Source organism: Kitasatospora sp. NPDC096128, from assembly GCF_040303105.1.
Lineage (GTDB): Bacteria > Actinomycetota > Actinomycetes > Streptomycetales > Streptomycetaceae > Kitasatospora.
The window spans coordinates 75,640-119,797 of the sequence record NZ_JBEOSP010000027.1 but is presented as its reverse complement, the minus strand read 5'-3'; the positions used below and the strand labels follow the sequence as shown (position 1 = coordinate 119,797).

Sequence of the window (44,158 nt, the reverse complement as noted above, 5' to 3'; positions counted from 1 at the left end):
GGCCGCCGCGGCCCCGTGGGGGGCGGCGCCGCCGCCCCCCCCCCCCCCCCCCACACCCCCCGCCCCGCCGCCCCCCCCGCCCGCCCCCCCCGCCCCCGCCCCCCCCCCCCCCCCCCCCGACCCGCCCGACCCGCCCGACGCAACGGGGCCCCGGGGTGCACGACCGTGCACCCCGGGGCCCCGGGTGTGGCGCTTGCGCGGCGGCCCGTCCGGCCTCAGTGGCCGCCGCAGCAGCCGCCGTCGGCGCCGCCGCACTGGCAGGGCGCGCCGGACTGGCAGCCGCAGCCGCAGCCCGGGCCGCAGCCGCAACCGGCGGCGAGGACGGGCAGCAGCTTCGGGGCGGGTGGCTCGACGGTGTGGTGGGCGGATGCCGGTCGGGTCGGGTTGGCCTTCATCGAGCTCTTCCCTCCTAGTGACGGGCGCACTCCGGTGCCCCCACCGTCGAGTGAAGCGGCCGTTCGGAGGGAGCGTCAACAGGCGCGCAGTGGTGGGACGCCCGGAAATCCGTGCACCCGCACCACCCCCGCCACGGGTTTACTCACCCTTGGGGGTGAGCAGCCCTCATTCCGCCCCGGCAGCCCCGGCCGCCTCGGTGGCGGCCACGAACTCGGCCACGTGCTCGCCGGTCACGAGGTACACGACGCGCTTGGCGACGGACACCGCGTGGTCCGCGAAGCGCTCGTAGTAGCGGCCGACCAGGGTGATGTCGACGGCGGTCTCGATGCCGTGGTGCCAGCGCTCGTCGATCAGGTGCGACAGCAGTTCGCGGTGCAGGGCGTCGATCCGGTCGTCGTCCTGCTCCATCTCCAGGGCCTTGTCGACGTCCTTGGTGGCGATCACCAGGCCCACCTTGGCGACCAGGCGCTGGGCGAGCTGGCCCATCTCCAGGACGGTGGAGTGCAGGTCGGCGGGCACCGCCGAGTCGGGGTAGCGCATCCGCGCGACCTTGGCGACGTGCCGGGCGAGGTCCCCGCAGCGCTCCAGGTCGGCGCTCATCCGCAGCGACGTGACCACGATGCGCAGGTCGGTGGCGACGGGCTGCTGCCGGGCGAGCAGGTCGATGGCGCGGTTCTCCAGCTCGTGGTGGAGCTCGTTGACCTTCTCGTCGGCGGCGATCACGCTCTCGGCCAGCGCCAGGTCCGCGTCGAGGAGTGCGGTGGTGGCCCGGCCCAGGGCCGAACCGACCAGCCGGGCCATCTCGACCAGGCTGTCGCCGATCGCATCGAGTTCCTCGTGGTACGCGTCGCGCATGTTCTCTCCTCAGTAGCTGTGTCGGTGGCGGTGCCGACCGGTCAGCCCGTCCGACCGTCGTTCCGGCGTTCGGGCGACCGCTGCTGGTGGCGCGAATGGTACGCGCACACCCGAGACCGTGACCGCTGTTCGGCGCACCGATCTCTCCCACACGGGCTGCATGGCCAACTCTGTGCCGTTCGGGCGACGATGCACGACCGGTGCGGTGAATCGGCAGCTACGTGGAGGTGAATTCTCGGCAACGCGTGGTGGATGCCTTGATCCAGCCCTTGGGGAGTGACCAGGCCGTGCGCTTACGCTGGCCACATGGACGTGAATGTGGCCGCTGCCGCTGCCTGTGCCATAGCCGGGCTCGGCGTAGGCCTCACCGCCTCCATCGCCTTCCGCTGGAGCGAGCGCGAGCAGGCCAAGGGCAAGTACGCAGGCGGAAAGCACTACGGCCGGCACCAGGCGCTGGGCACCGGCACCCCGGAACCCCCGCTGCCGCCGGGGGTCGACACCGTGCTCTCCGTGCTCCGGTCGTGCGCGATCGTGCTGGGCGAGGGCGACGAGGTGGTCAAGGCCAGCTCGGCGGCGTACGCGATGGGGCTGGTCCGCGGTGGCGCGGTCGCCGTGGATCAGATGCTCGCGCTGGCCCGGGCCACCCGCCGGGACGGCGAGATCCGCCAGGTGGAGCTGGAGGTGCCCCGCCCCGGCGCGGCCCGCGCGGCCGAGCCGCTCGCGGTCTCCGTCCGGGTCGCCCCGCTGGGCTCCCGGCTGGTGCTGGTGCTGGTCGAGGACCAGACCGAGCGCCGACGGGTGGAGGCCGTCCGCCGGGACTTCGTGGCCAACGTCAGCCACGAGCTCAAGACCCCGGTCGGCGCCCTGTCGCTGCTCTCCGAGGCGGTCGCCGACGCGTCCGACGACCCGGAGGCGGTGCAGCGCTTCGCCGGCCGGATGCAGGTCGAGGCGACCCGCCTGGCCAGCCTGGTGCAGGAGATCATCGACCTCTCCCGGGTCCAGGACGACCGGCTGATGGTCGACCCGGAGCCGGTCGCGGTGGACGAGCTGATCGCCGAGGCGATCGACCGCTGCCGCCAGCAGGCCGCCGCCAAGCAGATCCTCATCGCGGCCGGCGGGATCGCCGGGCTCTACCTGCACGGCAACCGGGGCCAGCTCGCCGCGGCGCTCGGCAACCTGGTGGAGAACGCCGTCAACTACAGCCCGCCCCGCACCCGGGTGGCCATCGCCACCCGCCGGATCTCCAGCGCCGCCGCGCTCGGCGAGGCGGACGGCGAGCTGATCGAGATCTCGGTCACCGACCAGGGCATCGGCATCTCGGAGAAGGACCGCGAGCGGGTCTTCGAGCGCTTCTACCGGGTCGACCCGGCCCGCTCCCGGCAGACCGGCGGCACCGGCCTCGGCCTGTCCATCGTCAAGCACGTGGCCGCCTCGCACGGCGGCACCGTCTCGGTGTGGAGCGTGGAGGGCCAGGGGTCGACCTTCACCATCCGCCTGCCCGCCGGCCAGGCCCCCGCCGCCGACGACCTCGACGACGTGGACGACCTCGACGACCTCGACGACGTGGACGACGACCTGGACCGGGTCGACGACCAGGCCGCCGCCGAGCCGAACCACCGCACCCCCCGCGACGAGCCCGGCGCCGACCCCGCCGGACCCGCCGCGGCACCCCGGACCCTCACCACGGACCGCACCGAGCGTGCGGCCCGTTCGCTCCCCGCCGGGGAGCGGGAACAACCCCTGTCAAAGACAACCCAGCTTGCCCCGGAGGCCTGATCGTGACCCGAGTACTGGTGGTCGAGGACGAGGAGTCGTTCAGCGACGCCCTCTCGTACATGCTCCGCAAGGAGGGCTTCGAGGTGGCCGTCGCCGCGACCGGCCCCGACGCCCTGGAGCAGTTCGAACGCAACGGTGCCGACCTCGTCCTGCTCGACCTGATGCTCCCGGGCCTGCCGGGCACCGAGGTCTGCCGCCAGCTCCGGGTGCGCTCCAACGTGCCGGTGATCATGGTGACCGCCAAGGACAGCGAGATCGACAAGGTCGTCGGGCTGGAGATAGGCGCTGACGACTACGTCACCAAGCCGTACTCCACCCGGGAGCTGGTCGCCCGGATCCGCGCGGTGCTGCGCCGCCGCGGCGAGGACGGCGGCGCGGGCGACAACGGCGGCGGCCCGGGCGCCCTGGAGGCGGGCCCGGTCCGGATGGACGTGGACCGGCACGTGGTGACGGTGGACGGCGCCAAGGTCGACCTGCCGCTCAAGGAGTTCGACCTGCTGGAGATGCTGCTGCGCAACGCGGGCCGGGTGCTCACCCGCATGCAGCTGATCGACCGGGTCTGGGGCGCGGACTACGTCGGCGACACCAAGACCCTGGACGTCCACGTGAAGCGCCTGCGGGCGAAGATCGAGCCCGACCCGGGCGCTCCGCGCTACCTGGTCACGGTCCGCGGCCTGGGCTACAAGTTCGAGCCGTAAACCGCGGGCCCGCGCGGACGAAGACGCGGACGAAGACACGGAAGGCCCCTGCCGGCAGGGGCCTTCCGCGTTCCCGCGCGGCCACGTGGGCCCGCGCGGGGGCACATGAAAGCCTCCCGCGGGCCCGGGAAGGGCCTGCGGGAGGCTTTCGCGCACTGCCTCAGGGGTGCGCCCGGTCAGGGGCGCGCCGCGTCAGTGGGCGGCCGGCGCGGTGGTGCCGGTGGCCGGGGCGGTCGGGGCACCCGGGGTGGCCGCCGTGCCGGCACCGGTGGCGGGGGTGGCCGGGGCGCTCGGCGTGGTGCCGGCGGCCGGGGTGGCCGGGGCGCCGGGGGCGGTGGCGGCGGGGGAGGCGCTCTTGGAGGGCGTGGCCGCCGGGGTCGGACCGAAGCCCTGGTACAGGCCCTTGTCCGAGTCCGGGTTGACGCCGGCCTGGGCGTCGACCTTCTGGCCGTCCTTGAAGGTGAAGGTGGTGTTGGCGAAGCCGCCGACGTGGACGGTCGCCGCGCTCACCAAGGCGGACGGGTTGCCCTGGCCGCCGATCGCGACCGAGCTGCCGGCCGGGATGACGATGCTGGACTGCGGAGCACCCGCCGCGTCCGCGAAGGTGGCGGAAGCGTTGCCGACGGTGATCGACTGCAGCTCGGCCGGCGTGGTGGCGGTGTTGGAGATGTTCACGACCACGTTGGCGGGGCCCGTGTAGTCACCCGAGGTGCCGACCCCGGTGACGATCACGATGTTGTTCAGTCGAAGGTTCGTCCCAAGGGTCGCCGCCGCGTTGTCCGGCTTGATCTGCAGGGTGTCCGGCGTGTTGCTGGCTGCGCAGGAGGACAGCGAGGCGATGGCGAGGGCGGCGATGGCGGCGATGCTGCCGCGTCGAAGGCTGCGGCTCATGCGGCGGCTACTCCTAGGTCACGTGTCGACAGGTCAGGTCTCAGATTATCGACCTCACTTATGCGCTCCTCACGGGGTGGTCCCCGTGTCGCACTCCCGGGGCCGCGCGGGGGCCGTCCGGCGGTACCCATGGCATGAACCGGTCACCAGCGGGACAAGCTTCGACCAAGATCGAATAACGATCGGGTCACGACCCGGAACGGGGCGAAAGCTCAAGATCCAATCATGGTTGCGGGGGTGTTGCGCAAGGGTTTCGCCGGACCTCGGAACCGCCTCCGACCTGCGGGAAGCCCCTCTCGAACATCGGTCGCAGCACGTCGCGGGGGTCCTTGTCAAGCCCCGGGACCGGCCCTGACCTGCGAAAACGCCCTTCGGGTGCGCCGCGAAGCGTGTTATTCTGGAAAGCCACGGAAGGGGTCCTGTCACATGACGTTCAAGGTTGGCGACACGGTGGTCTACCCCCATCACGGGGCCGCGCTGATCGAGGCCATCGAAATTCGCCAGATCAAAGGTGTGGACAAGACCTACCTGGTGCTCAAGGTGCAGCAGGGAGACCTGACGCTCCGCGTGCCCGCCGAGAACGCGGAGTTCGTCGGCGTGCGCGATGTGGTCGGCCAGGAGGGTCTGGACCGGGTCTTCGAGGTGCTCCGCGCACCGTACACCGAAGAACCGACCAACTGGTCCCGTCGCTACAAGGCGAACCTGGAGAAGCTCGCCTCGGGCGACGTTATCAAGGTCGCCGAGGTCGTGCGCGACCTCTGGCGTCGCGAGCGCGAGCGCGGCCTCTCGGCCGGCGAGAAGCGCATGCTCGCGAAGGCGCGCCAGATCCTCGTCAGCGAACTCGCGCTGGCGGAGAACACCAACGAGGACAAGGCGGAGACGCTGCTCGACGAGGTGCTCGCCTCGTAGTGCGGTCGGGCTCCCGCCCAAATCGCCCACAGCGCCCGGTGCCGGCGTGCCGCTCCCAGGACGAACCGTCCGGGGGTGGTGCAGTGGCACTCCGGGCGCTGAGGCGTGTCCGGACGATGCCCCCCACCCGAGCCGGTCCAGGCCTGCAAGACCGTTTCTGCGCAGTTGTGCGGCGGGCAGTGGACCAGTGGTTCTTCGGAAGGGGCCCCGCGCCCGCCGGGCACGCCAAGGCCATACCCACTTCGCCGAAGGAGTGAAACCTGAACACCGCAGCAGCAGTCGCAGCAGCAGTGGTGCCCGCCGCCGGACGCGGTGAGCGGTTGGGGCCCGGCGCCCCGAAGGCCCTGCGGGAACTGGGCGGGGTGCCGCTCCTGGTGCACGCCGTCCGGGCCCTCGCCCGCAGCCGGGCGGTCGGCCTGGTCGTGGTCGCCGCGCCCGCCGACGGGGTGGCCGAGGTGGTCGCCCTGCTGGACAGCCACGGGCTGGACGGCAAGGACATCCGGGTGGTGGCCGGCGGCGCGACCCGCCAGGAGTCGGTCCGGCTCGGCCTGGCCGCGATCCCGGAGGACGTCGGGATCGTCCTGGTGCACGACGCGGCCCGCCCGCTCGTCCCGGTCGAGGTGGTGGACGCCGTCGCGGCCGCCGTCCGGGCCGGGGCGCCGGCGGTGGTGCCCGCGGTGCCGTTGGCCGACACCGTGAAGCGGGTCGAGCCGAACCCGGGCCACCCCGAGCCGGTGCTCGACACGCCCGAGCGGGCCACCCTGCGCGCGGTGCAGACCCCGCAGGGCTTCGACCGGGCCGCGCTGGTCGAGGTGCACGCCAAGGCGCTGGCCGAGGAGGCCGCCGGCGGCGCCGACGCGGTGCCCGTCACCGACGACGCCGGACTGGTGGAGCGCTACGGCGGCACGGTCGTCGTGGTGCCCGGCCACGAGGAGGCGTTCAAGGTGACCCGTCCGTTGGACCTCGTGCTCGCCGAGGCCGTACTCGCCCGCCGGAGGGCCGCCGATGCCTACTGAGCCCCTGATCCCCCGGGTGGGGATCGGCACCGATGTGCACGCCTTCGAGGCCGGCCGCCCGCTCTGGGTCGCCGGGCTGGAGTGGCCGGATGCCGGGGTCGGACTGGCCGGGCACTCGGACGCCGACGTGGCCGCGCACGCCTCCTGCGACGCGCTCTTCTCGGCCGCCGGGATCGGTGACCTGGGCGCCCACTTCGGCACCGACCGCCCGGAGTGGTCCGGCGCCTCCGGGGTGAAGCTGCTCGGCGAGGCGGCCCGGCTGGTGCGCGAGGCCGGCTTCGAGATCGGCAACATCTCGGTCCAGGTGATCGGCGTCCGGCCGAAGATCGGCAAGCGGCGGGCCGAGGCCCAGGCCGCGCTGTCGGAGGCGGCGGGCGCGCCGGTCTCGGTCTCCGGCACCACCACCGACGGCCTGGGCCTGACCGGCCGGGCCGAGGGGCTGGCGGCGATCGCCACCGCCCTGGTGTACGAACGGCGTTGATCCGTCCGTCCGCCGCGGGTCGCCCGGTCGGCTTGAAATAGACCGCTGCTGACGGGTGTTCACCGGATGTCGCAGGGGTCCGGATCGGTAGTGTTCGGTCCGGGCCCGTGCGGAGCTCGCCCCCGGGCCGTACCGCCGCCGACGAGAAGAGGTTCCCGATGACTTCCCAACTCTCCGACCGCGCCAAGGCGTTGGTCGACGGCAAGAGCTTCGCCGTGGTCTCCACGATCCAGCCGGACGGCAGTCCCCAGTCGTCGGTGGTCTGGGTCAAGCGGGACGGCGAGGACATCCTGTTCTCCACCGTCGAGGGCCGCCGCAAGCACCTCAACCTGGTGAAGGACCCGCGCGTCTCGATCGTGATCAACCCGCCGGAGAACCCGTACGAGTACCTGGAGGTCCGCGGTGCGGTGACGATGACCACCGAGGGCGGCCGGGAGCTGATCAACGAGCTGGGCTTCAAGTACCGCGGCGAGCAGGAGTACCTGTTCGACGGCCCGGAGGACGTCCGGGTGGTCGTCCGGCTCACGCCGCGCAAGGTGGTCGGCAGCATCTGACCGACCCGGCCGAACCGCGATTCCCCGGGCGGCGGGTCCCGCCGCTCCCGGGGAATGCCCGGCCCGTTCCCGGTTAATGTCGCGGGGCACCCCCCACCGCCCACTACGCTTGACGCTGTGAGCATTCGTCTGTACGACACCAGCACCCGCCAGGTACGCGACTTCGTCCCGCTTGTACCGGGTTGTGTCTCGATCTACCTGTGCGGCGCTACCGTCCAGTCGGCGCCACACATCGGGCACATCCGGTCCGGGCTCAACTTCGACATCATGCAGCGGTGGTTCGCCTACCGCGGCTACCAGGTGACCTTCGCCCGCAACGTCACCGACATCGACGACAAGGTGATCGCCAAGGAGCGCGAGCTCGGCACCCCGTGGTGGCAGATCGCCTACGAGAACGAGCGGGCCTTCAACGACGGTTACAGCGCGCTGGGCTGCCTGCCGCCGACCGTCGAGCCGCGGGCCACCGGGCACATCCCCGAGATGATCGAGATGATGCAGGGGCTCATCGAGAAGGGCCACGCCTACGCGGTCGACGGCAACGTCTACTTCGACGTGAAGTCGTACCCCGACTACCTCGCGCTCTCCAACCAGAAGCTCGCCGACCTGCGCCAGCCCGAGAGCGAGGGCGAGACCGGCAAGCGCGACCAGCGCGACTTCGCGATGTGGAAGGCCGCCAAGCCGGGCGAGCCGAGCTGGGAGACCCCGTGGGGCCGCGGCCGTCCGGGCTGGCACCTGGAGTGCTCGGCGATGGCCCACAAGTACCTGGGCCCGGCCTTCGACATCCACGGCGGCGGGCTGGACCTGATCTTCCCGCACCACGAGAACGAGATCGCCCAGTCCAAGGCCTACGGCGACGACTTCGCCGCCTTCTGGGTGCACAATGCCTGGGTCACCATGGCCGGCGAGAAGATGAGCAAGTCGCTCGGCAACTCCGTGCTGGTCGCGGAGATGGTGCGGCACTGGCGGCCGATCGTGCTCCGCTACTACCTGGGCGCCGCGCACTACCGCTCGATGATCGAGTACAGCGAGGACGCGCTGCGCGAGGCCGAGGCCGGCTTCGGCCGGATCGAGGGCTTCATCCAGCGGGCCGTGGAGCGCTGCGGCACGGTCGACGCGGCGCCCGAGGTGCCGCCGGCCTTCGCCGAGGCGATGGACGACGACTTCGGCGTCCCGCAGGCGCTGGCCGTCGTGCACACCGCCGTCCGCCAGGGCAACAGCGCCCTGAACGCGGACGACAAGGAGAGCGTGGTGGCGCGACTGGGCGAGGTCCGTGCGATGCTCGGTGTACTGGGACTCGACCCGCTCGACCCGCACTGGGCCGGGACGGAGCGCGGCGAGGACCTCCACGGCGTGGTCGACTCGCTGGTCCGTCTGGTCCTGGACCAGCGGCAGGCGGCGCGTCAGCGCAAGGACTTCGCCACCGCGGACGCCATCCGCGACCAGCTCGGCCTGGCCGGGTTGGTGATCGAGGACACCCCGTCCGGCCCGCGCTGGACGATCAACAGCCAGTAACCCCATCTGACGATCGGGGTGATGGGTGGGCCGTACCGGACCGGTGCGGCCCTCCCGCATGACGTAGCGCATGCCGACGGCCGCCGCCGCACCGAGCGGAGCGGCCGGGCATGCCGGACAGACAGGAAGTACAGCCATGGCCGGCAACAGCCAGCGCAGGAACCGCCGCAACCCCGGGTCGAAGAAGGGGGCCGCTGTCGGTACCGGCGGGCACAGCCGGAAGGCGCTGCAGGGCAAGGGCCCGACCCCGCCCGGCGAGGAGCGCAAGGGCCACCCCAAGCAGCGGGCCGCCAACGCCGCGATCAAGCGCGAGCGGGACGCCAAGGCCCGGGCCGGCATGCGCCGGGCCGGGGCCGGCGGCCGCGGCGGCCGCGGCGGCGCGGGCAGCGCCGAGCTGGTCTTCGGCCGCAACTCGGTGGTCGAGGCGCTCCAGGGCGACGTGCCGGCCAACGCGCTGTACGTCCAGCAGTTCATCGACACCGACGACCGCGTGCGCGACGCCTTCCAGGCCGCCAACGAGCGCGGCATCCCGCTGATGGAGGCCCCGCGCCCGCAGCTGGACCAGATGACCGGCGGCATGAACCACCAGGGCCTGGTGCTGCAGGTCCCGCCGTACGAGTACGCCCACCCCGACGACCTGCTCGTCGAGGCCTCCGACGCCGGCCAGGACGCGCTGATCATCGCCCTGGACGGGGTCACCGACTCGCGCAACCTCGGCGCCGTGGTCCGCTCCGCCGCCGCCTTCGGAGCGCACGGCGTGGTCATCCCCGAGCGCCGCGCGGCCGGCATGACCGCCGGCGCCTGGAAGACCTCCTCCGGTGCCGCGGCCCGGCTGCCCGTCGCCCGTGCCACCAACCTGACCCGCACCCTGGAGGCCTACCAGAAGGCCGGCCTGATGGTCGTCGGCCTGGCCGCCGACGGCGAGGCCGAGCTGGGCGACCTGGAGCTGCTGACCGGCCCGGTCGTGATCGTCGCGGGCAGCGAGGGCAAGGGCCTGTCCCGACTGGTCTCGGAGACCTGCGACATGCGGGTGCGGATCCCGATGAGCGGTCTGACCGAGTCGCTGAACGCCGGCGTCGCGGCGGGCATCGTGCTGTACGAGGCCGCCCGACTGCGCGCCAAGCGCTGAGCACGGACGGACCCCCGTCCGCAGGAGATCTTCTGAATTCTCCGCGATCCGAGTGAAAAGCGATCGGGCCCGACCGGGTCCGATCGCTTTTCTCATGATCACTTCAAGTATGCGCCGGACATCCACTCGGGAGAGTGTCCTAAGCGGCCGTCACCCGGTTAGACGGGCGTGGACGTGGACACCAGAACACCTCGGCGCCCCCTGTTCGGCGGCGGCAGCACCGGGATAGAGGCGGGCCCCGGGATCGACACCGTCAAGGTGCCGTCGGACCCCGCGCGTCTCAGCAGCACCCAGGCGAGCTTCCGGCTCCGGCTCGGCACCCCGGTGTCGCCGTTGATCGAGGCCCCGGCCGGACTGCTGTCCACCGGCGCCGCGTTCGGCGACCCCTACGCCAGTCAGGGCCTGATCCGCCGTCCGCTGGTCACCCCGCAGGTCGTCGTGCCCGCCTCCGCCGTCCCGGCGCTGGCCGGGGCCGGCGGCGGCGCGCCGCGCCGCAAGGGCCGGGTCACCGCCGTCACCTGGACCGGACAGGCGGCCCCCGGCGACCTCGCGGCCACCCGGCTGCTGGAAGCGGTACGGACCAACGGCGCCCCCGCGGGCGTCGACCTCGACGAGGCCGACACCCAGGTGCTGCCCGCCTACGCGGGCGCCCGGACCGTCCCCCGCCAGCCCCGCGGGGGCAGCGGCACCGCCACCGACGCCGGCGTCGGCCCGGTCGGCCGGCCGCACGGCTGGACACCCAGCGGCGAACTGCCCGAGGTCTCCGCCACCGACGCCGACGGCAAGCAGGCCTGGTACCCCGGCCGCCGGGTCGACCTCGGCCTGGTCCTGCTTCCGCTGCGCGCGGTGCTCGGCTCGCTCTCCGTCTACGCCGGGTTCAGCAAGCTCTGCGACCCGGTGTACTTCGACGGCGGCGAGCGCGGCTCCATGATGCGGTGGCTCTCCTCGCTGCATCCGTGGAAGGTCGCCGAGCCGCTGCTCGGCTTCGCGATGGCCCACCCCGTCGGCTCCGGCCTGGTGGTGTCCTTCACCGAGATCGTGGTCGGCGTGCTGACCGTCCTCGGCCTGTGGCAGCGGCTCGCCGCCGGGGCGGCCATGCTGCTCTCCGCCGCGCTGCTGTTCACCGTCAGCTGGCGGGCCGTCCCGGTCTACGACACCCCGGACCTGATCTTCCTCGCGGCCTGGAGTCCGCTGCTGATCGCCGGGGCGCCCTTCGCCTCGCTCGACGGGCGGCTCAACCTGGAGGCCTGGCGCCGGATCGGCACGGGCGCGCCCGGCGCCCTGCGCCGCCGGGTGCTGCGCCGCGGCGCGGTCGTCACCACCGTCGTGGTCGGCCTCACCCTGCTGCTCGGCTCGATGCTCGGCGCGGCCGTCCGCACCGGCGCCCGTCCGCACCAGGCACCCGGCCGCCCGGCCGGCGACTACGGCACCCCGGTCTGGCCGTCCGGCAGCCCGTCCGGCGCCCCCGGCGGCCAGGGCGCGTCCACCCAGCCCCAGCCCGCCGCCCCCCGCCCGGCCACCCCGACGCCGAGCGCGGCCACGCCCTCCACGGCCCCCGCCAAGTCGGCCGGTGCCACGCCCAGCGGCAAGCACTCCGGCAAGGCCGAGACCGGCGGCGCCTCCCCGGCGCCCGCCGCCCCGCCCGCCGGCTCCGGCTCCGCGCCCGCCCAGCGGAGCCCGGCCCCCGGCGGCTCGGGCACCGCGCCCAAGCCGAGCCCGAGCAGCGGCTCCGGGCTGCTCGGCGGGGTGCTGGGCAGCGGGCCGGTGCTCGGCAGCGGCCCGCTGGCCGGGCTGTCGGGCGACCAGACCGGTGGCGGCGCCGGCGGGCAGTCCGGTGGGCAGTCCTCCCGTCCGGGGACGCCGACCGCCACCTGAGGCCGCCGGACGCGCTTCGGCCGGGTGCTCCGTGGGGGAGCACCCGGCCGTCGTGCTTCCCGGCCGCTCGCGTGCCGGGGGTCAGCCGCTGGCGTGTCCCGTCAGCGGGAGGCGTCGCGGAAGTCGGCGTCGCGGTAGGCGGCGAGCTCCTTGGCCGCCTCGGTGAGGTCCTTCGCCGTGTCGATGGCGCGCCAGTACACGCCCTGCGGCAGCTGGTACCCGGCGAGCCGCTTGCTGCGGGCGAGTTGGGGGAAGGTGGTGCGCTCGTGGTCGCCCACGTCCGGCAGCAGCTCGGCGAACTCCGGGCTGAACACGTACAGGCCGGCGTTGATCAGGAAGGGCGAGGGCGGGGCCTCGATGAAGTCCAGCACGTTGCCGAACTGGTCGGCCTCCACGGCGCCCCACGGGATCCGCGGCCGGGCCAGCGCGAGCGTCGCGACGGCGGCCCGCTCGTGGTGGAAGGCGGCCATGTCGCGCAGGCTGAACCGGGTCCAGATGTCGCCGTTGGTGGCGTACCAGGGCTCGTCCGGGCGGGGCAGCGCCTTCGCCGCGTACTTGAGTCCGCCGCCGCGCCCCAGCGGCTCGGCCTCGACCACCGTGCGCACCCGCAGCGGCAGGTCGGCCTTGTCGAGCCACTCCTCCAGCACGTCGGCCAGGTGGCCGCAGGACACCACGACGTCGGTGACGCCCTCGGCGGCCAGCCAGGCCAGCTGGTGGCCGAGGATCGGCGTGCCCGTGCCCGGGATCTCGACCAGCGGCTTGGGGCGGTCGTCCGTGTAGGGGCGCAGCCGGGAACCCTGGCCGCCGGCCAGGATCACGGCCTGGGTGACGGGCGTCGTGGTCGGCCGGGGCTGGTGGGGCTGCGGGGACGCGGGGTCGGCGGCGGGGCCGGAGTCAGCGGTCGTCATGCCTGAACAATAGGGCGCCCGACGGGGGTTGGGGCCTCAGGTGGACCGCTCGTCCGGGAAGCCGTCGGCCGACGACGCCGTCAGCCGACGTAACCGTCAGCCGAGGACGGAATCAGCCGAGAACGGAGCCGTCAGCCGACGACGCCGGCCGCGAAGGAGCCGTCGCAGACCGGGCGGGCGAAGGAACGGGCCCGCTGCACGTCGCCCTGGTACTTGCGCACCGCCGCCTTGCCCAACTCGGTGGCCAGCGAGGTGCAGTACGGCGTCAGCGCCGGCTGCTCGCGCATCGAGCGCTCCAGCAGGTCCAGCGCGGCGGAAGGGTTCTTGGCGCGCAGCTCGTCCAGCAGCGCCACCCGCAGCGAGTCCTGCGGGGCGAGCCCGTCCGTCTTGGTGGCGACGGTGGACGACCGGCCGATCCCGGCGCCGTCGCCGCTGGACGCCGCCACGACCTGCTGGTCGAGGCCGGTCGGTGGGGCCCACGGGACCCTGGTCACGGCGAGGGTGCCGGTGGTCACCAGGACGACCGGCAGGGTCAGGGCGACGGTCTGGCCGATACGGCGCACAAGCTGCTTCACCCTCAGGAGAGTAGCGGTGGGTAGGGCCCGGATCGCCCTCCGTCACGCCATCGAGTGACAGGGTGTCCGGGTTCGTCCCTGCACCGTGTTGACGTGGGGGTGTACGGACGGAGCCCGCCGGACCGGGAACGGTCCGACGGGCTCCGCGCGGGGGCTTGCGCGCCGGGGGTCAGCGGCCGAGGCGGACTCCGGTACCGGTGGAGAAGACGTGGGTCTCCTCGGCGGTCGGCACGACGTGGATGGTCTCGCCGCGCGCCGGGATCTGGCGGCCGGGCACGCGGACGACCAGGTCCTTGTCCACGCCGCCGATCTGGGTGGTGCCGTAGACGAAGCCGTCCGAGCCGAGCTCCTCGACCACGTTCACGGTCACCGCGACGCCTTCGATGCCGCCCGCTGGGACGATCTGGAAGTGCTCGGGGCGGATGCCGACGGTCACCGTCTTGTCGGTGAGGGCGCCGGCCAGGTCCTCGCGGGAGATGTTGACCACCGAGCCGCCGAACTTCACGCCGCCGTCCACCAGCGGCACCTCGACCAGGTTCATGGCCGGCGAGCCGATGAAGCCGGCCACGAACAGGTTCGCGGGCTTGTCGTACATGTTGCGCGGGGTGTCGACCTGCTGCAGCAGACCGTCCTTCAGCACCGCGACCCGGTCGCCCATGGTGAGCGCCTCGGTCTGGTCGTGGGTGACGTACACCGTGGTGATGCCCAGGCGGCGCTGCAGGCCGGCGATCTGGGTACGGGTCGAGACGCGGAGCTTGGCGTCCAGGTTCGACAGCGGCTCGTCCATCAGGAAGACCTGCGGCTGGCGGACGATCGCCCGGCCCATCGCGACACGCTGACGCTGACCGCCGGACAGCGCCTTCGGCTTGCGGTCCAGGTAGTCGGTCAGGTCGAGGATCTTCGCCGCCTCCTCGACCTTGACGCGGATGTCCGCCTTGTTCACGCCGGCGATCTTGAGCGCGAAGCCCATGTTCTCGGCGACGGTCATGTGCGGGTAGAGCGCGTAGTTCTGGAACACCATCGCGATGTCCCGGTCCTTCGGCGGCAGGTGGGTGACGTCCCGGTCGCCGATCCGGATCGCGCCGCTGTTGACGTCCTCCAGACCGGCCAGCATGCGCAGGCTGGTCGACTTGCCGCAGCCCGAGGGGCCGACGAGCACGAGGAATTCGCCGTCCGCGATCTCCAGGTCCAGCGCGTCCACCGACGGCTTGGTCGCCCCGGGGTAGACACGGGTCGCCTGGTCGTACGTGACAGAAGCCATGGTCGTTCTCTCCTTCACCGGCAGGAACGTGCCGGACGATCCGAGTAAAGGGGGGTTCGTTCGTCTCCGCCGGTCCGTCAGTGGTCTGAACCACTGTCGCGCCGACTCCCGGCGACGCTACCTGCGCTTCCGCCGCTTGTCAGCCCCCTCCGCCCGCTTTTCGGCATCGGTTCCATCACGCCCGCCCACCCGGCCGTCCCCCGGATATCCCCCCACCCCACCACCCCGGCCCGGTAGACTGCCCCCGGTGCCGCCGTGATCCATCGCGGACGGCCACCGTGCCTCCTTAGCTCAGCTGGCCAGAGCACCGCTCTTGTAAAGCGGGGGTCGTCGGTTCGAACCCGACAGGGGGCTCGCGTAGGAAGCAATGCGACCGGCGCCCGAAGGGCCGGCCCGATCACGATCGGGCCGGCCCTTCGTCGTTGGCGGGGTCAGTCGGCGGGGAGGGTGAGGGTGGCGAGGGCGCCGCCGGCGGGGTGGTTGGTGAAGGTGAGGGTGGCGCCGATGACGCGGGTGTGGCCGGTGGCGATGGTGAGGCCGAGGCCGTGGCCGCGGCCGCGTTCGGGGGCGTTGGTGCGGAAGCGCTGGGGGCCGTGCCGGAGGAGGTCGTCGGGGTAGCCGGGGCCGTGGTCGCGGATGGTGATGCGGCGGCCGTCGACGTGGAGTTCGACCGGGCCGGCGCCGTGGCGGTGGGCGTTGAGCAGCAGGTTGCCGAGGATGCGGTCGAGGCGGCGCAGGTCGGTGCGGACCTCGGGTGCCTCCTGGCCGGCGGCGATCGCGACGGCGACGTCGAGGCCGGTGAGGGTGACGGTGCGGCGGACGGCGCGTTCCAGCGGGACGGCGGAGAGGTCGGGTGACTCGACGTCGGCGTCCAGGCGGGAGACCTCCAGGAGGTCCTCGACCAGGGCGCGCAGGGCCTGGACCCGGTTCTGCACCAGTTGGGTGGGGCGGCCGGGCGGCAGCAGTTCGGCGGCGGTGACCAGGCCGGTGAGCGGGGTGCGCAGTTCGTGGGCGACGTCGGCGGTGAAGCGCTGCTCGTCCGCGAGGCGGCGGTGCAGGGTGCGGGACATCAGGTCGACGGCGGCGGCGAGTTCGGCGACCTCGTCCTTCCCGTCGACGAGTTCGCCGATCCGGGTGTCGGTGCCGCCGGCCGCGATGCCGCGGGCGGCGGTGGCGGCGGTGCGCAGGCGGCGGCTGATCCGGTCGGCGACCAGCACGCCGGCCAGCACGGTGGTGAACACCGCGGCGACGACGGTGATCAGGATGATCCGGTCCAGGTCGGCGATCGAGCGGCGGTCCTGGGCGAAGTCCACCCGGACGGAGAGCACCCCGCCCTGGACCGGGCCCGCGGCCCACATCGACTCGCCCTGCTGGTCGGTGGCGAGCAGCGAGCCCTGCCGGCCCTCGGTGGCGAGGTCGTGCAGCCGGGTGGGGAGGGCCGGGTCGTCGAGGGCGGCGCCGGGGGCGGCGATGCCGCGGCCGTAGTCGGTCAGGGCGGAACCGAGGGCGGTGAGCGCCGCAGTGCGGGCCTGGTCGACGTGCTGACGGATCATCGCCTGGTGGACCAGCAGGCCGACGGCGACCGCGACCAGGACGGAGATGGCGGCGACGGCGGTGGCGATCTGGCGGCGCAGGGTCATGCCGGGCGCCGCAGCTTGTAGCCGAACCCGCGGACGGTCTCGATCCGGCCGGAGCCGATCTTGGCGCGCAGGCGCTGCACGTGGACGTCCACCACCCGGGTGTCGGCGCCCCACTCGTAGTCCCAGACGCGTTCCAGCAGCGTGGAGCGCTCCAGCACGATGCCGGGCGCGGCCGTGAACTCCAGCAGCAGCCGCAGTTCGGTGGGGGTGAGCGGGACGAGGCGGCCGTCGACCCGCACCTCCATGCTGTCGGTGTCCACCCGCAGGCCGTCGAAGTCGCGGACGGAGGGGGAAGGGACGGTGGCGGGGGAAGGGGCGTCGGGAGCGGGAGCGGGGACGGGGGCGTCGGCGGCGGCTTCGGGTTCGGCCGTCGGGGCCACCCGGACGCGGCGCAGCACCGTACGGATCCGGGCGACCAGGACGGCGCTCTCGAACGGCTTCACCACGTAGTCGTCCGCGCCCGCCTCCAGACCGGACACCACGTCCACCGGGTCGGTGCGGGCCGACATCATCAGGATCGGCAGCTGGCTCTCCTCCCGGATCCGCCGGCAGAGGCCGACCCCGTCGAGCAGCGGCAGCATGACGTCCAGCAGGAGCAGGTCGGGGCGGACGGCGTGGAAGGCCTCCAGGCCCTCCAGGCCGTCGGCGGCGGTGGTGACCGGGAAGCCGTAGCGCTCCAGGGCCATCCGGGTCGCCTCCCGGATCACCTCGTCGTCCTCGACGAGCAGGATGTGCGGCTGGGCGGGGACGGCTGCGGTGGTCATCGCTTGGCTTCCGGGGAGACGGCGGAGACGGCGGGGCCGGACGGCTGGGGGGTGGCTCGCGAGGGGTACGGGGCCGGGGCCGCCCCGCCGCCGGCGGGGGGCTGCTTCGGCCCGGCGGTGGGGCGGGCCACGGGGGGCGCGTGGTCGGCGCCGGCGACGGCCGGCCCGTCGGCGCCCGGGTCGGTGGGCTGGAGCAGGCCGACGCCCTCCACCTGCCGCTCGACCAGGGTGAGCCGGTGACCGTTCCAGCGGTAGTGGCTGGTGGTGCGGGTGGTGTAGGTGGTCGGCTCGTACAGCCACAGGTCGGAGTCGACGGTCGCGGCGCTGAACCCCTGCTGGACCTGGACCCGCAGGATCGGCAGGACCCGGTCGTCGGCGAGCGTGTAGACGTGCAGCACGAGCGTGCCGGGGGAGCCGACGGTGGTGATCAGCTCGGGCTGCCCGTCGCCGGTGAGGTCGCGGAACTCGGGGGCCCGCACCTCGCAGTCGGCGCAGGAGTCGAGCGCGCGCCGCTCCTCCGCGCTCACCGCCGGATCCTTGGCGAGGAGGGTGCGGACGTCGACCGCGGCGAGGTCGTGCCCGGGGACGGTCAGGCCGGGGACGGGCTGCGGCGGGGCCTGGGCGGCGGAGTCGGTCGAGGTGGTGGGCGGCGGCGACGCGGCGGCCAGGCCGGGCCAGAGCGGCTTGGTCACCGCGGGTGGGCTGGGCGGGGCGACGGCCTGGCGCGGACCGTCGTCCCGCAGGCCGCCGGGGGCGGCGCGGCCGAAGGCCAGGACGCCCAGGGCGGTCAGGGCGGCGAGGGCGGCGAGGGCGGCCACGGGCACGGTGGCGGGGCGGCGGCGGAGCGGGGTCGGTGGCGCCACGGTCGGTGCTCGTCCTCCTCGGTCGCGGGTCGCGGGTCGCGGGTCGCGGGTCGTGGGTCGTGGGCCGCTGGTCGGGTGTACGGGTGTCGGTGTCCCGCAGTGGGACGCGGTGGGCCGGGCGCCGGTTCGTCGCTCCCTGTGGTCGTCCTGCAGTTCTACCGGGCCCGCCCCGGCCCGGTCAGGCCGGGTCCGCCAGGACGATGATGTTGTCCGTCCAGTGCCCGTCCGCGCCGATCCGCCCGCCGCAGGTGATCAGCCGGAGCGCGGGCCCGGGGGTGTCGCCGTAGACCGTGTCGGTCGGGAAGTGGTCCTTGGCGGCCTGGAGCAGGCTGCGCACCGTGAAGTCCACGGTGCGGCCGTCCGCCCGTCGGACCCCGATCCGGTCGCCCGGGTGGAGCTCCGGCAGGCGCTGGAAGACCGCGGGGCCGTGCTTGGTGTCGAGGTGGCCGATCAGGACGGCGGGGCCGGGCTCGCCCGGGGTGGGGCCGTTGCGGTACCAGCCGACCTGGTCGGCGTGGTCGGCCGAGGGCACCTGGACGGTGCCGTCGGCGTTCAGGCCGAGGTCGGCCACCGGGGCGTCCACGCCGATGGAGGGGATCAGCAGGCGGGCCGGCGGCGAGGGTGCGAGGGTCTGCCCACCGGCGGTCGGCGCGCCGACGGGGGTGGTGGCGCCGGGGGTGGCGGTGGCCGCCGGACCGTGGCCGGAGGTCTCGATCCGTACCACCGGGGTGTCCCGGCCGGAGAGTGCCAGGGTGCTGCCGAGGGCGAGGCAGAGCAGGCCGGCCGTGCCGAAGACGCTGCGCTGCAGGAGGCTCGGGCCGGGCCGGGAGGCGCGCCGCCGCCCGCGACCGTCCCGACGGCGGGTCCCCGCGGCCGGGGGCGCCCCGGCGCCGCTTCCCCGCCCGGCCGGGTGCGGGGGAAGGGCGCCGGGGTGCCCGGCGGACCCGGGACGGGTGTCAGCCACGCGCACCGGAACGGCGGCGCATGAGGGCGAAGCCCAGCGCACCGGCGCCGACGGCGGCGACCGTGCCGCCACCGACCAGCATCAGGCCGTTGCCGTCGGTCGCGCCCGAGCCGTCACCGGCCTGGGCGGCGCCCTTCGGCACCTCGCGGACCTGCGGCTGGGAGCCGGCCGGGGCGTGCCCGGTCGACGGGGTGGCGACCGCCGGGGCGCCGCCCGCGGGCGCGGCGGACGGCTGGCCGGGCCGGCCGGGCTTGGCGGGGGCGGCGCTCGGGCGGACCCCACCGGCCGCCCCACCGGCCGGTGCGTTGTCAGCGGGGGCGGCGCTCGGCGCGGCGGGGGCGGGCTGCGGGGTGCCGTCGGCCCAGGCCTGTCCGCCGGTGAGGGCGGTCACCAGCGCGGCGCCGGTCAGGGCGCAGACGGCCAGCAGCCGGCGGGCGGGCGAACGGTCGGTACGGGTCCTGCTCATGGCGGGGGTTCTCCTTCGGGGCTCCGGTGAACGCGTCGGTGACGCGTCGGTGGCGAGACCGCGGTTCTCGCGAACGCCTCGGCCGGGTACGGCCCGTACGGCTCGTGCAGCTCTCGCCGAGCCCTGTAGCGCCGGTACGGCCGGTGCGTCGTGAGTGACGGTAGGAGGGCCGTGTCGCGGTCCCCGCCCGGCCGCGTCACGGTCACCCATCGGCTTCGTAACGGTCTCCGGGCCCACCGGAACGGCCCCGTGACGTCCGCGGCACCGAGCCCGCGCCGAACGCCGCCCGCGCACCCTGCCGCCCGCGCACCCCGCCGCCCTGCTGAGCATCCCCACCCGCTCGTCCGTACTTCCCGGTGGGGACGAACCGAGAGAAAGGTGGCAGTGATGAGCATCCTCGCCAACCTCCTGCCGGCGATGCGGCAGTCCCGCAAGGATCGCGGGAACGACAAGGAGACCCGGAGCACCAACCACACGACCGGCCGCGGCCGTCGTCACGGCCGCAAGAACAAGCACGACCGGCATTGACGGCTGACGGACCGCTTCCGGTCCCCGGGCTAGGACGAGCGAGTGTGGTCGCCGCGGCGGTTGACGGCCGTCGACACCGGTGACGGCGACGGCCGGGCGGACCCGGTCGTCGCCCCGGCGCCGGCTGTCTCGCTGCGGCGGACGTTCCGACGGTTCTGGCCCTACACCCGAGGGGGACGGCGCTGGCTGATCCTCCTGGTGGTGATCGTCCTGCTCGGCCCGCTGGTCGACGCGGCCATGGTCTGGCTGTTCAAGGTCGTCGTCGACGACGTGCTGGTGCCGCGCAGGCTCGGGCTGTTCCTGCCGGTCGCGCTCGGTTACGCCGGGCTGACCCTGCTGGCAGGGGGCCTGGACTTCGCGGACCAGACGGTCTCCACCTGGGTCAGCGAGCGCTTCCTGCTGGCCCTGCGGACGGACGTGTTCCGGCATCTTCAGGGGTTGCCGCTGGGCTTCTTCGAGCGGCGGCGGCTCGGCGACGTACTGTCGCGGCTGACCGCGGACGTCGAGGCGGTCGAGACCTTCCTGCTCTCGGGCGTCCTGGACGCGGTCGCGTACGTCGCCGAGCTGGCCGTCTTCCTGGGGGTGCTGTTCTACCTGCGCTGGGACCTCACGCTGACCGCCCTGGTGGTCGCCCCGCTGTTCTGGATCACCGCCCGGCGCTTCTCGACGAGGGTGAAGGCCGCGTCCCGGGAGCGGCGGCGCCGCAGCGGTTCGGTCAGCGCCCTCGCGGAGGAGACGCTGGGCAACATCGCGCTGGTGCAGGCGTACAACCGGCAGGACTGGGAGCAGGAGCGGTTCCTGCGGGAGAACCTGGCGCGGTTCCGGGCGACCATGGCGGCGACCCGGCTGCGCGCCCTGTTCGCGCCGATCGTGGAAACGCTGGAGCTGGCCGGCGCGCTGATCGTCCTCGGGCTGGGCGCCTGGGAGCTGGTCCGCGGCCGCCTCACCCTCGGCGAACTCCTCGTCTTCGTCGCGCTGTTGAGCCGGCTCTACAGTCCGATCCAGGGCATCGGGCGGCTCAGCAACGGCTTCTTCTCGGCCTCGGCCGCCGCCGAGCGGATCATCGAACTGCTCGACCAGCGGCCGGAGGTGGCCGATCCGCCGAGGCCGCTGCGCCCGGCCCGGGTGCGCGGGGCGGTGGCCTTCGACGGGGTGTGGTTCCGCTACCCGGACACGGTCCGCGCGGCGCTGTGCGACGTCTCCCTCCGCGCCGAACCGGGCGAGACGGTGGCGCTGGTCGGGGAGAGCGGGGCGGGCAAGTCGACGGTCGCCAAGCTGCTGCTGCGCTTCTACGACCCGGAGCGCGGCGCCGTCCGGCTGGACGGCACGGACCTGCGCGACCTGGCACTGGCGGACCTGCGCGAGCACATCGCGGTGCTGCTGCAGGAGACCCTGGTCATCCACGGCACCGTCCGGGAGAACATCGCCTACGGCCGCCCGGACGCCACCGACGCCCGGATCACGGCCGCCGCCCGGGCCGCCGACGCCCACGAGTTCGTCAGTCGGCTGCCGGACGGCTACGACACGGTGGTGGGCCAGCGCGGGCGCCTGCTGTCGGGCGGCCAGCGCCAGCGGATCGCGATCGCCCGGGCGATGATCCGGGACGCGCCCGTGCTGCTGCTGGACGAACCGACCACCGGTCTCGACGCGGAGTCGGGGCGGCGGATCCTGGAACCGCTGGGGCGGCTGATGAACGGCCGGACGACGATCATCATCTCGCACAACCTGCTGACCGTGCGGAACGCCGACCGGATCGTCCTGCTGCGCGAAGGCCGGGTCGTGGCCTCCGGCAGCCACCGCCAACTGCTCGCCCGTGACGACGACTACGCCCGGCTCGCCCGGGCCACGACCCCGACGGAGGCCGCCCGATGAGCACGGAGGCCGCCCGATGACCGCCGCCCGCCCGATGACCGCCGCCCGGCCGCTGCCCACCGCCCGGCCACAGCCCGTTGCGTCGCCGCTGCCCGCCGGGACACCGATCGCCCCCGGCTACCGGGTGATCGCCCACCTCTGCCGCACCGGCTGGCTGGACGTCTACGACGCCTGGAGCGAGGAACGCGACTGCCGCTGCGTCGTCAAGGTGCTGCGGCCGGACCACCGCCGCGACCGCGAACTGCGCGCCCGCCTGCTCCAGGAGGGCCGCTGGCTGGCCGAGTTCACCCACCCCCACCTGGTGCGCGGCTACGGCACCGGCGAACGCCCCCAGCCGTACGCCGTCTCGGAGACCCTCAGCGGCGAGACCCTCGCCCACCTGCTCGACCGGCGGCCGCGCCGCCCGGCTGCCACCGACCTGGCCCTGCTCGGGCTACAACTCATCTCCGCGGTAAGGTACTTGCACGGCAAAGGCCTGCTGCACCTCGACCTCAAGCCTGCCAACATCGTGATCGACTGCCGCCGTGCCAAGGTCCTCGACCTCAGCATCGCCCGCCCGCCGGGCCCGGGCCGTCCGGGCCTCGGCACGAACGGCTACCTCGCCCCGGAACAGGCCGCCGGCGACCGGCTCACCGCCGCCACCGACGTCTGGGGCCTCGGCATCACCCTCTACGAGGCCGCCACCGGCGAACTTCCCTTCGGCGGAACGCCGTTGAGTCCGGCGCCCCCGGTGTCCCGACGCCGCCGGCTGCCCCGCCCGCTCGCCGAGGCGATCGACGCCAGCCTCCGCCTCGACCCGGCGGACCGGCCGTCGCCTCCCCAACTGGCGGACACCCTGGACGACTTGCTTCCGCAGAGCCGCCGAGCGGCCGCAACGGCGGGTTAGGGGCTGCCCGGCGGATCTTGGCGGATCGGCGCGCGGCGTCGCGCGCCCGGCAAGATCCGCCGGGCAGGCCCGAGGGCGCTACCGCCCCGCCCGCAGCTGCCGGAGCGTCCAGCCCTCCCCGAACAGCCGGGTGTGGGCGGTGAACAGTTCGGCCGCCCGGCGGTAGGAGAGGCGGGCGCGGCCGGTGTGCGGGCAGCGGTCGGCGGCGGGGGTGCCGGCCGGGGCGCGGCGGTCGGTGAGGAAGAGCGGGCCGCCGGAGCGGCCGGCGATCAGCAGCGGGAGCAGCCTGGCGGTGCCGGTGCCCCATCGGACCTCGGGGCGGCCGGGGCGGGGGCGGGTGCGACGGCCAGGGATGTCCAACTGGTCGGCGTCGAGGGCCAGTACGGTCTCGATGGCGGCGCCGGACTCGTGCAGCAGGTGCCAGAGCGTCTGCTCGCGCAGCGGCGCCCGGCGGGCGAACAGGGCGCGCAGCTGCTCCGCGCCCAGCGGGCCGGCCCCGGCCCCGGCCTCCGTCCCGGTCGGTGCGGGCAGCGGGCTGGGGCGCAGGGCGGTGCTCGGGTCGCCGTCGATCCAGCCCTGGGCGCGCCACCAGGCCACGGCCGCGCGCAGGGTGGAGAGTTCGCGGTTGAGCGTGCGCGGGTCGGTGTCGGCGGCGCGCCGGGCGACGACGGCCCGCAGTCGTCCGGGGGCGTCCGGGTGGTCGAGCAGGGCGAGCGGCAGTACGGGCGGCCGGGTGCGCCGTCGTTCGGGGCCGGTGGGGGCGGGTCGGTCGGCGAGTGCCCAGGCCCAGGTGTCGAGCGCGATCCGGTAGATCCGCCGGGAGCCCCCGGCGAGCCCGGAGGCGGCCAGGTAGCGCTCGACGGCGAGGCCGTACTCGACCGGGGGGAGTTCCGTCACGTCCGCCTTCTTCCGCAGTAAACGACCTGGCCCATGGCCTTTGATGATATCCGCCATCCGCAGTAAACGGCAGCTCAGCAGCCATATGGAAGGCCGTTTACTGCGGCTGGACCGGCTCCGCCCAATATTGATGCCGAAAGGCTCAAGTTTTTCCCCGGAACCCCTTGAACCCCGCTCCCCGGCGCGCGCAGACTGACTGCCCATGTCAGTGGAAACCGAACGGACCCCGGCCCGCCCCCGCCGGCCGGGAGACCGGCTCGCCGTGCTGGGCGAGCGCGACTTCACCCGCTTCTTCATCGGGTACACGACCTCCCTCCTCGGCTCCTCGATGGCACCGGTCGCGGTCGCCTTCGCGGTGCTCGACGGCAGCGGGACCGGCGCTGGGACCGGCGCTGCGACCGGCGCCGGTCCCGGCAGCGGCAGCGGCACGGACCTCGGCTGGGTGATGGCCGCCCGGATCCTCCCGGTGGTGCTGGTCCTGCTGGCCGGCGGGGTGGTCGCCGACCGCCTGGGCAGCCGCCGGCTGATGCTGGGCACGGACGTCCTGCGCGGCCTGGTCCAGGCGCTGTTCGCGGCGCTGCTGGCGGCCGGGCACGCGCCGGTCTGGGCGATGGTCGTGCTGGTGGCGGTCTGGGGGATCGGCGAGGGGCTGTTCATGCCCGCGTTCGGCGCGATCGTGCCCGACCTGGTGCGCCGCAAGGAACTGCTGGCGGACGGCAACACCCTGCTGGGGCTCTCGCGTTCGGTGTCCACGGTGGCCGGGCCGGCGCTGGCCGGCCTGGTCACGGCCACCTCGGGCCCGGCAGCGGTGCTGCTGATCGACGCGGTGACGTACGGCGTCGGCGCCCTGGCGCTGGCCGGCCTCCGGCTGCCCGACCGGCCACGGGCGGCCGGCGGGGACTCGATGCTCCGCGAACTTCGCTCCGGCTGGTCGGAGTTCACCGCCCGCCCGTGGTTGTGGATCACCACCGCGCAGATGGGCCTGTTCAATCTGCTGGTCTGGGCCCCGTTCCTGGTGCTCGGCCCGCTCACCGCGCAGCGGGAGCTGGGCGGCGCCCGGGCCTGGGGCCTGGTGATGGGCGTGTACGGCGCCGGCGCGGTGCTGGGCGGGCTGCTGATGCTCGGCCGCCGTCCCGGGCGTCCGCTCGCGGTGGCGACGGTGGCCGGACTGGCCTGGGCGCTGCCGTCCGCGGCGCTGGCGGCGGGGGCGGGGCTGCCGTGGGTGGTCGCGGGGGCGCTGGTGGCGGGGGCCGGTTCGGCGGTCTGCGGGACGCTGTTCGGCACCACCACCCAGCGCTGGGTGCCGGCGGAGCTGCTGGGCCGGCTGACCTCCTTCGGGGCGCTGGGCGCCTTCGTCCTCGGTCCGCTGGGGCTGGCGGCGGCCGGTCCGCTGGCGGACCGGTTCGGCACCGGTCGGGTGCTGCTGCTCGGTGCGGTCTGGCAAGTGGCGGCCGGGGTCGTAGTGTTGGGCGTACCGGCCGTACGGAATCGCCGTTGGGAGGAGGGCCCGGGCGACTGACTCACCCCTCGGACGGCTCCGGGGCGCACCCCCGGCCACCACCGGTGCGGCCCACCGCGCACCGTACCCGGCCGGCCCCGGAGTGCCGCCGGTCGCTCCGCCCACGCGTGTGTGCCTCCGCGGCGGGCGGGGTGGCCGGGTCGGTCGTACCGTGGAGGAACGGGGGTCACGGAGGAGGTCGACCATGCCCGGTTCGCTCACCATCGGCCACCACCAGGCCGGGGCCGTCCTGGACCACGCGGACGCCGAGCGGCTGTCCACCGTCCTGGCCGAACTGGCGTACCTGCTGGAGATCCCGGGGCCGAACCGGATCAACGAGGCCCAGCTCGCCGTGCTGTGCGAGGGCCGGACGCCGGACCGCGCCGAACTGTCGCACTGGGTGCGGGCGCTGGCCTCGGAACTCAAGGGACGGCACTGACCGGAGCCGTCCCGAGCGAGCACCCCGCCCGATGCCCCGCCGGGGCCCCGCCGCCCCGCCCGTACGATGGCGAACGGGGCGAGCCCGCCCCGCGGACGCCGGGACGACCGGCGGCCGTCCCGGCGGAGGGCGGGAGCCCGAGCGTGCCGCAGTCCCGGTCGATGTCCTGGCTGACCGTGCCCACCCCGCTGCCCAGCGGCCCGATGCACATCGCGGTGACGCCGCTGGGTGTGGCGGCCGCCGGTTACGGCGGCCGGGACGGCGAGCTGCCGCCGTGCACCGACCTGGCGAAGGCCGCCGCCGTCACCGAGCGGATCGACGCCTACCTGGCGGGCCGCAACCGGGAGTTGGGCCTGCCGATCGACTGGAGCCTCAGCTCCGGGCCGCACCGCACCGTGTTGCGGACGCTCTGGGAGCAGGTGCCGTACGGGCGGACCATCACCTATGGCGAACTGGCCGTCCGCAGCGGGGTGTTCGAGGAGGTCACCGAACCCGGCCTGGCCGCCCGGACGGTCGGGCAGATGATGGCCGCCAACCCGGTCGCGCTGCTGGTGCCCTGCCACCGGGTGGTGGCGGCGGACGGGATCGGCGGCTTCGGCGGCGGCCGGGTCGGGATCGAGGTGAAGCGCTGGCTGCTCACCCTGGAGGGGGTGCTGGAGCCGACGCTGGACTGGAACGGCCCGCTGTAGCCCCGGCGGGGCGGGCGCGTACGGGAGTTGTCAAGGAGTGGCGCGGGCGGGGCGGCCGATGGGGGAGGATGGGGGCCGACGCTCCGGTACTTTCGAATAAATAGTCGAACGGATATCGATCAGGTGATCTAGTCGTACTATTTGTTCGGTTATTCGGAACCACTCGAATGAGTGATTGCGGGACGCCCCCGAACGGGCCCACCATGAAGCTGCAACATGAATGTGCAAGGCGACACTTTCATCGGGCATGCGAAGGGCTCCCCTTATGTCGACCGAAACCAATGCCGGTATTCCTGCGCCGGGCGCGCAGCCGGAGATCCGGCAGCAGCAGTCCCTGAGCACGGCGGGCGCGCGGAACCTCGCCACCACCACCAAGTCCGCGCCCCAGATGCAGGGCATCAGCCCGCGTTGGCTGCTCAGGATGCTGCCCTGGGTGCAGGTCTCCGGCGGTGCCTACCGGGTCAACCGCCGTCTGCGCCACAAGGTCGGTCGCGGCCGGGTGAGTTTCGTCAAGACCGGTTCCGAGGTGCGGATCGTCCCGCAGACGCTGGCCGAGGTGCCGGTGCTGCGCGGCTACCAGGACGAGGCGGTGCTGGAGGAGCTGGCCGGCCGCTTCGTGCAGCGGCAGTTCGCCCCGGGTGACGTCCTGGTCACGGCCGGCACGCCGATCAGCGAGGTGTTCGTCATCGCGCACGGCAAGCTGGACCGGCTCGGCACCGGCAAGTACGGCGAGGAGACGGTGGTCGGCACCCTCGCCGACGGCGACCACCTGGGCGACGAGGCGCTCCAGGAGGAGGACGGCTCCTGGCCGTACACCGTCCGGGCCGCCACCTCCGGCATCGTGATGGCGCTTTCCTGGCCCTCCTTCCAGGAGCTGCACGACCGCTCGGAGTCGCTGCAGCTGCAGATCATGGAGTACCTGAACGGCTTCCAGCAGGCGCAGAACAAGCACGGCGAGGCCGCGATCGACCTCTCCGCCGGCCACCGGGGCGAGTACGACCTACCCGGCGCCTTCGTGGACTACGAGCTCAAGCCGCGCGAGTACGAGCTGAGCGTCGCCCAGACCATCCTCAAGGTGCACAGCCGCGTCGCCGACCTCTACAACCAGCCGATGAACCAGACCGAGCACCAGCTGCGGCTGACCATCGAGGCCCTGCGTGAGCGGCAGGAGCACGAGATGATCAACAGCCCGGAGTTCGGCCTGCTGGAGAACGCCGACTACGAGCAGCGCATCCAGACCCACTCCGGCCCGCCCACCCCGGACGACATGGACGAGCTGCTCAGCCGCCGCCGCAGCACCAAGATGTTCCTGGCCCACCCCAAGGCGATCGCCGCCTTCGGCCGGGAGTGCAACAAGCGCGGCCTCAACCCGGGCACCGTCGAGGTCGAGGGCAAGCACGTCAACGCCTGGCGCGGGGTGCCGATCTTCCCGTGCAACAAGATCCCGATCATCGGCGGGCACACCAGCTCGATCATCGCGATGCGCGTCGGCGAGCACAATCAGGGTGTCATCGGCCTGCACCAGACCGGAATTCCGGATGAATACCAGCCGGGCCTTTCGGTGCGGTTCATGGGAATCGACGAAAAGGCCATCATTTCGTACCTGGTGAGTGCCTACTACTCGGCCGCGGTCCTGGTGCCGGACGCCATCGGCGTGCTGGAGAACGTGGACGTCGCGCAGCGCTGACGACGGGCTCCCGGCTCGGCAACCGGGCCCGATCCGCGCCGTCCGGCCGGGGCAGCAGCCCCCGGCCGGGCGGCGCGCCGCGGTGCGCACGGCCACCGGCCCGCCGCCCCGGCGCAACCCGGCCGCCCGACGGGCCGGCCGTCCCACGCAGGCGCCCTACAGGGGGAGGAACCCATGACGAGCTCCACGCTGGAGCGGGACCACAAAGAGGGCCACGAGGCGGCGGACATCCTCGCCCGCACCCGCGGTCTGGTCGACCCGGCCCTGCGGGCCGCCGTCGACTCGCTGCCCGGCGCGATGCGCAAGGTCGCCGGATACCACTTCGGCTGGTGGGAGGCGGACGGCACGCCCTCCGAGGCCCCCGCCGGCAAGGCGATCCGCCCGGCGCTGGTCCTCGCCGCCACCCAGGCCCTCGGCGGTACCCCCGGGACGGCCGCCGCCGCGGCCGCCGCCGTGGAGCTGGTCCACAACTTCACCCTGCTCCACGACGACGTCATCGACCGGGACGACACCCGCCGCCACCGGCCCACCGCCTGGCGGGTGTTCGGCACCACCGAGGCCATTCTGGCCGGCGACGCGATGCACTCCCTCGCGCTGCGCCTGCTCGCCGAGGACGCCCACCCGGCCGCCCGCGGATCGATCCGCCGGCTCGCCGACTGCGTGGTCGAGCTCTGCGAGGGCCAGCAGATCGACTGCGCCTTCGAACAGCGCAACGACGTCTCCCTCGCCGAGTGCCTGGCGATGGCCGAGGCCAAGACCGGCGCCCTGCTCGGCGCCGCCTGCGCGATGGGCGCGCTGTACGGCGGCGGGTCCGAGCAGGCGGCGCGGGCGATGGACGGCTTCGGCCGCGAGATCGGCCTGGCCTTCCAGCTGATCGACGACCTGATCGGCATCTGGGGGGACCCTACGGTCACCGGCAAGCCGGTCGGCGCAGACCTGGTCGCCCGGAAGAAGTCGCTGCCGGTGGTCAAGGCGCTCGGCTCCGGCACCCCCGAGGGGGCCCGGCTCGCCGAGCTCTACGCGCTCGAACGTCCGCTCACCGCAGCTGAGTTGGCGCAGTGCGCGGCCGCCGTCGACGCGGCCGGCGGGCGCGGCTGGGCGCAGGGCGAGTCCTGTGAGCGGATGGCCGCGGCGATGGCGCAGCTGGCCGTGGCCGTACCGGAGCCCGCCGCGGCGGACGAACTGCTGGCGCTGGCCGAGCTGGTGACCCGCCGCACCCACTGAGCGAGCCCCGCCGGGGCGGGAGCCGGCTTCCCGCCCCGGGCGCCTCGCCCGCGCCTCCAGCCCCGGGCGTCTCACCCGCGCCTCCCGCTCGGGCGCCTCACCCGTGTGCGGCCAACAGCCTTTGTTCCTTGGCCGGTTCGATGCCCTGGGTGAACGGCGCCCCGACCACCAGCTTCCGCCCCTCGGCGTCGGTGTCCTCGGCCGGCCCCCGGGTGCGCAGCCACTCCCAGGTGTCCCTGGCGGTCTCCGCGAACGGGCGGCAGCGCAGCCCGGCCGCCTCGGCGCGGCTGCTGTCGACCTGCCAGATGTACTTCCACTCCGGCAGGTCCGGTGCCCAGAAGGGCAGTTCGAGCCAGGGGTCGACCCGGTCCGGTCCCTCGGCCAGCAGGGCGGCGTCCCCGACCGGGACCAGCTCGGTGTCGGCCGCGCCCGAGATCTCCCGGCAGGTCTCCAGCCACTGTCCGAAGGTGAGCAGCCCGGCCGGCGCCGTGGTGAGGAAGCGGCCCGTCGTCCCGGCCGTCAGCAGGTCGAGCCCGAAGGCGGCGAAGTCCCGGACGTCGATCACCTGGATGGTCCGCTCCGGATCGCCGGGCGCGAGCACCCGCCCACCGCGGGCCATCCGCTCCAGCCACCAGGGCAGTCGGCCGCCCAGTTCGTACGGGCCGATCAGCAGTCCGCTGCTGAGCACCACGGTGCGTTCGGCGCCGAAGCCCGCCAGCACCGCGCGCTCGCCGCCCGCCTTCAGCTCGCGGCCGAAGGGCTGGTCGGGCGGGGTGTCGGCGGGGCAGGGGAGGAGCGGGGAGTCCTCGGTGATCACCTGGCCGGCCCAGTCGGCGTAGGCGTGCACCGAGGAGACGAAGGTGTAGTGGTCTGCCCGTCCGCGCAGCAGTCGGGCGGAGAGCGCGGCCTGGGCGGGCTGGCGGGCGGAGGTGTCGACGACGGCGTCCCAGCGGCGGCCCTCGACCAGGCGGGCGATGTCCTCGGCACTGTCGCGGTCGCCCCGGACGGCCTCGACCCCGGGCAGGTCGGGGGCGCTGCGCCCGCGGTTGAAGGTGGTGACGTGGTGGCCGCGGGCGAGCGCCTCGGTGGCGTAGGCACGTCCGAGGAAGGACGAGCCCCCGAGCAGAAGGATCTTCATGCCGCTCAGTCTGTCTCCGCCGGCCCGCCGATACGCCCGGGTTAGCGTTGAGCAGAGCGCCGGCCCGGATCCGCCCGCCGCGGGCGCCGCCCGACATGCCACCCCTCTCCACCCCCCTTAGCATCCCAGATGTACCGATCTGCCCCGATCCGTTCGCATTTGCCTGATCCGGCCTGGGAGAGCGACAGCATGGTCAACCCGGCACTCGTCGATCCGGCCACCATCCGCGCGACCGCGGCCGAGGCCTGGATCCGTGCCCACCCCCTCCTGCGGACCTACCGCACCCTCTACGCTCAGGCCCTGGACGACGCGGACCCGGGCTACCTCGGCGGCTTCGGCGCCTTCCGCCACACCACCCGGCCGGCCGGCCCCGACGACACCGACGCCGTCACCCCCGACAACGACACCCTCCCGTCCCGCGCCTGGCTCGACCTGCGCGCCGAACCCTGGGTGCTCTCGGTCCCCGCCGCCGACGACTACCGCGTCCTCGCCGTGCACGAACTCGACACCCTGACGGCCGGGTTGATCGGCTCCCGGACCACCGGCCAGGGCGCCGGGGACTTCCTGGTGGCCGGCCCCGACTGGCAGGGCCGGCCCCCGCCCGGCCTCACGGGCGTGATCCGCACCGCCACCCGCCTGGTCGGCGTCCTCGGCCACACCCGGCTCGCCGGGAGCACCCCCGCCGACCTCGCCGCCCTGCGGGCCGTCCAGGAGCAGTACCGGCTGCGCCCGCTGCACCAGTACGCCGGCACCCCGGCGCCCGCCCCCGCCCCCGAGCCGGTCTGGCCGGTCTGGCGCGACGAAGTCCCGGAGGGCGTCGAGTTCCTCACCTTCCTCGACTTCCTGCTCGGCTTCTTCCCGCCGGCCGACGGACTCCCACCCGCCGAGACCGGGCTGCGCGGCCGTCTCACCGACCTCGGCGTCGACGGCCGCGGCGAGTTCGAGCCCGCCACCCTCCCGCTGGAGGTCCGCGCCGAACTCGGCCGCGGGATCGCCGACGGCCGCGCCCGGCTGACCGGGGCGGTCGCCGAACTCCGCGACTCCGCGGGCCTGTCCGACACCCGCGAGGAGCTGGGCGGGGACTTCCTCCGACAGGCCGTACGGGCCGAGCTCGACCCGTACGGGCTGCCCACCGAGGAGGTCTGGTACGGCCGTTGGGCGGCGGACGCGGCGGGCCACCGCCCGCCGAACGCCGCCGACCGCGACCACGTGATCCGCTTCGCCCCGGACGCCCTGCCGCCGGCCCGCTTCTTCTGGTCCGCGACGGTGTACGCCCTCCCCGGGCACCGGCTGGTCGACAACACCCTGGACCGCTACTCGATCGGCGGCCACACCCCCGGCCTGGTCCGCGACCGGGACGGCGGCCTCACCCTCTACGTCCAGCACAAGCGCCCCGCCGACGCCGACCACTCCGCCAACTGGCTGCCCGCCCCGGACGGGCCGTTCGCCGTCGTGCTCCGGATCCACGGCCCGGAGGCCGCCGTCCTGGACGGCCGCTGGCAGCCCCCGCCGCTCACCCCGCGCTGACCCGCTCGCCCGGCCCCGCCCCACCCCGTCCCGTAGCGCCCCGACCCGATGAAGGACCCCCGATGAACCTGCCCGAGCTGGAGGCCCTGGCCGCCGACGCCTACGTCTACGGCTACCCGCTCGTCGCCGGCCTCACCATGGTCGAGCGCTTTGCCAAGGGCGGCCTCGGCACCCTCCCGGCGGCGCCGTACAACCACTTCAGCCACGCCACCCGACTGGCGGGCCCGGCCGACCACTTCGTCTCGGTCAACAACGACACCGTCTACTCGATCGCCCAGCTGGACCTCTCCGAGGGACCGCAGGTGCTGCACGTCCCGGACACCGCCGGCGCCTACTACGTGCTGCAGTTCCTCGGCGCCTGGACGGACAACGTCGCCTACCTCGGCAGCCGTGCCACCGGCACCGGGGCGCAGACCTGGCTGGTCGTCCCGCCCGACTGGCACGGCACCGCGCCGGACCCGGACCGGGTGATCGAACTGCCCACCACCGTCGGCACCATCGTCGGCCGCTTCGCCTGCGACGGCCCGGACGACCTGCCCCGGGTCAAGTCCCTGCAGACCGCCCTCGTCCTGGAGCCGCTGGAGCCCGGCGGCCTGGTCGCCGGACTGCCCGAGCCCGACCCGGAGGTCCCCGAGCGGCTGGCCTTCTTCGAGCGCCTACGGGTGTGGATGCAGGCCTTCCCGCCGGCCACCCCCGACATCGAGTACCAGCGCCGCTTCGCCCCGCTCGGCCTGCTGGACGACGGCGCCTCGCCGTACCGCGCGGCCGCCGCCGAGTGGACCCTGGCACTCGCCAAGGGCCTGGCCGCCGGGCGCGAGCGGGTCGAGGACGCGACCCGCCCGCCCGAGGACCACCCGCTCGGCGAGTGGCGCTCCGCGCTCCACCTCTTCGACTACAACATCGACCACCTGGGCCCCGGCACCCTGGACGACCCCGAGTGGCGCATCCCCGACCGCCGCGCCGCCTATCTCAGCCGGGCGGCCGCCGCCCGGGCCGGCCTGTGGGGCAACCACGCGTACGAGGCCTCGTACGCGATGACCTACGACGACTCCGACGGCCGCCCGCTCACCGGCGCCAACAGCTACACCGTCCGCTTCGAGCAGCCCCCGCCGGCCGAGGCCTTCTGGTCCCTCACGATGTACTCGGTGCCGGACTACTACCTGGTGGAGAACCCGATCGACCGCTACTCGATCGGCGACCGCACCCCCGGCCTGGTGTACGGCCCGGACGGCTCGCTGACCGTGACCCTCCAGCACGAGCCGCCCGAGGACCCGGTGGCCGCCGCCAACTGGCTCCCCACCCCGCTGGGCGAGTTCCGCCCGATCATCCGGCTCTACCGGCCGAAGCCGTCGGTGCTGGACGGCAGCTACCAGGTGCCCCCGATCCACCGCGACTGACCGCGTCGCGATCGTCTGCCCTGGGGATACGGGGAGTCGAGCCGCTCAGTGCCCGGTCGCCGCCCCGGTCGGGTGGGCGGAGGCGGGGCCCGTCGGAGTCGCCGAGTGCGTCGGCGTACCGGTCGGCGGCCCGGAGGGCGACGGTGCCCCGGTCCGACCCGGTGACGACGAGGGCGTGGCCGGCGCCGACGTCCCCGGCGCCGAGGAGCCCGTCGGCGAGCCCGCCGAGGAGGGCGTCGACGACGGCGCCGGGGACGTGCTCGCCGACGGCGTCGACGAGGGCTCCGCCGAGGAGGACGCGGACCCGCCCCGGTCCTGCGGCCCGCCCTCCAGGGTGACCACCGCCTGGGAGGGCGGCAGCGCGATCCGGGCGGTCCAGTGGGTGGTGGGCGCGAGTTCCTCGTCCACGGTGACGATCACGGTGATCCGCTGCCCGGGGGCCAGTGTCCCCGAGTCACGGCTGAGCCGGAGCCAGCCGGCGTCCGTCACGGCGCGCCAATGGATCTCCGTGGTACCGGAGTCGGTGAGGGTGAGCACCGTCCGGCTGCCGTACTCCGCGGCGTCTACGGTGAGCAGCCCGGCCGGGGCCGGGTCGGCCGCGCCCGGCGCGGAGGCCCGTTCGACCGCGGGGGCGGGGGCGGCGACCAGGGTGGGGCTGCCGAGCGGGGTCGCGCCCCGGCCCGGCACCGGGACCAGCGGTCCCTGGAGGGTGAGCCGTGGAAACCCAGGGAGCAACGTTTCTGCACCGTTTCCGCCGCCCGTGCCACCCACCCCGCCGCCGCCCGTACCCGCCAGCTCCAGCCCCGGCATTCCCGCCGCGGCCCCGGCGACCGCCCCGGCCGCCCACGGCGGCCGCTGCCCGGCGTCCGCGCCGGCCCCGTCCACCCGCACCGCCGACACCGAGGCCGCCGACCCGGCCCCGCCGGCGCCCCGGTGCCCGGCCCACAGCGCCACCACCGGTGCCGCCAGGACGGCCGCGAGCACCCCGGTGGTCACCACCCGCCGACGGACCGCCAGCCCCCGGCCCGCGCCCGGCGCCCGGTGCCGGGGGAAGCCGCCGTGGTCGAAGCGCAGCCCCGGCTCGGCCGCACCGCCCGTCGCCGACCCCGTCGTGCCACCCGCCGTCGACCGCGCCGCACCGCCCACCACCGGCGGCGCCACCACCGGCGCCGTCAGCAACGGCAGTCCCGACAGCCCCGCCGCACCCTCGGCCGCCTCCCCGGCGGCCACCCGCTCCGCCGTCCCCCGGCAGGTCGGGCAGTCCACCACGTGCTGCACCAGCTCCCGCCGCAGCGCCGGGCCGAGCACCCAGTCCCGCCAGGACTCGGCCCCGGCCCCGCCGAGCCGGTCCAGTTCGGGGCAGCTGCCCACCCCGAGCACCAGCAGCGCGGCCCTGGTCCGGGCCACTTCGGCCTCGGCGGCGGCGAGCAGCCCGCGGGTCCGCTCGAAGGGCAGGCCCAGGACGGCCGCGACCTCCAGCGGGGTCAGCCGGTGCCGGACGGACAGCTCCAGCGCCTCGCGCTGCTCCGGGTCCGTCCCGGCCGCCTCCGGCCAGGCGAGCGAGGCCAGCTCGCGCCGCCGCCGGAGCGCCTCGACCTCGCTCGGCTCCGACGGGACCGGCCCGGCACCCGGCTCCGGTCCGGTCCCGTCCGCGAGCCGCCGCAGGCAGCAGTACCGGGCCAGTGAGAACAGCCAGGCCCGGACCAGCCCGGGCTCGGCCAGTCGGGCGCCGTGCCGCCGGGCCAGTTCACGGACCTCGCGCAGGGCGTCGGCGGCCGCGTCGTGCTCGCACAGCACCGAGAGGCAGTAGGTGAACAGGCCGTCCACCTGGCGGTCGTATGCCGCGAGCACGGCGTCCTGCGCCCCGACGGGCCCGACTGTTCGCGTTGTCACCCGTCCGACGGTAGGAGCACCGGGCGGCCCGTCCCCGCCATTCACCGCGTATGTACTTCTTTCGGGTAACAACATCGCCCATCTGTGTGGGCGCCCGACGCGTCCGCCCGCAGACCGACGGCCCACCGCTGTCACACCCAGCCGCTACCGTGGGCCGCATGCCTCCGCGTTCCAAGACCACCGCCAAGCCGCGCCCGGCCTACCGCTGCACCGAGTGCGGCAACCAGCTGCCCAAGTGGGTCGGCCGCTGCCCGGAGTGCAACGCCTGGGGCACGGTCGAGGAGTACGGCGCGGTGCCGATCCGCACCACCGCCGCGGGCCCGGTCAGCGCGCCCGCCCGGCCGATCGCCCAGGTGGACGGCCAGGTCGCGACGGCCCGCTCCACCGGCGTGCCGGAGCTGGACCGGGTGCTCGGCGGCGGCCTGGTCCCCGGCGCGGTGGTGCTGCTGGCCGGCGAGCCCGGCGTCGGCAAGTCCACCCTGCTGCTGGACGTCGCCGCCAAGGCGGCCACCGACCGGCACCGCACGCTCTACGTCACCGGCGAGGAGTCGGCCGGGCAGGTCCGGCTGCGCGCCGACCGGATCAACGCCCTCTCCGAGCACCTCTACCTCGCCGCCGAGCAGGACCTCGGCGCGGTGCTCGGGCACATCGAGGCGGTCAACCCCGGACTCCTGATCCTGGACTCGGTGCAGACCATCGCCTCCGCCGAGCTGGACGGCGCCCCCGGCGGCCCGGCCCAGGTCCGCGAGGTGGCGGGCGCGCTGATCCGGGCGTCCAAGGATCGCGGCATGGCCACCCTGCTGGTCGGCCACGTCACCAAGGACGGCCAGATCGCCGGCCCGCGCCTGCTGGAGCACCTGGTGGACGTGGTACTGAGCTTCGAGGGCGACCGGCACGCCCGGCTGCGGCTGATCCGCGGTGTCAAGAACCGCTACGGCGCCACCGACGAGGTGGGCTGCTTCGAGCTGCACGACGAGGGCATCGTCGGCCTGGCCGACCCGTCCGGCCTCTTCCTGACCAGGCGTGACAAGCCCGTCCCGGGCACCTGCCTCACCGTCACCCTGGAGGGCAAGCGCCCGCTGGTCGCCGAGGTGCAGGCGCTGATGGTGGATTCGCAGATCCCCTCCCCGCGGCGCACCACCTCGGGCCTGGAGTCGCCCCGGATCGCGATGATCCTGGCCGTGGTCGAGCGGCACGGCGGGGTGAAGCTCGGCAAGCAGGACATCTACACCGCCACGGTCGGCGGGGTGAAGCTGTCCGAGCCCTCCGCCGACCTCGCGGTCGCGCTCGCGGTGGCCAGCTCCTCCACCGACACCCCGCTGCCCAGCAACCTGGTGGCGATCGGCGAGGTCGGCCTGGCGGGCGAGGTGCGGCGGGTGACGGGTGTGCAGCGCCGGCTGGCCGAGGCGCACCGGCTGGGCTTCACCCACGCGCTGGTCCCGCCGGACCCGGGCAAGGTGCCGCCGGGCATGAAGGTGGTCGAGGTGGCCGACATCGGCGAGGCGCTGCGGGCCATCCCGGGCCGCCGCCGGGCCGCCGCCAAGCCGCGCGGCGAGGGGCGTGGTGAGGCACCGTCGGCCCCGCCGGCGCCCCGTGCGGCGAGGATCCCGGCCCACCCGGACGAGCTGATGGCGGGCTGGGAGCCGCTCGACTCCGACGAACTGCGCTGACCCAAGCCCTGCCGAAGCCGCACGCAGTTAGACTTTCCCCAGTCTCATTGGCCAGAAGGCAGTACCGAAGCGGTACTGAGCGACAGAGCAACAGACCGCGGACCGGCGCACGGCGCGAGGCGCGCGGCACGGGGTCGACCGGAGGAGTCACGTGGCAGCCAGCGACCGGGGGGCGGACAAGGCCTCCCGTGAGGAGGCCCTGCTGCGGGCCTCCCTCACCGCCATCGCGCCCGGTACCGCGCTTCGTGACGGCCTGGAACGGGTCCTGCGGGCCAACACCGGCGGCCTGATCGTGCTGGGTTTCGACAAGACCGTCGAGCCGATCTGTACCGGCGGCTTCGTCCTGGACGTGGAGTTCAGCGCGACCCGGCTGCGCGAGCTGTGCAAGCTCGACGGCGCGGTGGTGCTGGACAAGGACATCACCAAGATCGTCCGGGCCGGCGTCCACCTGATGCCGGACTCCACCATCCCCACCGACGAGACCGGCACCCGCCACCGCACCGCGGAGCGGGTCAACCGGCAGACCGGCTACCCGGTGGTCGCGGTCTCGCACTCGATGCGGCTGATCGCCATGTACGTCAACGGCACCCGCCGGGTGCTGGAGGACTCCACCACCGTCCTCTCCCGCGCCAACCAGGCGCTGGCCACCCTGGAGCGCTACAAGCTGCGCCTGGACGAGGTGGCCGGCACGCTCTCCGCGCTGGAGATCGAGGACCTGGTGACGGTCCGGGACGTCACCGCCGTGGCCCAGCGGCTGGAGATGGTCCGGCTGATCGCCACCGAGATCGCCGGCTACGTGCTGGAGCTCGGCATCGACGGCCGCCTGCTCTCGCTCCAGCTGGACGAGCTGATCGCGGGCGTCGAGCCGGAACGCGAACTGGTCGCCCGGGACTACTTCCCGGAGCGCGCCGCCAAGAAGGGCCGCACGGTCACCGAGGTGCTGGCCGACCTGGAGGCGCTCACCCACGCCGAGCTGCTGGACCTGCAGACGGTCGCCAAGGCGCTCGGCTACTCCGGCACGCCGGAGTCCCTGGACTCCGCCGTCTCCCCGCGCGGCTACCGCCTGCTGGCGAAGATCCCGCGCCTGCCCAACACAGTGATAGAGCGCCTGGTCGAGCATTTCGGCGGCCTGCAGAAGCTGCTCGCCGCCAGCATCGACGACCTGCAGACGGTCGAGGGCGTCGGCGAGACCCGGGCCCGCTCGGTCCGCGAGGGCCTGTCCCGCCTTGCCGAATCGTCCATCCTGGAGCGCTACGTCTGACGGACGCGCGAAGGACCACGGACGGCCTCCGGGAGAAACGCTTCCCCGGGGGCCGTTCCGCGTTCCCGGGCCCCTGCGCGGCCTGACGGGCCGACGCGCGGAGCCCCCGACCGGTTCGGCGGTCGGGGGCTCCGTGGGGGCTTCACGCACCGGGCGTGACGGAAGCTCAGTTGTCCAGTCGGATCGAGGTCCGGGCCGACACCTTGTCGCCCGAGAGCCCGGTGAGCTCCGCGAGCACCACGTACGTCCCGTTCGCCGGGGCCGTCTGGTCGGCGGTCGCGCACTGCGGCTTGCTGCGGCTGCGGTCCCAGGTGAAGGTCTCGGTCTGGCTGCCGTTCGCCGGGATCTGCACCCAGATGTTGCCCTTGTCGGGCGGGCAGTCGCCGGAGGACCAGACCCGGTCGTTGTTGCTGCCGCTGCTGACCGTGATCACGGAGGCGGTGCGGCCCAGGTCCACCCGGCAGTTGGCGCCGGAGGAGTTCTTGACCGTCAGGGCCAGCTTGGGCTTGTCCTTGGGCTGGTACGAGTTCTGGGTGCCGGCCAGCTCCAGGGCGACCTGCTGGGAGGAGCACACCGGAAGCGCCATCACCTCCGCGGTGTTCACCGCCGGGGCGCCGCCGCCCGAGCCGCCGGTACCGCCCGGCGCCGGAGCACCGCCACCGGAGCCGCCCGTACCGCCCGCAGTACCGGAGCCGGTCGCGCCGCCCGGGCCACTGGCCCCGCCAGCCCCGCCGGCTCCACCGGTCCCGCCGCCGCCCGTAGCGCCGCCGCTGAGGCCGACCTCGCTGCCGCCGCCGCTGGCCACCGGCCCGCCGCCGGAGCCGCCGCCGGCCGGGTGCGCCGCAGGGCCGCTCGGCGAGGCGCCGGGCGTGATCGCCTGAGCGGGCGTTTGGCTCTGGGACTGGGAGGGTACGGCCTGCGCGGCCTTGCTCTGTGAGCCGTCACCGCCCCCGCCCTGATCGGTCATCAGCCAGGCGATCAGGGCGACGACCGCCGCGACGGCGACGAGCACGACGACGCGCCGACGCCAGTAGATCGAGGCCGGCAGCGGTCCCACGGGTTGACGCAAAGAGGGCACGATCAAACTCTACGAGACTGCGTGTGGCGATTGACTCACCAACACCGCACAGTCGCCCCTTCTTTCACATGATCCGCCATTTGATCCGTTCGAGGGAGTCGCCGCACCCGGATTTCCGGGGCAGAACCGGTTCATCCGGAACCATGGCATCCACTTCGGCCCGGATCCGCGACCGTGGGAGGATCGAAGGGCCATGACTGCCATCACCGCCGCCGAAGCCGCCCCCTCGCTGCCGCTGCCCCTGCCGCTGCTGCACTCGACCGTCATCGACTGGTACGAGGCCAGCAAGCGCGACCTGCCCTGGCGGACCCCCGACGCGACGCCCTGGGCGGTGATGGTCAGCGAGTTCATGCTCCAGCAGACCCCGGTGAAGCGGGTGCTGCCCGCCTGGCAGGCCTGGATGACCCGCTGGCCCGCCCCCGCCGACCTGGCCGCCGAGGCGCCCGGCGAGGCGGTCCGGATGTGGGGCCGGCTGGGCTATCCGCGCCGTGCGCTGCGCCTGCACGCGGCCGCCGTGGCGATCACCGAGGAGCACGGCGGCGAGGTCCCGGACGACCACGCCACACTGCTCTCGCTGCCCGGGGTGGGGGAGTACACCGCCGCCGCGGTCGCCTCCTTCGCCTTCCGCCAGCGGCACGTGGTGCTGGACACCAATGTCCGGCGGGTCTTCGCCCGCGCGGTGACCGGCGTCGAGTACCCGGCCACCGCCACCACCGCCGCCGAGCGCCGCACCGCGACCGCGCTGCTGCCCGAGGACTCCGGGACGGCCGCCACCTGGGCGGTCGGCGTGATGGAGCTGGGCGCCCTGGTCTGCACCGCCCGCGGCCCGGAGTGCGGGGACTGCCCGCTGTTCACCGTCTGCGCCTGGCAGCGGGCCGGCCGCCCGCCGTACGAGGGACCGGCCCGGCGCGGCCAGACCTACGAGGGCACCGACCGCCAGGTGCGCGGCAAGCTGCTCGCGGTGCTGCGCGAGGCGCACGGTTCGGTGCCGCAGGCCCGGCTGGATGCGGTCTGGCCGGACGCGGTGCAGCGCGCCAGGGCCCTGGACGGCCTGGTCGCGGACGGTCTGGTCGAGCCGGTCGAGCAGGGCGTCTACCGCCTGCCGCAGTAGCCCGCGGCAGCACGCAGCAGCCCGCGGCACGACGACGGCGCCCCCCGGGAGATCCCTTCCCGGGGGGCGCCGCGTTCAGAGGGCGGTCGTCAGACGGCCGCCGCCTCCAGCGAGGCCTCGGCCGGCTTCTCGCCCTTGCCGGCGCCGCGCAGCGGCACCTCACGCAGGAACAGCGCCGCGGCGATGGCGATCACGGCCACCCCGGCGCCCCACAGGAAGACGGTGTGCATGCCGTTGGACACCGCGTGGTGGTAGGCGTCCTGGATGCCCGGGTCGAGCTTGCGCAGGTCGGCCGGGCTCATCTGGCCCGGGTCCTTCATCCCGCCGCCGGACGAGGCGTGCTCGCCCAGCCGCGCGGTCATGGTGTCCTTCACCCGGTTGTTGAACAGCGCGCCGAACAGCGCGACACCGAAGGAACCGCCGATGGTGCGGAACAGGGTGGCGGTGGAGCTGGCCACGCCCATGTCCTTGAGCTCGACGCTGTTCTGCGCGACCAGCATGGTGATCTGCATCAGGAAGCCCATGCCGGCGCCGAGCACGACCATCCAGCAGGCCGAGGTGAAGCTGCTGGTCCCGACGCCCATGGTGGAGAGCAGGATCAGGCCGCCGGCCATCACGATGGTGCCGATGATCGGGAAGATCCGGTACTTGCCGGTCTTGGTGACGGTCTGGCCGACCACCAGCGAGACGACCAGCATCCCGAGCATCATCGGCATCAGCAGCAGGCCGGAGTTGGTCGCCGAGGCGCCTTGGACGATCTGCTGGTAGAGCGGCAGAAAGACGGTCGAGCCGAACATCACGAAGCCGACCACGAAGCCGATGATCGAGACCAGGGTGAAGTTCAGGTTCTTGAACAGGCTCAGCGGCAGCATCGGCTCCTGGGCCCGCTGCTCCACGTAGCAGAAGGCGATCAGCGAGGCGGCGGCGAGCGCGGCCAGGCCGAGGATCTCCTTGGAGCCCCAGGCGTACTGCTGGCCGCCCCAGGTGGTGATCAGCACGAGCGAGGTGATGCCGACGGTGAGCAGCACGGCGCCCGGGTAGTCGATCCGGGCGGTGTTGCGGACCTTCGGCAGCTTCAGCGTGACGACGACCACCGCGAGCGCTACCAGGCCGAGCGGCAGGTTGATGTAGAAGGTCCAGTGCCAGCTCAGGTGGTCGGTGATGAAGCCGCCGACCAGCGGACCGCCGATGGTGGCGAGGGCCATCACCGCGGCGAACATGCCCTGGTACTTACCGCGGTCGCGCGGCGGCACGAGCGCGCCCATGATCGACATGACGCCGACCATCAGACCGCCGGCGCCGAGGCCCTGCACGGCGCGGAAGCCGATCAGCTCGTTCATGGTCTGCGACAGGCCGGACAGCGCCGAGCCCACCAGGAAGATCACGATCGAGGTGAGGAAGACGCCCTTGCGGCCGTACAGGTCGCCGAGCTTGCCCCAGATCGGGGTGGAGGCGGCGGTGGCCAGGGTGTAGGCGGTGACCACCCAGGACAGGTGCTCGGCGCCGCCGAGGTCGCCGACGATCGTCGGCATGGCTGTGCCGACGATCAGGTTGTCGAGCATGGCCAGCAGCATCGTGACGACCAAGCCGACCATCACGAGGCGAATCTCGCGGGGCGACCGCGGCTGTTCCTCCTCGGTCGTCTTGTCCTCCGGTACCGGGCCGGCGGTCTTGGACTGTGACATGGGGTGGGGTCTCCCGGAGGGGTGCTTCGGACGGGCTTCGCGCCGTGCGACGGCTCACTTACTTGACGCCCGGCTAGTTTATCGATCGTCGGCACGGTAAGTTGTTTCCTAGCCGGTCGTCAAGCCAGTTTTAAGACCGGCCGCCCGGGCAGGGAGAATGAGCCCGGGGTGGACACCACCCCGGAGTCCGCAGCAGTAGTCACCGACGCAGTCATGAGGCAGGCCATGGGCACTCCGCACAGCCCCCGCAGCGACACCCGGGCTCGCATCATCGAGGTGTCGTTGGAGCTCTTCTCCGAGCAGGGCTACGAGCAGACCTCACTGCGCGAGATCGCCGACCGCCTGGGCGTCACCAAGGCCGCGCTCTACTACCACTTCAAGACCAAGGACGACATCGTCCTGGGCATCGTCGAGCGGATGGCCGCGCCGATCGACGAGATCATCGCGTGGGGCCGGGAGCAGACCTGGAGCCCGGAGATGCGCGACGAGCTGATCCGGCGTTACGCGGACGGGATGACCGAGCGGGCCCCGCTGCTGCGCTTCTTCCACGAGAACCAGCCCGCGCTGCGCGAGTCCCCGGCGGGGCTCGCCTTCCGGGACCGCGTGATCACCATGATGCAGCTGGTGCACGGGCCGGAGGCGGGGTTCCGGGACCGGCTGCGGGCCACGATGGCGCTGTTCACCGCCCACTCGGCGTTCTTCCTGCTCAAGCAGGACGCCACGGACTGCGGCGACGTGTTGAACGTGTGGGGCGAGAAGGTGCCGCCCGCCGACCTGGACGAGGCGCTCGAAGCGGCCCGGGAGGTCGCGCTGGAGATCAGCGGCCGGATCGGCCGGCCCGCCCGGGACTGAGCGGCGACCTCAGAACGCCGTGACGCCGTGCCCGGAGAGGTAGGCGATCGGGTTGACCACCGCGCCGTAGCGGTTGCTGGTGCGGATCTCGAAGTGCAGGTGCGGCCCGGTGGAGTTGCCGGTGCTCCCGGACAGCCCGACCCGCTGACCCGCCGACACCCGGGCGCCGGCCGACACCGAGAGCACGGACAGGTGCGCGTACTGCGCGAAGTGCCCGTCGGCGAGCCGCAGGACGACCTCCTTGCCGTACGCGCCGTCCCAGCCGGCCGACACCACGGTGGCGTCGCCGACCGCCAGCACCGGCGTGCCCGGGGCCACCGCGAAGTCCACCCCGGTGTGGTACCCGGCGGCGTACTCGGAGTTGGCCACCCCGTACGGATTGCTGGTCGGCGCGTCCGGCGCCGGGGCCGACCAGCCCGAGGCGGGCGCCGCAGGCGCCGCGGACTGCGGCTGCTGGGCGGGCTGGTCCCCGGGCTGCGCGGCCGGCGGGTCGAGCGGCAGCAGGTTGGGCGCCACCGCCACGAAGGCCTGCGCCGAGGCGGCGTCGTCCGGCAGCTTGTACGGGCTCGGCCCGGCCACCTGCACCACGCCCGGGTCGGGCACCTGCGCCCGCGGGGCGGTGAAGGCCGAGCTGCCCGGAGTGGTCGGCAGCACGGTCTGCGCCGAGGCGCTGCCCGGCGCGGCGGCCATCAGCAGTCCCGCCAGCAGCACCGCGGTCGCCCCGGCCGAGACCACCGCGTGGTCGCGCTCGGCCCGCTGCCGGCTGCCCGGCAGGGTGGCGTGCCGGGGGGTGGCGAGCGCGCGCAGCGGCGGCGCGGCGTGGGTGCGGACGGCGTGGCGGATCCGCGGCTGCCAGCCGGCCGCCTGGGCCGTCGCGCGGACGGCGAGCCGGCGCAGGGCCGGCCCCACGGGCGGAACGGTGGACATCGCGGTCGTACCTCACGGTCGGACGGGGGCGGCAGGGAGCGCCGGGTCGGGCGCTTCGCTGAGCGGGGGGCCACTCAGCTTTAACCGGCGCCGAGCGCAGCCCCAAACGCGGCGATGTACTACCCCGTGTAGTCGCTGTGGCGGCGGGGGATCGGGCCGGCGGAGCAGTGATCATGGGATCGGATCGCCGGGGCCCGGCCGGCCCGCCCCCGGCATCCCGACCGCCCGGCTACTAGGCCCGGTCGTACCGCGCCGAACCGCTGTGACCAGCGCCACCCGGCGTCGGGGTTTCAGGTGCTCCCGACCGCGGTCCGCCGCGGGCGCAAATGCGTCCGGCCCGCCCCCGCGCGGTGGCGGGGGCGGGCC

At 74.1% G+C, this 44,158-nt stretch carries 40 protein-coding genes and 1 tRNA gene; 24 read left to right on the top strand and 17 right to left on the bottom strand.

The window, feature by feature from the left end:
* Positions 1–215: 215 nt before the first annotated feature.
* Positions 216–395: a hypothetical protein gene (locus ABTY61_RS27425; protein ID WP_350507747.1), complete on the bottom strand. Its 180-nt coding sequence runs from the start codon at positions 393–395 to the stop codon at positions 216–218.
* 166 nt (positions 396–561) lie between these two features.
* Complete coding sequence (phoU, locus tag ABTY61_RS27420; RefSeq protein ID WP_350507746.1) at positions 562–1,251, bottom strand: phosphate signaling complex protein PhoU; 690 nt, start codon at positions 1,249–1,251, stop codon at positions 562–564.
* 306 nt (positions 1,252–1,557) lie between these two features.
* Between phoU and ABTY61_RS27415 the strand changes: the two genes are divergently transcribed.
* Together ABTY61_RS27415 and phoP are read left to right on the top strand one after the other, a co-directional pair.
* A complete protein-coding gene (locus ABTY61_RS27415; protein ID WP_350507745.1) occupies positions 1,558–3,027 on the top strand; it encodes a sensor histidine kinase in 1,470 nt (489 codons plus the stop codon).
* A 2-nt stretch (positions 3,028–3,029) separates the two neighbouring features.
* The gene (gene phoP / locus ABTY61_RS27410; RefSeq protein ID WP_031069385.1) at positions 3,030–3,725 is read left to right on the top strand and encodes a two-component system response regulator PhoP; all 696 of its coding nucleotides are present in this window, start codon (positions 3,030–3,032) and stop codon (positions 3,723–3,725) included.
* Positions 3,726–3,917: 192 nt separating this feature from the next.
* Here the strand turns inward: phoP and ABTY61_RS27405 are convergent, their stop codons facing one another.
* Positions 3,918–4,616, bottom strand: a complete 699-nt coding sequence (locus ABTY61_RS27405) for a DUF461 domain-containing protein (protein ID WP_350507744.1) — start codon at positions 4,614–4,616, stop codon at positions 3,918–3,920.
* Between the two features lie 426 nt (positions 4,617–5,042).
* On the opposite strand from ABTY61_RS27405, the gene ABTY61_RS27400 reads away from it, so the two are divergent.
* The 7 genes from ABTY61_RS27400 (at position 5,043) to ABTY61_RS27370 (ending at position 12,092) form a co-directional block, all read left to right on the top strand.
* A complete protein-coding gene (locus ABTY61_RS27400) occupies positions 5,043–5,525 on the top strand; it encodes a CarD family transcriptional regulator (RefSeq protein ID WP_030244332.1) in 483 nt (160 codons plus the stop codon).
* Positions 5,526–5,785: 260 nt separating this feature from the next.
* Positions 5,786–6,541 (top strand): 2-C-methyl-D-erythritol 4-phosphate cytidylyltransferase, encoded by a 756-nt coding sequence (ispD, locus tag ABTY61_RS27395; protein WP_350507755.1) that lies wholly within the window; start codon positions 5,786–5,788, stop codon positions 6,539–6,541.
* Positions 6,531–7,022 carry a 2-C-methyl-D-erythritol 2,4-cyclodiphosphate synthase gene (gene ispF, locus ABTY61_RS27390; protein ID WP_350507743.1) on the top strand — a complete coding sequence of 164 codons (492 nt, stop codon included), beginning with the start codon at positions 6,531–6,533 and terminating at the stop codon, positions 7,020–7,022. Before ispD ends, ispF begins: the two co-directional genes overlap by 11 nt.
* Before the next feature lie 158 nt (positions 7,023–7,180).
* Complete coding sequence (locus ABTY61_RS27385; protein WP_350507742.1) at positions 7,181–7,576, top strand: PPOX class F420-dependent oxidoreductase; 396 nt, start codon at positions 7,181–7,183, stop codon at positions 7,574–7,576.
* A 117-nt stretch (positions 7,577–7,693) separates the two neighbouring features.
* Positions 7,694–9,088: a cysteine--tRNA ligase gene (gene cysS, locus ABTY61_RS27380; RefSeq protein ID WP_350507741.1), complete on the top strand. Its 1,395-nt coding sequence runs from the start codon at positions 7,694–7,696 to the stop codon at positions 9,086–9,088.
* A gap of 136 nt (positions 9,089–9,224) precedes the next feature.
* Positions 9,225–10,217 carry a 23S rRNA (guanosine(2251)-2'-O)-methyltransferase RlmB gene (gene rlmB, locus ABTY61_RS27375; RefSeq protein WP_350507740.1) on the top strand — a complete coding sequence of 331 codons (993 nt, stop codon included), beginning with the start codon at positions 9,225–9,227 and terminating at the stop codon, positions 10,215–10,217.
* 168 nt (positions 10,218–10,385) lie between these two features.
* Complete coding sequence (locus ABTY61_RS27370; protein WP_350507739.1) at positions 10,386–12,092, top strand: DoxX family membrane protein; 1,707 nt, start codon at positions 10,386–10,388, stop codon at positions 12,090–12,092.
* Between the two features lie 101 nt (positions 12,093–12,193).
* On the opposite strand, the gene ABTY61_RS27365 is transcribed toward ABTY61_RS27370, so the two are convergent.
* The 3 genes from ABTY61_RS27365 to ABTY61_RS27355 all read right to left on the bottom strand — a co-directional run bounded on the left by ABTY61_RS27365 (position 12,194) and on the right by ABTY61_RS27355 (position 14,836).
* Positions 12,194–13,000 carry a nucleotidyltransferase family protein gene (locus ABTY61_RS27365; protein ID WP_350507738.1) on the bottom strand — a complete coding sequence of 269 codons (807 nt, stop codon included), beginning with the start codon at positions 12,998–13,000 and terminating at the stop codon, positions 12,194–12,196.
* A 131-nt stretch (positions 13,001–13,131) separates the two neighbouring features.
* Positions 13,132–13,575, bottom strand: a complete 444-nt coding sequence (locus ABTY61_RS27360) for a hypothetical protein (RefSeq protein WP_350507737.1) — start codon at positions 13,573–13,575, stop codon at positions 13,132–13,134.
* Between the two features lie 169 nt (positions 13,576–13,744).
* A complete protein-coding gene (locus ABTY61_RS27355) occupies positions 13,745–14,836 on the bottom strand; it encodes an ABC transporter ATP-binding protein (RefSeq protein WP_350507736.1) in 1,092 nt (363 codons plus the stop codon).
* Positions 14,837–15,116: 280 nt separating this feature from the next.
* Between ABTY61_RS27355 and ABTY61_RS27350 the strand changes: the two genes are divergently transcribed.
* Positions 15,117–15,190 (top strand) — tRNA-Thr (locus ABTY61_RS27350).
* A 77-nt stretch (positions 15,191–15,267) separates the two neighbouring features.
* On the opposite strand, the gene ABTY61_RS27345 is transcribed toward ABTY61_RS27350, so the two are convergent.
* The 5 genes from ABTY61_RS27345 to ABTY61_RS27325 all read right to left on the bottom strand — a co-directional run bounded on the left by ABTY61_RS27345 (position 15,268) and on the right by ABTY61_RS27325 (position 19,533).
* Entirely contained in the window at positions 15,268–16,476 is a 1,209-nt protein-coding gene (locus ABTY61_RS27345) for a sensor histidine kinase (RefSeq protein WP_350507735.1), read from the bottom strand.
* Positions 16,473–17,240, bottom strand: a complete 768-nt coding sequence (gene cseB / locus ABTY61_RS27340; RefSeq protein WP_350507734.1) for a two-component system response regulator CseB — start codon at positions 17,238–17,240, stop codon at positions 16,473–16,475. Before cseB ends, ABTY61_RS27345 begins: the two co-directional genes overlap by 4 nt.
* A complete protein-coding gene (locus ABTY61_RS27335; RefSeq protein WP_350507733.1) occupies positions 17,237–18,103 on the bottom strand; it encodes a hypothetical protein in 867 nt (288 codons plus the stop codon). Before ABTY61_RS27335 ends, cseB begins: the two co-directional genes overlap by 4 nt.
* 178 nt (positions 18,104–18,281) lie before the next feature.
* Positions 18,282–19,067, bottom strand: coding sequence for a class F sortase (locus ABTY61_RS27330; RefSeq protein WP_350507732.1), 786 nt, complete (start codon positions 19,065–19,067; stop codon positions 18,282–18,284).
* Positions 19,060–19,533 carry a hypothetical protein gene (locus ABTY61_RS27325; protein WP_350507731.1) on the bottom strand — a complete coding sequence of 158 codons (474 nt, stop codon included), beginning with the start codon at positions 19,531–19,533 and terminating at the stop codon, positions 19,060–19,062. Before ABTY61_RS27325 ends, ABTY61_RS27330 begins: the two co-directional genes overlap by 8 nt.
* Positions 19,534–19,920: 387 nt before the next feature.
* Between ABTY61_RS27325 and ABTY61_RS27320 the strand changes: the two genes are divergently transcribed.
* From ABTY61_RS27320 to ABTY61_RS27310, 3 genes are read left to right on the top strand one after another with little or no spacing between them, the layout of a single operon-like run.
* Positions 19,921–20,061 (top strand): hypothetical protein, encoded by a 141-nt coding sequence (locus ABTY61_RS27320; protein ID WP_350507730.1) that lies wholly within the window; start codon positions 19,921–19,923, stop codon positions 20,059–20,061.
* Between the two features lie 42 nt (positions 20,062–20,103).
* Positions 20,104–21,933, top strand: a complete 1,830-nt coding sequence (locus tag ABTY61_RS27315; RefSeq protein WP_350507729.1) for an ABC transporter ATP-binding protein — start codon at positions 20,104–20,106, stop codon at positions 21,931–21,933.
* Between the two features lie 16 nt (positions 21,934–21,949).
* Positions 21,950–22,819 carry a serine/threonine-protein kinase gene (locus tag ABTY61_RS27310; protein ID WP_350507728.1) on the top strand — a complete coding sequence of 290 codons (870 nt, stop codon included), beginning with the start codon at positions 21,950–21,952 and terminating at the stop codon, positions 22,817–22,819.
* A 78-nt stretch (positions 22,820–22,897) separates the two neighbouring features.
* On the opposite strand, the gene ABTY61_RS27305 is transcribed toward ABTY61_RS27310, so the two are convergent.
* On the bottom strand, positions 22,898–23,716 hold the full coding sequence (locus ABTY61_RS27305) for a site-specific integrase (protein WP_350507727.1): 819 nt from the start codon (positions 23,714–23,716) through the stop codon (positions 22,898–22,900).
* A 202-nt stretch (positions 23,717–23,918) separates the two neighbouring features.
* Here ABTY61_RS27305 and ABTY61_RS27300 point away from each other — a divergent pair, with 202 nt between their 5' ends.
* From ABTY61_RS27300 to ABTY61_RS27280, 5 genes are all read left to right on the top strand, one after another.
* Positions 23,919–25,235, top strand: a complete 1,317-nt coding sequence (locus tag ABTY61_RS27300) for an MFS transporter (protein WP_350507726.1) — start codon at positions 23,919–23,921, stop codon at positions 25,233–25,235.
* A gap of 184 nt (positions 25,236–25,419) precedes the next feature.
* The gene (locus tag ABTY61_RS27295; RefSeq protein ID WP_350507725.1) at positions 25,420–25,653 is read left to right on the top strand and encodes a hypothetical protein; all 234 of its coding nucleotides are present in this window, start codon (positions 25,420–25,422) and stop codon (positions 25,651–25,653) included.
* A gap of 143 nt (positions 25,654–25,796) precedes the next feature.
* Positions 25,797–26,342, top strand: a complete 546-nt coding sequence (locus ABTY61_RS27290; RefSeq protein WP_350507724.1) for a methylated-DNA--[protein]-cysteine S-methyltransferase — start codon at positions 25,797–25,799, stop codon at positions 26,340–26,342.
* 265 nt (positions 26,343–26,607) lie between these two features.
* Positions 26,608–28,029, top strand: coding sequence for a family 2B encapsulin nanocompartment shell protein (locus ABTY61_RS27285; RefSeq protein ID WP_350507723.1), 1,422 nt, complete (start codon positions 26,608–26,610; stop codon positions 28,027–28,029).
* A 174-nt stretch (positions 28,030–28,203) separates the two neighbouring features.
* Entirely contained in the window at positions 28,204–29,253 is a 1,050-nt protein-coding gene (locus ABTY61_RS27280) for a family 2 encapsulin nanocompartment cargo protein polyprenyl transferase (RefSeq protein ID WP_350507722.1), read from the top strand.
* A gap of 97 nt (positions 29,254–29,350) precedes the next feature.
* Here the strand turns inward: ABTY61_RS27280 and ABTY61_RS27275 are convergent, their stop codons facing one another.
* Positions 29,351–30,391, bottom strand: a complete 1,041-nt coding sequence (locus ABTY61_RS27275) for an NAD-dependent epimerase/dehydratase family protein (protein WP_350507721.1) — start codon at positions 30,389–30,391, stop codon at positions 29,351–29,353.
* Between the two features lie 189 nt (positions 30,392–30,580).
* Here ABTY61_RS27275 and ABTY61_RS27270 point away from each other — a divergent pair, with 189 nt between their 5' ends.
* A complete protein-coding gene (locus ABTY61_RS27270) occupies positions 30,581–31,918 on the top strand; it encodes a DUF1254 domain-containing protein (protein WP_350507720.1) in 1,338 nt (445 codons plus the stop codon).
* A gap of 62 nt (positions 31,919–31,980) precedes the next feature.
* Positions 31,981–33,315, top strand: coding sequence for a DUF1254 domain-containing protein (locus tag ABTY61_RS27265; protein ID WP_350507719.1), 1,335 nt, complete (start codon positions 31,981–31,983; stop codon positions 33,313–33,315).
* A gap of 45 nt (positions 33,316–33,360) precedes the next feature.
* Here ABTY61_RS27265 and ABTY61_RS27260 read toward each other — a convergent pair whose 3' ends face one another.
* Positions 33,361–35,208, bottom strand: coding sequence for a BACON domain-containing protein (locus ABTY61_RS27260; protein WP_350507718.1), 1,848 nt, complete (start codon positions 35,206–35,208; stop codon positions 33,361–33,363).
* Between the two features lie 158 nt (positions 35,209–35,366).
* On the opposite strand from ABTY61_RS27260, the gene radA reads away from it, so the two are divergent.
* Both radA and disA read left to right on the top strand, forming a co-directional pair.
* Positions 35,367–36,878: a DNA repair protein RadA gene (gene radA, locus ABTY61_RS27255; RefSeq protein WP_350507717.1), complete on the top strand. Its 1,512-nt coding sequence runs from the start codon at positions 35,367–35,369 to the stop codon at positions 36,876–36,878.
* Between the two features lie 202 nt (positions 36,879–37,080).
* A complete protein-coding gene (disA, locus tag ABTY61_RS27250) occupies positions 37,081–38,139 on the top strand; it encodes a DNA integrity scanning diadenylate cyclase DisA (RefSeq protein ID WP_350507754.1) in 1,059 nt (352 codons plus the stop codon).
* A 166-nt stretch (positions 38,140–38,305) separates the two neighbouring features.
* Here disA and ABTY61_RS27245 read toward each other — a convergent pair whose 3' ends face one another.
* A complete protein-coding gene (locus ABTY61_RS27245; RefSeq protein WP_350507716.1) occupies positions 38,306–39,196 on the bottom strand; it encodes a hypothetical protein in 891 nt (296 codons plus the stop codon).
* 214 nt (positions 39,197–39,410) lie between these two features.
* On the opposite strand from ABTY61_RS27245, the gene ABTY61_RS27240 reads away from it, so the two are divergent.
* On the top strand, positions 39,411–40,328 hold the full coding sequence (locus tag ABTY61_RS27240; protein ID WP_350507715.1) for an HhH-GPD family protein: 918 nt from the start codon (positions 39,411–39,413) through the stop codon (positions 40,326–40,328).
* An 89-nt stretch (positions 40,329–40,417) separates the two neighbouring features.
* On the opposite strand, the gene ABTY61_RS27235 is transcribed toward ABTY61_RS27240, so the two are convergent.
* Positions 40,418–42,013 (bottom strand): MDR family MFS transporter, encoded by a 1,596-nt coding sequence (locus ABTY61_RS27235; RefSeq protein WP_350507714.1) that lies wholly within the window; start codon positions 42,011–42,013, stop codon positions 40,418–40,420.
* A gap of 168 nt (positions 42,014–42,181) precedes the next feature.
* Between ABTY61_RS27235 and ABTY61_RS27230 the strand changes: the two genes are divergently transcribed.
* Positions 42,182–42,865: a TetR/AcrR family transcriptional regulator gene (locus ABTY61_RS27230; protein WP_350507713.1), complete on the top strand. Its 684-nt coding sequence runs from the start codon at positions 42,182–42,184 to the stop codon at positions 42,863–42,865.
* 9 nt (positions 42,866–42,874) lie between these two features.
* Here the strand turns inward: ABTY61_RS27230 and ABTY61_RS27225 are convergent, their stop codons facing one another.
* Positions 42,875–43,792, bottom strand: coding sequence for a M23 family metallopeptidase (locus ABTY61_RS27225; protein WP_350507712.1), 918 nt, complete (start codon positions 43,790–43,792; stop codon positions 42,875–42,877).
* Between the last annotated feature and the right edge of the window lie 366 nt (positions 43,793–44,158).

What these genes read in the sequence shown, in the direction of transcription:
- ABTY61_RS27425 (WP_350507747.1), bottom strand. Translation starts at nt 395, where the DNA reads ATGAAGGCCAACCCGACCCGACCGGCATCCGCCCACCACACCGTCGAG.
- phoU (WP_350507746.1), bottom strand. Translation starts at nt 1,251, where the DNA reads ATGCGCGACGCGTACCACGAGGAACTCGATGCGATCGGCGACAGCCTG.
- ABTY61_RS27415 (WP_350507745.1), top strand. Translation starts at nt 1,558, where the DNA reads ATGGACGTGAATGTGGCCGCTGCCGCTGCCTGTGCCATAGCCGGGCTC.
- ABTY61_RS27405 (WP_350507744.1), bottom strand. Translation starts at nt 4,616, where the DNA reads ATGAGCCGCAGCCTTCGACGCGGCAGCATCGCCGCCATCGCCGCCCTC.
- ABTY61_RS27400 (WP_030244332.1), top strand. Translation starts at nt 5,043, where the DNA reads ATGACGTTCAAGGTTGGCGACACGGTGGTCTACCCCCATCACGGGGCC.
- ispF (WP_350507743.1), top strand. Translation starts at nt 6,531, where the DNA reads ATGCCTACTGAGCCCCTGATCCCCCGGGTGGGGATCGGCACCGATGTG.
- ABTY61_RS27385 (WP_350507742.1), top strand. Translation starts at nt 7,181, where the DNA reads ATGACTTCCCAACTCTCCGACCGCGCCAAGGCGTTGGTCGACGGCAAG.
- rlmB (WP_350507740.1), top strand. Translation starts at nt 9,225, where the DNA reads ATGGCCGGCAACAGCCAGCGCAGGAACCGCCGCAACCCCGGGTCGAAG.
- ABTY61_RS27365 (WP_350507738.1), bottom strand. Translation starts at nt 13,000, where the DNA reads ATGACGACCGCTGACTCCGGCCCCGCCGCCGACCCCGCGTCCCCGCAG.
- ABTY61_RS27355 (WP_350507736.1), bottom strand. Translation starts at nt 14,836, where the DNA reads ATGGCTTCTGTCACGTACGACCAGGCGACCCGTGTCTACCCCGGGGCG.
- ABTY61_RS27345 (WP_350507735.1), bottom strand. Translation starts at nt 16,476, where the DNA reads ATGACCCTGCGCCGCCAGATCGCCACCGCCGTCGCCGCCATCTCCGTC.
- cseB (WP_350507734.1), bottom strand. Translation starts at nt 17,240, where the DNA reads ATGACCACCGCAGCCGTCCCCGCCCAGCCGCACATCCTGCTCGTCGAG.
- ABTY61_RS27325 (WP_350507731.1), bottom strand. Translation starts at nt 19,533, where the DNA reads ATGAGCAGGACCCGTACCGACCGTTCGCCCGCCCGCCGGCTGCTGGCC.
- ABTY61_RS27320 (WP_350507730.1), top strand. Translation starts at nt 19,921, where the DNA reads ATGAGCATCCTCGCCAACCTCCTGCCGGCGATGCGGCAGTCCCGCAAG.
- ABTY61_RS27310 (WP_350507728.1), top strand. Translation starts at nt 21,950, where the DNA reads ATGACCGCCGCCCGCCCGATGACCGCCGCCCGGCCGCTGCCCACCGCC.
- ABTY61_RS27300 (WP_350507726.1), top strand. Translation starts at nt 23,919, where the DNA reads ATGTCAGTGGAAACCGAACGGACCCCGGCCCGCCCCCGCCGGCCGGGA.
- ABTY61_RS27295 (WP_350507725.1), top strand. Translation starts at nt 25,420, where the DNA reads ATGCCCGGTTCGCTCACCATCGGCCACCACCAGGCCGGGGCCGTCCTG.
- ABTY61_RS27285 (WP_350507723.1), top strand. Translation starts at nt 26,608, where the DNA reads ATGTCGACCGAAACCAATGCCGGTATTCCTGCGCCGGGCGCGCAGCCG.
- ABTY61_RS27280 (WP_350507722.1), top strand. Translation starts at nt 28,204, where the DNA reads ATGACGAGCTCCACGCTGGAGCGGGACCACAAAGAGGGCCACGAGGCG.
- ABTY61_RS27275 (WP_350507721.1), bottom strand. Translation starts at nt 30,391, where the DNA reads ATGAAGATCCTTCTGCTCGGGGGCTCGTCCTTCCTCGGACGTGCCTAC.
- ABTY61_RS27270 (WP_350507720.1), top strand. Translation starts at nt 30,581, where the DNA reads ATGGTCAACCCGGCACTCGTCGATCCGGCCACCATCCGCGCGACCGCG.
- ABTY61_RS27265 (WP_350507719.1), top strand. Translation starts at nt 31,981, where the DNA reads ATGAACCTGCCCGAGCTGGAGGCCCTGGCCGCCGACGCCTACGTCTAC.
- radA (WP_350507717.1), top strand. Translation starts at nt 35,367, where the DNA reads ATGCCTCCGCGTTCCAAGACCACCGCCAAGCCGCGCCCGGCCTACCGC.
- ABTY61_RS27240 (WP_350507715.1), top strand. Translation starts at nt 39,411, where the DNA reads ATGACTGCCATCACCGCCGCCGAAGCCGCCCCCTCGCTGCCGCTGCCC.
- ABTY61_RS27235 (WP_350507714.1), bottom strand. Translation starts at nt 42,013, where the DNA reads ATGTCACAGTCCAAGACCGCCGGCCCGGTACCGGAGGACAAGACGACC.
- ABTY61_RS27225 (WP_350507712.1), bottom strand. Translation starts at nt 43,792, where the DNA reads ATGTCCACCGTTCCGCCCGTGGGGCCGGCCCTGCGCCGGCTCGCCGTC.